This is a genomic window from Alkalicaulis satelles, assembly GCF_008630495.1.
In the GTDB taxonomy this organism is placed as follows: domain Bacteria; phylum Pseudomonadota; class Alphaproteobacteria; order Caulobacterales; family Maricaulaceae; genus Oceanicaulis; species Oceanicaulis satelles.
Genome location: NZ_VWOJ01000002.1, coordinates 465,115 through 520,366, shown reverse-complemented (window position 1 = coordinate 520,366; position 55,252 = coordinate 465,115). Strand labels below are relative to the sequence as shown.

General features: G+C 67.6%; 55 protein-coding genes and 1 riboswitch (2 of these 56 running past the window's edge). Of the genes, 24 read left to right on the top strand and 31 right to left on the bottom strand.

Translation table 11 applies throughout. The features are described from left to right. Positions 1-328 carry the 5' portion of an ABC transporter permease gene (locus tag F1654_RS08125; RefSeq protein ID WP_150023024.1) on the bottom strand. The gene continues 1,136 nt to the left of window position 1, outside the view, so only the first 328 of its 1,464 coding nucleotides appear in the window; its start codon is at positions 326-328; the stop codon falls past the left edge of the window. 3 nt (positions 329-331) lie between these two features. Further along, a complete protein-coding gene (locus F1654_RS08120) occupies positions 332-1,276 on the bottom strand; it encodes an ABC transporter ATP-binding protein (protein ID WP_150023023.1) in 945 nt (314 codons plus the stop codon). Positions 1,277-1,395: 119 nt separating this feature from the next. Here F1654_RS08120 and F1654_RS08115 point away from each other — a divergent pair, with 119 nt between their 5' ends. Then, positions 1,396-1,806, top strand: a complete 411-nt coding sequence (locus tag F1654_RS08115) for a DUF1499 domain-containing protein (RefSeq protein ID WP_199200510.1) — start codon at positions 1,396-1,398, stop codon at positions 1,804-1,806. On the opposite strand, the gene F1654_RS08110 is transcribed toward F1654_RS08115, so the two are convergent. The 5 genes from F1654_RS08110 to F1654_RS08090 all read right to left on the bottom strand — a co-directional run bounded on the left by F1654_RS08110 (position 1,782) and on the right by F1654_RS08090 (position 6,004). Continuing rightward, positions 1,782-2,279, bottom strand: coding sequence for a DinB family protein (locus tag F1654_RS08110; RefSeq protein ID WP_150023021.1), 498 nt, complete (start codon positions 2,277-2,279; stop codon positions 1,782-1,784). The genes F1654_RS08115 and F1654_RS08110 overlap by 25 nt on opposite strands. A gap of 325 nt (positions 2,280-2,604) precedes the next feature. Next, on the bottom strand, positions 2,605-3,930 hold the full coding sequence (locus F1654_RS08105; protein WP_150023383.1) for a bifunctional folylpolyglutamate synthase/dihydrofolate synthase: 1,326 nt from the start codon (positions 3,928-3,930) through the stop codon (positions 2,605-2,607). Between the two features lie 14 nt (positions 3,931-3,944). Next, on the bottom strand, positions 3,945-4,577 hold the full coding sequence (locus F1654_RS08100) for a glutathione S-transferase family protein (RefSeq protein WP_150023020.1): 633 nt from the start codon (positions 4,575-4,577) through the stop codon (positions 3,945-3,947). 69 nt (positions 4,578-4,646) lie between these two features. Then, positions 4,647-5,258: a hypothetical protein gene (locus F1654_RS08095; protein WP_150023019.1), complete on the bottom strand. Its 612-nt coding sequence runs from the start codon at positions 5,256-5,258 to the stop codon at positions 4,647-4,649. A 152-nt stretch (positions 5,259-5,410) separates the two neighbouring features. Beyond that, positions 5,411-6,004, bottom strand: a complete 594-nt coding sequence (locus F1654_RS08090; RefSeq protein ID WP_150023018.1) for a hypothetical protein — start codon at positions 6,002-6,004, stop codon at positions 5,411-5,413. 168 nt (positions 6,005-6,172) lie between these two features. Between F1654_RS08090 and zapE the strand changes: the two genes are divergently transcribed. Then, positions 6,173-7,273, top strand: coding sequence for a cell division protein ZapE (zapE, locus tag F1654_RS08085; RefSeq protein ID WP_150023017.1), 1,101 nt, complete (start codon positions 6,173-6,175; stop codon positions 7,271-7,273). Here the strand turns inward: zapE and F1654_RS08080 are convergent. Both F1654_RS08080 and F1654_RS08075 read right to left on the bottom strand, forming a co-directional pair. Further along, a complete protein-coding gene (locus F1654_RS08080) occupies positions 7,246-7,932 on the bottom strand; it encodes a DUF1013 domain-containing protein (RefSeq protein WP_150023016.1) in 687 nt (228 codons plus the stop codon). The genes zapE and F1654_RS08080 overlap by 28 nt on opposite strands. 172 nt (positions 7,933-8,104) lie before the next feature. Further along, the gene (locus F1654_RS08075) at positions 8,105-9,085 is read right to left on the bottom strand and encodes an NAD(P)H-quinone oxidoreductase (RefSeq protein WP_150023015.1); all 981 of its coding nucleotides are present in this window, start codon (positions 9,083-9,085) and stop codon (positions 8,105-8,107) included. Between the two features lie 73 nt (positions 9,086-9,158). Here F1654_RS08075 and F1654_RS08070 point away from each other — a divergent pair, with 73 nt between their 5' ends. Next, entirely contained in the window at positions 9,159-9,350 is a 192-nt protein-coding gene (locus F1654_RS08070; RefSeq protein ID WP_150023014.1) for a DUF1192 domain-containing protein, read from the top strand. Between the two features lie 129 nt (positions 9,351-9,479). Continuing rightward, positions 9,480-9,998 carry a protease adaptor protein RcdA gene (gene rcdA, locus F1654_RS08065; RefSeq protein WP_150023013.1) on the top strand — a complete coding sequence of 173 codons (519 nt, stop codon included), beginning with the start codon at positions 9,480-9,482 and terminating at the stop codon, positions 9,996-9,998. A 98-nt stretch (positions 9,999-10,096) separates the two neighbouring features. Here rcdA and F1654_RS08060 read toward each other — a convergent pair whose 3' ends face one another. The 3 genes from F1654_RS08060 to F1654_RS08050 form a co-directional block, all read right to left on the bottom strand. Next, positions 10,097-11,281, bottom strand: coding sequence for a thiolase family protein (locus F1654_RS08060; protein ID WP_150023012.1), 1,185 nt, complete (start codon positions 11,279-11,281; stop codon positions 10,097-10,099). A 130-nt stretch (positions 11,282-11,411) separates the two neighbouring features. Continuing rightward, on the bottom strand, positions 11,412-12,584 hold the full coding sequence (gene mnmA, locus F1654_RS08055) for a tRNA 2-thiouridine(34) synthase MnmA (protein ID WP_150023382.1): 1,173 nt from the start codon (positions 12,582-12,584) through the stop codon (positions 11,412-11,414). Positions 12,585-12,749: 165 nt separating this feature from the next. Beyond that, a complete protein-coding gene (locus F1654_RS08050) occupies positions 12,750-13,691 on the bottom strand; it encodes a radical SAM protein (RefSeq protein ID WP_150023011.1) in 942 nt (313 codons plus the stop codon). Positions 13,692-13,890: 199 nt separating this feature from the next. Between F1654_RS08050 and F1654_RS08045 the strand changes: the two genes are divergently transcribed. The 5 genes from F1654_RS08045 to F1654_RS08025 all read left to right on the top strand — a co-directional run bounded on the left by F1654_RS08045 (position 13,891) and on the right by F1654_RS08025 (position 20,963). Then, positions 13,891-14,724 (top strand): outer membrane protein assembly factor BamD, encoded by an 834-nt coding sequence (locus F1654_RS08045; protein ID WP_150023010.1) that lies wholly within the window; start codon positions 13,891-13,893, stop codon positions 14,722-14,724. A gap of 27 nt (positions 14,725-14,751) precedes the next feature. Then, positions 14,752-16,461 (top strand): DNA repair protein RecN, encoded by a 1,710-nt coding sequence (gene recN, locus F1654_RS08040; protein WP_150023009.1) that lies wholly within the window; start codon positions 14,752-14,754, stop codon positions 16,459-16,461. A 269-nt stretch (positions 16,462-16,730) separates the two neighbouring features. After that, on the top strand, positions 16,731-18,845 hold the full coding sequence (gene ligA, locus F1654_RS08035) for an NAD-dependent DNA ligase LigA (protein ID WP_150023008.1): 2,115 nt from the start codon (positions 16,731-16,733) through the stop codon (positions 18,843-18,845). 302 nt (positions 18,846-19,147) lie between these two features. Further along, positions 19,148-20,281 carry an MBL fold metallo-hydrolase gene (locus F1654_RS08030; protein ID WP_150023007.1) on the top strand — a complete coding sequence of 378 codons (1,134 nt, stop codon included), beginning with the start codon at positions 19,148-19,150 and terminating at the stop codon, positions 20,279-20,281. Positions 20,282-20,666: 385 nt separating this feature from the next. After that, positions 20,667-20,963, top strand: coding sequence for a GIY-YIG nuclease family protein (locus F1654_RS08025; RefSeq protein ID WP_150023006.1), 297 nt, complete (start codon positions 20,667-20,669; stop codon positions 20,961-20,963). Positions 20,964-22,932: 1,969 nt separating this feature from the next. Here the strand turns inward: F1654_RS08025 and F1654_RS08020 are convergent. The 3 genes from F1654_RS08020 to F1654_RS08010 all read right to left on the bottom strand — a co-directional run bounded on the left by F1654_RS08020 (position 22,933) and on the right by F1654_RS08010 (position 26,280). Next, the gene (locus F1654_RS08020; RefSeq protein WP_150023005.1) at positions 22,933-23,736 is read right to left on the bottom strand and encodes a TIGR04255 family protein; all 804 of its coding nucleotides are present in this window, start codon (positions 23,734-23,736) and stop codon (positions 22,933-22,935) included. 237 nt (positions 23,737-23,973) lie between these two features. Continuing rightward, positions 23,974-25,851: a phosphomethylpyrimidine synthase ThiC gene (gene thiC, locus F1654_RS08015; protein WP_150023004.1), complete on the bottom strand. Its 1,878-nt coding sequence runs from the start codon at positions 25,849-25,851 to the stop codon at positions 23,974-23,976. 42 nt (positions 25,852-25,893) lie between these two features. Continuing rightward, positions 25,894-26,280 (bottom strand): MmcQ/YjbR family DNA-binding protein, encoded by a 387-nt coding sequence (locus F1654_RS08010; protein WP_150023381.1) that lies wholly within the window; start codon positions 26,278-26,280, stop codon positions 25,894-25,896. Continuing rightward, positions 26,273-26,373, bottom strand: a riboswitch (TPP riboswitch). It overlaps the preceding gene by 8 nt. A gap of 126 nt (positions 26,374-26,499) precedes the next feature. On the opposite strand from F1654_RS08010, the gene F1654_RS08005 reads away from it, so the two are divergent. The 4 genes from F1654_RS08005 (at position 26,500) to F1654_RS07990 (ending at position 31,080) form a co-directional block, all read left to right on the top strand. Beyond that, the gene (locus F1654_RS08005) at positions 26,500-27,339 is read left to right on the top strand and encodes an HAD family hydrolase (protein WP_150023003.1); all 840 of its coding nucleotides are present in this window, start codon (positions 26,500-26,502) and stop codon (positions 27,337-27,339) included. Positions 27,340-27,417: 78 nt separating this feature from the next. After that, positions 27,418-28,758 (top strand): oxygen-independent coproporphyrinogen III oxidase, encoded by a 1,341-nt coding sequence (hemN, locus tag F1654_RS08000; RefSeq protein WP_150023002.1) that lies wholly within the window; start codon positions 27,418-27,420, stop codon positions 28,756-28,758. 76 nt (positions 28,759-28,834) lie between these two features. Then, a complete protein-coding gene (gene tldD, locus F1654_RS07995; protein WP_150023001.1) occupies positions 28,835-30,247 on the top strand; it encodes a metalloprotease TldD in 1,413 nt (470 codons plus the stop codon). Between the two features lie 2 nt (positions 30,248-30,249). Beyond that, positions 30,250-31,080, top strand: a complete 831-nt coding sequence (locus tag F1654_RS07990; RefSeq protein ID WP_150023000.1) for a retropepsin-like aspartic protease — start codon at positions 30,250-30,252, stop codon at positions 31,078-31,080. Here F1654_RS07990 and F1654_RS07985 read toward each other — a convergent pair. The 3 genes from F1654_RS07985 to F1654_RS07975 form a co-directional block, all read right to left on the bottom strand. Continuing rightward, positions 31,077-31,544, bottom strand: a complete 468-nt coding sequence (locus F1654_RS07985) for a Dps family protein (protein ID WP_150022999.1) — start codon at positions 31,542-31,544, stop codon at positions 31,077-31,079. The two genes, F1654_RS07990 and F1654_RS07985, sit on opposite strands and share 4 nt — an antisense overlap. A gap of 109 nt (positions 31,545-31,653) precedes the next feature. Continuing rightward, positions 31,654-32,880 (bottom strand): pyridoxal phosphate-dependent aminotransferase, encoded by a 1,227-nt coding sequence (locus F1654_RS07980; protein WP_150022998.1) that lies wholly within the window; start codon positions 32,878-32,880, stop codon positions 31,654-31,656. 12 nt (positions 32,881-32,892) lie between these two features. After that, the gene (locus F1654_RS07975) at positions 32,893-33,429 is read right to left on the bottom strand and encodes a prephenate dehydratase domain-containing protein (RefSeq protein WP_150022997.1); all 537 of its coding nucleotides are present in this window, start codon (positions 33,427-33,429) and stop codon (positions 32,893-32,895) included. A 200-nt stretch (positions 33,430-33,629) separates the two neighbouring features. Here F1654_RS07975 and F1654_RS13890 point away from each other — a divergent pair, with 200 nt between their 5' ends. Beyond that, positions 33,630-33,785 (top strand): hypothetical protein, encoded by a 156-nt coding sequence (locus tag F1654_RS13890; RefSeq protein WP_199200509.1) that lies wholly within the window; start codon positions 33,630-33,632, stop codon positions 33,783-33,785. Positions 33,786-33,868: 83 nt separating this feature from the next. Beyond that, on the top strand, positions 33,869-34,993 hold the full coding sequence (locus tag F1654_RS07970; protein ID WP_150022996.1) for a hypothetical protein: 1,125 nt from the start codon (positions 33,869-33,871) through the stop codon (positions 34,991-34,993). Positions 34,994-35,020: 27 nt separating this feature from the next. On the opposite strand, the gene F1654_RS07965 is transcribed toward F1654_RS07970, so the two are convergent. Together F1654_RS07965 and F1654_RS07960 are read right to left on the bottom strand one after the other, a co-directional pair. After that, the gene (locus tag F1654_RS07965) at positions 35,021-35,944 is read right to left on the bottom strand and encodes a lipid A-modifier LpxR family protein (protein WP_199200508.1); all 924 of its coding nucleotides are present in this window, start codon (positions 35,942-35,944) and stop codon (positions 35,021-35,023) included. A gap of 269 nt (positions 35,945-36,213) precedes the next feature. Continuing rightward, a complete protein-coding gene (locus F1654_RS07960; protein ID WP_150022994.1) occupies positions 36,214-38,088 on the bottom strand; it encodes a ribonucleoside-diphosphate reductase subunit alpha in 1,875 nt (624 codons plus the stop codon). Positions 38,089-38,400: 312 nt separating this feature from the next. Between F1654_RS07960 and F1654_RS07955 the strand changes: the two genes are divergently transcribed. Continuing rightward, on the top strand, positions 38,401-38,985 hold the full coding sequence (locus F1654_RS07955; RefSeq protein ID WP_199200507.1) for an LOG family protein: 585 nt from the start codon (positions 38,401-38,403) through the stop codon (positions 38,983-38,985). Here the strand turns inward: F1654_RS07955 and F1654_RS07950 are convergent. Together F1654_RS07950 and F1654_RS07945 are read right to left on the bottom strand one after the other, a co-directional pair. After that, on the bottom strand, positions 38,954-39,325 hold the full coding sequence (locus F1654_RS07950; protein ID WP_199200506.1) for a HepT-like ribonuclease domain-containing protein: 372 nt from the start codon (positions 39,323-39,325) through the stop codon (positions 38,954-38,956). The genes F1654_RS07955 and F1654_RS07950 overlap by 32 nt on opposite strands. Continuing rightward, a complete protein-coding gene (locus F1654_RS07945; RefSeq protein ID WP_150022992.1) occupies positions 39,318-39,611 on the bottom strand; it encodes a nucleotidyltransferase family protein in 294 nt (97 codons plus the stop codon). The genes F1654_RS07950 and F1654_RS07945 overlap by 8 nt, the downstream gene beginning before the upstream one ends. Positions 39,612-39,702: 91 nt before the next feature. Between F1654_RS07945 and prfA the strand changes: the two genes are divergently transcribed. From prfA to F1654_RS07925, 4 genes are all read left to right on the top strand, one after another. Then, on the top strand, positions 39,703-40,776 hold the full coding sequence (prfA, locus tag F1654_RS07940) for a peptide chain release factor 1 (RefSeq protein WP_150022991.1): 1,074 nt from the start codon (positions 39,703-39,705) through the stop codon (positions 40,774-40,776). Further along, positions 40,773-41,654 (top strand): peptide chain release factor N(5)-glutamine methyltransferase, encoded by an 882-nt coding sequence (gene prmC, locus F1654_RS07935; protein ID WP_150022990.1) that lies wholly within the window; start codon positions 40,773-40,775, stop codon positions 41,652-41,654. The genes prfA and prmC overlap by 4 nt, the downstream gene beginning before the upstream one ends. A gap of 74 nt (positions 41,655-41,728) precedes the next feature. Then, on the top strand, positions 41,729-42,154 hold the full coding sequence (locus F1654_RS07930; RefSeq protein ID WP_150022989.1) for a hypothetical protein: 426 nt from the start codon (positions 41,729-41,731) through the stop codon (positions 42,152-42,154). A 324-nt stretch (positions 42,155-42,478) separates the two neighbouring features. Next, positions 42,479-43,135, top strand: coding sequence for a DUF4167 domain-containing protein (locus F1654_RS07925; protein ID WP_150022988.1), 657 nt, complete (start codon positions 42,479-42,481; stop codon positions 43,133-43,135). 61 nt (positions 43,136-43,196) lie between these two features. Here the strand turns inward: F1654_RS07925 and F1654_RS07920 are convergent, their stop codons facing one another. Then, the gene (locus tag F1654_RS07920) at positions 43,197-44,315 is read right to left on the bottom strand and encodes a glycoside hydrolase family 3 N-terminal domain-containing protein (RefSeq protein ID WP_150022987.1); all 1,119 of its coding nucleotides are present in this window, start codon (positions 44,313-44,315) and stop codon (positions 43,197-43,199) included. Between the two features lie 453 nt (positions 44,316-44,768). Continuing rightward, positions 44,769-46,232: a histidine--tRNA ligase gene (gene hisS, locus F1654_RS07915; RefSeq protein ID WP_150022986.1), complete on the bottom strand. Its 1,464-nt coding sequence runs from the start codon at positions 46,230-46,232 to the stop codon at positions 44,769-44,771. A gap of 137 nt (positions 46,233-46,369) precedes the next feature. On the opposite strand from hisS, the gene F1654_RS07910 reads away from it, so the two are divergent. Further along, positions 46,370-46,801: a hypothetical protein gene (locus F1654_RS07910; protein WP_150022985.1), complete on the top strand. Its 432-nt coding sequence runs from the start codon at positions 46,370-46,372 to the stop codon at positions 46,799-46,801. Positions 46,802-46,843: 42 nt separating this feature from the next. Then, on the top strand, positions 46,844-47,596 hold the full coding sequence (locus F1654_RS07905) for a hypothetical protein (RefSeq protein WP_150022984.1): 753 nt from the start codon (positions 46,844-46,846) through the stop codon (positions 47,594-47,596). 3 nt (positions 47,597-47,599) lie between these two features. Here the strand turns inward: F1654_RS07905 and F1654_RS07900 are convergent, their stop codons facing one another. The 7 genes from F1654_RS07900 to rlmN form a co-directional block, all read right to left on the bottom strand. Continuing rightward, positions 47,600-49,291 (bottom strand): ABC transporter ATP-binding protein, encoded by a 1,692-nt coding sequence (locus F1654_RS07900; protein ID WP_150022983.1) that lies wholly within the window; start codon positions 49,289-49,291, stop codon positions 47,600-47,602. A gap of 74 nt (positions 49,292-49,365) precedes the next feature. After that, positions 49,366-49,614, bottom strand: a complete 249-nt coding sequence (locus tag F1654_RS07895; RefSeq protein WP_150022982.1) for a DUF4170 domain-containing protein — start codon at positions 49,612-49,614, stop codon at positions 49,366-49,368. Beyond that, the gene (locus F1654_RS07890; protein ID WP_233205188.1) at positions 49,611-50,390 is read right to left on the bottom strand and encodes a 3'(2'),5'-bisphosphate nucleotidase CysQ; all 780 of its coding nucleotides are present in this window, start codon (positions 50,388-50,390) and stop codon (positions 49,611-49,613) included. Before F1654_RS07890 ends, F1654_RS07895 begins: the two co-directional genes overlap by 4 nt. Beyond that, on the bottom strand, positions 50,377-51,753 hold the full coding sequence (locus tag F1654_RS07885) for a TldD/PmbA family protein (RefSeq protein WP_150022980.1): 1,377 nt from the start codon (positions 51,751-51,753) through the stop codon (positions 50,377-50,379). Before F1654_RS07885 ends, F1654_RS07890 begins: the two co-directional genes overlap by 14 nt. A 46-nt stretch (positions 51,754-51,799) precedes the next feature. Further along, positions 51,800-52,201: an MAPEG family protein gene (locus F1654_RS07880; RefSeq protein WP_150022979.1), complete on the bottom strand. Its 402-nt coding sequence runs from the start codon at positions 52,199-52,201 to the stop codon at positions 51,800-51,802. A gap of 20 nt (positions 52,202-52,221) precedes the next feature. Beyond that, positions 52,222-52,890, bottom strand: coding sequence for a DsbA family oxidoreductase (locus F1654_RS07875; protein WP_150022978.1), 669 nt, complete (start codon positions 52,888-52,890; stop codon positions 52,222-52,224). A 75-nt stretch (positions 52,891-52,965) separates the two neighbouring features. Then, the gene (gene rlmN, locus F1654_RS07870; RefSeq protein WP_150022977.1) at positions 52,966-54,138 is read right to left on the bottom strand and encodes a 23S rRNA (adenine(2503)-C(2))-methyltransferase RlmN; all 1,173 of its coding nucleotides are present in this window, start codon (positions 54,136-54,138) and stop codon (positions 52,966-52,968) included. Between the two features lie 90 nt (positions 54,139-54,228). Between rlmN and F1654_RS07865 the strand changes: the two genes are divergently transcribed. After that, entirely contained in the window at positions 54,229-55,005 is a 777-nt protein-coding gene (locus tag F1654_RS07865) for a DUF6065 family protein (protein WP_150022976.1), read from the top strand. A gap of 80 nt (positions 55,006-55,085) precedes the next feature. After that, on the top strand, positions 55,086-55,252 hold the 5' end (the start) of the coding sequence (locus tag F1654_RS07860) for a thermonuclease family protein (RefSeq protein WP_150022975.1). The gene runs 268 nt beyond the window's last position; only the first 167 of its 435 coding nucleotides appear in the window; it begins with the start codon at positions 55,086-55,088; the stop codon falls past the right edge of the window.

The following is a 55,252-nucleotide window of genomic DNA, read 5'->3' as shown; positions in this document are numbered from 1 at the left end:
CAGAGAGCCCGTCAGGGTCGGAATCGAACGCCTCCAGGGCGGCCTGCGCCGCCGCGTCGCCGCCCGTGGTTCGGGCCATCATTTCCAGATTGTCGCGCACCGCTTCGCGCCGTCCGGCGTTCTGGGCGTCGCGGATCACCTGATCCAGGCCGCGCCCGGTCTCGTCGATGACGGCGAAATAGCGCACCGGCTGGGAGCCCTCGATCAGGGCGGGCACGCCTGCGCCGATAGCAGCGAAGACCGGCACGGCCAGCAGCGACAGCCAGAAGCCCCAGGTGGCCACATAGGAGAGATATTCCCGCCGGGCGATCAGAAACAGCGCGCGCATGGCTCAGGCCTCCACCGGTTCAGGACGGGCGGCGTCCTCGCCCACCAGCGCCACGAAGGCGTCATGCAGATGGGCCCGGCGCGGCTCGAACCGGGTCAGGCGCACGCCCGCGTCCACCAGGGCGCGCAGGACGCCTTGCGCGTCCGCGCCGGGCGCCAGGGCGAGCCGCCAGATCACCGAGCCGTCCTCCTCGCCCATGCGCTCCAGCGCGCCCAGGCCGGACAGCACGGTTTCCAGATCATAGTCGGCAGGCGCGCCCAGGATGATCTGGCGCGGCACGCGGGCCAGCGCCTCTTCGACCCGGCCGTCAAACACTTTCTGGCCGCGCGCCATCAGGATGATGCGGTCGCACAGGCGCTCGGCGTGCTCCATCACATGAGTGGAGAACAGCACCGTGCGCCCGGCCTCGGCCTGGTCGCGGATCACCTGTTCCAGCAGGGCCTGATTGACCGGATCAAGGCCGGAAAACGGCTCGTCGAGAATGATGAAGTCCGGCTCATGCACGATGGCCGCGATGATCTGGACCTTCTGGGCCATGCCCTTGGACAATTCCTTGATCTTCTTGCGTCCCGCATCGGCCAGGCCGAAGCGCTCCAGATAGGTGCGCGCGCGCTTGCGCGCCTCGCCTGCGGGCACGCCCTTGAGCCGGGCGAAGAAGACGATCACGGCTTCAGCGGTCATCTTGCGGTAGACGCCGCGCTCTTCAGGCAGGAAGCCGACCCGGTCCATGCCGGCGGCATCGGGCGCCTGGCCGAACAGGCGCGCGGTCCCGGTATCAGGCGTGATCACGCCCAGCGACATGCGCAGCGTGGTGGTCTTGCCCGCGCCATTGGGGCCCAGAAATCCGGTGATCTCCCCGCGGCGCGCCCGGAACGACACGTCGCGCACTACCGTGCGGCCGCCAAAGCTCTTGGTCAGGCCGTCAACCTCAAGGGCGTATTCGGTCATGCAGTAATAGTCCCCGGCCGGTGCGTCGAAGCGCGCTGTTTAGGGTGGTCCGCGCGCCATTTCCAGTTAAGTCTGTGACAGAAACCCCATCAAGCGCCATGTGCGCCTGGAGCCCTGCCATGACGCATGATCCCGCCCCGCTCGATTTCGCCAGCCTGGTCCCGGACGCCCACCCGCGCCGCTTTCTGGTGCTGCCGCCGGGTTTCCAGGCCAGGGCCGAGCCGGATGCGGTAAGCCCGGTGTTCGCCATGGCCCCGCAGGCGCTGATGGCGGCGCTGGACTCGATCGCGCTGGGAGAGCCGCGCACGCAGCGCCGGCGTCAGGACGGCGGCCAGGCCGAATATGTCCAGCGCTCGAAAGTGTTCCGCTTTGCCGACCTGATCACCCTGCAGGCCTTCGCGCACGAGGGCGGGTCGGCGCTGGCGGCCTATTCGCGCGCGCAAGTGGGATATTATGATTTCAAGGTCAATCAGCGCCGGCTGGAGCGCTGGATCGCCGCCGCGCGTCAGGCGGACGGCAAGGCGAAATAGAGCAGATCCAGAGCCGGCGGTTCGGCCACCCCCAGCTGGCGCAGGATATGGGTGGCCTGGCCGCGGTGATGGGTCTGGTGATTGAAGACATGAGCCAGGATCACCTTCACCGCCAGTGACTTGGCCTCGCCGCGCGTATTGCCGTACTCCAGCACCCGCTCCAGCGCCGCTGCGTCCAGGGAGCCCACATAGGCGATCAGGCGCTGGTCCTCGGCCTCACGCGCCGCGCGCAGCTCTGGGAACTGGGCATAGGGCTCCTCGTCCAGGCGCGCGGGCAGCGGCCCCTCGCCGGTCAGGCGATGCAGCCAGATGCGGTCAGCGGTCAGGATATGACCCAGCGTGCCGTGCAGGCTGCGGAAATACGCCCTCACATCCTTCTTGCGCTCGGTGTCCTTGAGCGCCGTGGCCGCGTCGTAAAGCCGGGCATTGGCCCAGGCGTTATAGGCCGCAAAGCGTTTGAAATGGTCCAGCACGAGGGGGCATTCCTTCACATCATCAAGCTGTCAGATACAGCCATAGCCCATAACCGGGCCGGGTGCGAAGCCCCGCGCGCCAGCGCGCAGCCAGATCATGACGCCTTTGCGGCAGGCTTGTGACGGCAATGTTGCGGTGCGGCAATTTTGCATGGCTGCTATCCTCTGGCGGCCTTGAAACCCACTGGGCGGGCGCGCATATACATCCCCGAACGGCGGGTTTTCCGTCTTTCCCCTTTGTGCATACCGTCTCCTCCCCGAACAGGTATGCTAAACTGGGCCGGTCACCGCGATCTGCGGGACCGGCCCTTTCTTTTTTGCGGCCCTAACCCGGCGTGGCCTGCACGCGGTCCCCGCCCTCCAGCGCCAGCACCTCGCCGGCCAGATAGAGCGAGCCGCAGATGACGATGCGCGGGGAAACATAGTCTTCCAGCGCGTCATGCACCGCCTCGATCAGCCCCGCGCAGGTCTGGGCGGGAAGGCCCGCGGCGCGCGCGGCCTCAGCCAGTTCCTGGGCTGTGAGCGCGCCTTCGCGTCCGCCGGAGAATGTCACCGCGATCACCCGGGCGGCCAGGGTGGAAAACCAGCGCAAGAACGCTTTTGCGTCCTTGTTCCTCGACATGGCGCAGATCAGCACCAGCGGGCGCTCGCGCGCCGCCTCCATCTCGCCCAGCGCCGACGCCAGCGCTTCGGCGGCGGCGGGGTTATGCCCGCCATCCAGCCACAGCTCGGCCTGACCGGCTTGCGCGATATCGGCCAGCGGGCCGGATGTCAGGCGCTGCAGCCGGGCCGGCCAGCGCGCATTCGCGATTCCCGCCCGCACAGCGTCCTGCTCATAGCCGCATGCGCGCGCTGCGGCGGCGGCGACACCCGCATTGACGATCTGGTGCGGCCCCAGGAGTCCTGGCGCGGGCAGATCCCAGAGCAGGTTCTCGGCCTCATAGACCAGTCCGCCATGCTCGGGCCGGACGGTGAAATCACGCTCCCACACGGTCAGCGGCGCGCGCGCCTTCGCGGCGGCCAGCTCGATCGCCCGCATGGCCTCGGGCGTCTGGGGCGCGCAGATCACCGGAACGCCCGGCTTGATGATCCCGGCCTTCTCGCCTGCGATTTCGCTTATGGTCTCGCCCAGAAAGCCCTGATGATCGAGACCCACAGGCGTGATCACCGTGCATTGGGGGGCGGCGATCACATTGGTGGCGTCCACCCGCCCGCCAAGGCCTGTCTCCAGGATCACCCGGTCGGCAGGCGTTTCGGCGAACAACAGGAAGGCGGCGGCGGTGGTGATCTCGAAAAAGGTGATCTCCGCTGCGCCATTGGCCGCCTCACAGCGCGCAAAGGCGTCGCGCAGCCGGTCATCGTCCACGACCTGGCCGGCCAGCACGATGCGCTCGTTGAAGCGCACCAGATGGGGCGAGGTGTAGACATGTACGCGCTCGCCGGCCGCCTCGCCAATGGCCTTGAGGAAGGCCGCGGTGGAGCCCTTGCCATTGGTGCCCGCGATATGGATCACGGGCGGCAGGCGCAGATGCGGATCGTCCAGCGCGGCCAGCAGCCGGTTGATGCGCTCCAGCGACAGATCGATGGATTTGGGGTGCAGGCGCGCCAGGCGCGCCAGCCCGGCCTCGATGGTCTCCGCGCCCTGGCTCATCATCAGCTCGCTTTTTAGTCCGCGCTGGCCCTGATCCAGGCCGGGCGGGTCTTGATGCGGCCGAAATAGGCTTTCACCGGCTCCGGCGCGCCGTCGAACTGTTTCACGATCTTCAGAAGATAAAGCATATAGCCCACCGAGATGTCCGCCGCCGTGAAGCGTCCGGCGGCCAGCCATTGGCGCCCGTCGCCCAGGCCCCGCTCGGATATCTGGACCAGCTGGCGGTTCACATTGGCGATGGCCCACTGGGCGAGGCCCGGATTGCGCTGCTCTTCGGGCAGAAGGAAGGTATGGGCCAGCGTCAAATTCACCGACATGGACATGGTGCCTTCAGCAAAATGCAGCCATTCGAGATAGCGGCCATAGTCGGCCTCGTCCGGCGTCACGGCCAGATCGGTGGGGCCATGCTTGGTGACCAGGTATTCAAGGATGGCGGTCGATTCCAGGATCACCTGATCGCCGTCCTTGAGCGCAGGCACTTTCTGCATCGGATTGACCGCCCGGTAGGCGTCCCCGCCCACATTGCCCCGGTCGAAGGCCACGCGTTCGAGCGTATAGTCCAGGCCCATCTCCTCCAGCGCCCAGCGCGGGCGGATGGAGCGGGTCATGGGGGCGTGAAACAGGGTCAGATCGGGACGGGCGGACATGGGCGCACTCCTGCGGTGGAACCGGGCGCGCACTTCACTGCAATCCGCCCCGCCCGGCAAGGCGCGCTCTCAGAACGGCCGCGCGCCCAGCGCCAGCAGAACGATGATCGCGCTGATGGCCAGAATGATAAGGCCTAAGCGCAGCGCGCCCGCGACGCTGTAGAGGCCTGAAGCCTGAGAGACGCTCTTGCCGGCATCGGCCTCGCTGGCGGACTCAGTCTCCATCGCCCTGGCAAGCCCGCGCAGCTGGGAATGGGGATGCATCAGCGGGTCCAGACCCTCGGCCAAGGTCTGCAGCTGTCGCAGTTGAGGGTTGGTCTCAGGGTTCGGATTTCGCTGCGCGATGACCGCCATGATCGCCAAAGTGCGCCCGGCGAAACGGACCGGATTGCTGTGTTTCAGGCGCCAGGCTTCCAGATGCGGCGCATACTGCACAAAGGACAGGATAGAGCCCGCCACGGCGATCAGCACCCCAAGCGCCGCGCTCTGCATGGATATGAGGAAGAGGGCTAAGCCGATCAGGGCTGCGGTCACTGCAGCCCATACCCCGGACACGCCGCGCCGGAGGGACAGCCAGCGCATGGTCAGCGCCTCGCGCGCCACGGCCGTGGCGAGCGCAGACGAGAAGCCCGCCGCTACAAGCTGGGCGATCTCCCCGTCATTCAGACCACGCTGGAACATTCACCCCTCAAGCGTCCATCGTTCAGCCGGGCCGCCTGACAGGAGCCCGCGCGTAACGGCTGCGATGAGGGCGGGACCGAACTCTGCAGCAGCGCGCTGCATGGGCCCTTCATGGGTTGCGCCCGGGCTCGCCATCTCAATTGCATCCTTCTTCAGAACGGCCGCGCGCCCAGCGCCAGCAGGACGATGATCGCGCTAATGGCCAGGATGATCAGGCCGAAGCGCAGCGCGCCCGCGATGCTGTAGGGGCCTGAATCGCGTGAGCCGTCCTTGCGGGCCTCCTGCGCCAGACGCCGGGCGATGAGGCTGAAACTCGCCCAGCCGCTGGCGCCCCGCACCGCTTCGGCGTGGGCTTGCAGGGCGAAGAACGGATCGCTGGTTTCGGGCTTGGTCAGCCCGGCGGCCCTGAGTACGTGGGCGGCGAGCATGCGCGCCGCCCAGCGTGGCGGATCGGAGGATTTGGGTAAGTTGATCTCGTGGTCGGCCATAACCGAGACTGCTTGCAGCCCTATGGCCAGCACCGGTATGGCGAGGCTGCCCCATAGACCTGTGGCTTGCCATAGCGAGCCGACAGTGACCGCCCCGATAATGCTGACAATCCACCATATTGCCGCGGCTCCCGACCGCTTCAGAAACAGCCAGCGCAGGCCTTCGGCTTCACGCACAATCATTTGCACGGCTTCGGGCGGAAATCCCGCCGCCTCCAGCAGCGCAATTTCAGTCTCATTCAGGCCGCGCTGGAACATTCACCCCTCTCCCGCGCACACTGTGCAACCGGGACGCTGCTTTGCCAAGCCGGGCGGGGCAGGGTAAGCGGGGGGCATGCGCCGCATTGAACGCCCCGCCCTTCTGATCCTCGCCGCCGCGCTGGCCGCGGCCCTGATGGCCGGCGCCATATTTGTCTGGCTGGGCGCATGAGCGTGACTGATGCGCTGGACGCGGCGGTGACCGCCGGGCGCCTGCAGCCCGATCCGGCCCAGCGTGCTGCAGCTGAGCGCTTGAGCGCGCTCGCCCGCGATATCGCGCGCTGGAAAGGCGGCGGCGCGCGTCTTGTCCCCCGGCCTGCGCCGCGCGGGGTGTATCTGTGGGGCGGGGTGGGCACGGGCAAGTCCCTGATGATGGATCTGTTCTTCGAGACCGCCCCGATCGCGGCCAGGCGCCGGGTGCATTTCCATCACTTCCTGCAGGAGCTGCAGGCGCGCATCACCGCCGAGCGTGCACGCAAGCAGTCCGACCCGCTGCCGCGCGTGGCCAAGGCCATCGCGCGCGAGACCCGGCTCTTGTGCTTTGACGAGCTGCAGGTCACCGATGTGGGCGACGCCATGGTGCTGGGCCGGCTGATCGACCATCTGTTTGCGGCGGGCGTGGTGCTGGTGGCCACCTCCAACCGGGCGCCGGACGAGCTCTACAAGGGCGGCATCAACCGCCAGCTCTTCCTGCCCTTCATCGCCGCCATCAAGGCGAAGCTGGACGTGATCCGGCTCGATAGCGGGCGCGATTACCGGCTGGAGCGGCTGGAGGCCGCGCCGGTCTATTACACACCGCTGGGTCCTGAAGCCGATGCGGCCATGGACGCGGCCTTCGAGCGCCTGACCCTGGGCGCACAGCCGCGCCGTGATGCGCTGAGCGTCAACGGGCGCACGCTGGAGGTTGCGCGCGCGGCGGCGGGCGTGGCGCGATTCAGCTTTGAGGACTTGTGCGCGCGCGCCCTGGGGCCGGCGGACTATCTGGCCATCGCCGAGCGGTTTCACACCGTGATGATTGACCACGCCCCGCTGCTGGGTCCGCGCAAGCGCGATCAGGCCAAGCGCTTCGCCACGCTGGTCGATGCGCTTTACGAGGCGCGCGCCAAGCTGGTGATGAGCGCCGGGGCGGAACCTCACGCGCTCTATACCGAGGGCGATTACGCCTTCGAGTTCCAGCGCACGGCCTCACGCCTGATGGAGATGCGCAGCCATGACTATCTCGCCGCCGAGCGGCGGACGGTTCAGTCGTCGGCGTCGTCGTCCTCATAGCGCGAGCCGCGCTTGGGCTTGCCAAACAGCTCGTCCAGCGTGGTCGGCGATGAACTCACGGGCGCTTCGTGCTCTTCGGCAGGCTTGAGCACGTCCTCTTCCACCTTCACCGTGCCGTCCTTTTCCATCTGGGCGCGGCGGGCCGAGGCCTTGGTCACCTGGGCGTCCAGATCGATCTGGGTGCACAGGCCCAGCGAGACCGGGTCGGTGGGCTTGATATTGGCCGAGTTCCAGTGCTCGCGATTGCGCACCGACTCAATGGTGGATTTGGTGGTGCCGATCAGCTTGGAGATCTGGCCGTCGGTCAGCTCGGGGTGATTGCGCACCAGCCAGGCGATGGCGTCGGGCCGGTTCTGGCGGCGCGACAGCGGGGTGTAGCGCGGGCCCTTGCGAGTGGTTTCCTGATACTCGGCGTATTTGGGCTTGCTGGCCTGCATGCGGTAGGCCGGATCGGCCTCGGCCTTGTCCAGCTCCTCGCGCGCCAGCTGGCCGGCGGCCACCGGATCGGAGCCGCGCACGCCCGCAGCCACATCCCCGTCGGCGATGCCCTTGACCTCGAGATGATGCAGGCCGGTGAAATCGGCGATCTGCTCGAAAGTCAGGCCGGTATTGTCCACCAGCCAGACCGCCGTCGCTTTGGGCATGAGAATGTCAGCCATGTCGTCAAACCTCGCTTGAATACAAAAAACCCGGCGCGGACCGCCGGGCTTTCCGTCGACCGACCCTTCATCAGCGGCGCTATTAGCGATCCAGCGATGAAAGGATTTGTTGAAGGCGCTTATAGCGCGCAAGCGCCCGGCTGAAAACAGCGCAATGCAATCCCTGGCGGCGTCACGGGGTGAGCAGGATTTTGCCCGCATGGGCCATGGCGTCCATGCGGGCATGGGCCTTGGCTGCGTTTTCAAGCGTGAACACTGAATCGATCACCGGGCGCAGCTTGCCTTGCGCAATCCATGGCCAGACATGGGTCTCCACAGCGCGCGCAATGGCGGCCTTCTCGTCTTTGGAGCGGCTGCGCAGGGTGGAGCCGGTCAGGGTCAGGCGCTTGAGCATGACCCGCATCAGATCGAGCTCAACGCGCGCGCCTTTCAGGAAGGCGATCATCACCAGCCGGCCTTCGGTGTTGAGCAGGGAGAGGTGGCGGGCCGTGTAATCGCCGCCCACCATATCCAGGATCACATCCGCCCCGCCGCTCTCGCGCAGGGCCGTCTCCCAGTCATCATTGCGATAGTTGAGCGCCAGCTCCGCGCCCAGTTCCCGGCACAGGGCGCATTTGTCTTCAGACCCGGCGGTGGCGGCGATGCGCGCGCCATGGGCGGCGGCCATCTGGATGGCGGTGGTGCCGATCCCGCTGGCCCCGCCCTGCACCAGAAGGCGCTCGCCGGGCTGCAGGCGCGCGCGGTCGAACACATTGGTCCACACGGTAAAGACGGTCTCGGGCAGGCCTGCGGCGTGGATAAGGTCCACGCCCTGCGGCGCGTGCAGCACGCAGCCCATATCGGCGCGTGCAATATCGGCGTATCCCCCGCCCGCCGCCAGCGCGACCACCGCATCGCCGGGCCGCAGATGATCGACGCCCTCGCCCGTCTCGCGCACATGGCCGGAGACTTCCAGGCCCAGCCCTTCGGGCGCGCCGGGCGGGGGCGGATAGAGGCCCATGCGCTCGAACACGTCAGGACGGTTCACCCCGGCGGCGGCCACATCGATCAGCACTTCGCCCGGACCCGGCGGGTCCAGCTCGCGGGTCTCGATCTTCAGGGCGTCCGGCCCGCCGGGTGCGGGCGTGGTGATGATCCGTGTGCGGCGGGACATGGAATGCGGGACTCCGGAGCGGTTTGGCGTTAGATTGGCAGACTTTCCACGTGAAGCGGAAGCGGGGCGAGCCATGTTTCAGGATGAACCGCAGCGTGAACCGGCCGGCGCCATCCGTCCCGGCGAGGATCTCAGCCTTCTGGCGGTGGCCGAGCTGGAGGCGCGCATCGAGACCCTGCGCGCCGAAATCGCGCGCGCCGAGGCGATGATCGCCCATAAACGCGACAAGCTCAGCGCCGCCGAGGCGGTTTTCCGGCGCGGCTGATCGGCGCCAATGACAGCGCGCGGGCGCGCCTGGGCGGGTTCTGGCCCCGGGCTTGCTTGGTTGACCTGAACGGCCCGGACGCGTGAACTGCAAAAGGGCGCACGAAAGTATGAGGGGTAGAGGGTGGTGATGAGCCCGGTTGATCCACAGACGTCCGGCGCTGGCGCAGAGCGCCGCGTGGCCGATTTCGCAGCGTCCGAGCTGTTCCGGCGGCTGTTCCGGGACGGCATGGATCTGGTGGAGGAAACCGCCAGCTATCTCGACGGCGCCGGGCGTGAGGACGCCAAGCGCCTGGGACGGTCCGGCGCGCTGGCCTATGCGTCTGAATCCATGAGCCTGACCACCCAGCTCATGCAATGCGCCTCCTGGCTTCTGACCCAGCGCGCTGTGGCCGAAGGCGATATGACGCCGGGCGAGGCTTCCGAGCAGCGCTACCGCCTGACCCCGGCGCGCCAGAAAGACCCGGTCTGGCCCGCAGGCGATGATCCCTGCCCGCCGCGGCTGGGCGATCTTGCTGCGCGCGCGGCGACCCTGCATGAGCGGCTTTCACGCCTCGACCGGACCTTGTTTGACGGCGAGACCGCGCCCGAGACGCCCAATCCGGTGGCCGGCCAGCTCTCGCGCCTGCACGAGGCGTTCGGGCGTTGATTGCGCTTCACGCCTGCGCATGAAAAACGGGGCCGCATCGCTGCGGCCCCGCTTTCATTTCAGGCCGGTCTGGTTTCAGGCTGGTTCCGGGGCGCCGGTCAGATCAGCTCCAGCGCCACCGCCGTGCCTTCGCCGCCGCCAATGCACAGCGAGGCCATGCCTTTTTTCAGGCCTTGCGCCTCAAGCGCGGCGATGAGCGTGACCATGATGCGCGCGCCCGAGGCGCCGATCGGGTGGCCCAGCGCGCACGCGCCGCCATTGATATTGACCACGTCATGGCCAAGACCCAGCTCCTTCATGGCGATCATGGGCACCACCGCGAAGGCCTCGTTGATCTCCCACAGATCCACATCGCCCACGCTCCAGCCGGCGCGATCGAGCGCCTTGCGCATGGCGGGCACCGGGGCGGTGGTGAAATAGGCCGGCTCGTGGGCGTGAGCGGCGGTGGAGACGATTTTCGCCAGCGGTTTCAGCCCCCGGCGTTCGGCTTCCGAGCGGCGCATGAGCACCAGCGCCGCCGCGCCGTCGGAAATGGCCGAGGCGTTAGCGGCCGTCACCGTGCCGTCCTTGGAGAAGGCGGGCCGCAACTGCGGGATCTTGTCGGGCCGCGCGCGCTTGGGCAGCTCGTCGGAATCCACCACCGTCTCGCCCTTGCGGTCGGTGATGGTGACCGGCGTGATCTCGCGCTTGAAGGCGCCGGTTTCGGCCGCTTTCAGGGCGCGCGCCAGGGTCTCCACGGCGTAGGCGTCCTGGTCCTCGCGGGTGAACTGGTGCTCGCGCGCGATCATGTCGGCGTACACGCCCATGGCCTTGTGCTCATAGGCGTCTTCCAGCCCGTCCAGCGCCATATGGTCCTTGAGCGCGTCATGGCCGTATTTGAAGCCGGTGCGGTGGGTGGGCAGGAGGTGCGGGGCGTTGGTCATGGACTCCATGCCGCCCGCCACGATCACCGAGGCTTCGCCTGACGCAATGGCTGCGCGCGCCATGATGGCCGCCTGCATGCCCGAGCCGCACATCTTGTTGAGCGTGGTGGCCTCCACCGATTTGGGCAGACCGCCCTTGATGGCCGCCTGGCGGGCGGGCGCCTGGCCCTGACCGGCGCCCAGCACATTGCCCATATAGATCTGGTCAACGTCCTCGCCCGCCACCCCGGCTTCGGCCAGCGCGGCTTTCACTGACAGCGCGCCCAGCTCGTTGGCGGACAGGGCGGACAGCTCGCCCAAGAGGCCGCCCATGGGCGTGCGCGCCATGCCGGCGATGACGATCGGATCTTCGGAACTCATGAGCCCGTCTCCTCAAAATGTGTGTGGCCGGGCGCGTCAGCCGCGCCCTGGCGGATGGCGCGCACATGACCCTTTCGGACGGCGCCGCGTCAAGCCTCTTCGCAGATGCAGCGAGGCGCGTGATGCGCGCTCAGCCCCGGTCCGTGCCGGCGATCCAGCCGCCGCCCAGCACGCGGGTGTGACCGTCCGGGCTGTAGAACACGCAGGCCTGTCCGGGCGCCACGCCCTCCTCGCCGGCCTCCAGCAGCACATGCACGGCGCCGTCCGCGCCCACCTCCAGCACGCCCGGCGCGGGCGGGCGGGTGGAGCGCACTTTCACGCCCACGCGCGTTCCGTCTGCGTCAGACAAGGCGGCGTCACCCAGCCAGTTCACGTCCTTGAGGGCAATGCGGCGCACCGTGAGCGCCTCGCGCGGGCCGACGATGACGCGCGCTGCGTCTGCATCCAGCGCGATCACATAGAGCGGCTCGCCCGCCGCGATGCCGAGGCCGCGGCGCTGGCCCACCGTGTAGTGGATCACCCCGTCATGACGGCCCAGCACCCGCCCGTCGAGATGGACGATCTCGCCCGGACGCGCCGCGCCGGGGCGCAGCCGCTCCACCACCCGCGCATAATCGCCGTCGGGCACAAAGCAGATATCCTGGCTGTCGGGCTTGGCCGCCACGATCAGGCCGAAGGCTTCGGCCAGCGCCCGGGTCTGGTCCTTGGTCAGATGGCCCAGCGGGAAGCGCAGGAAATCGAGCTGCTCCGCCGTGGTGGCGAACAGGAAATAGGACTGGTCCTTGCCCGCATCGGCGGCGCGGCGCAGCTCAGGCCCCGCTTCGCCGGCCTCGCGGCGGATGTAATGGCCGGTGACCAGCGCATCGGCGCCCAGCTGCCGGGCGGTGGCGAGCAGATCGGCGAACTTGACCGACTGATTGCAGCGCACGCAGGGGATTGGCGTGGCGCCGGCCAGATAGGTGTCGGCGAAATCCTCCATCACCGCTTCGCGGAAGCGGGTCTCGTAATCGAGCACGTAATGGTCAAAGCCCATGGCCTCGGCCACGCGCCTGGCGTCCTGGATGTCCTGGCCTGCGCAGCACGCGCCTGCGCGCGCGATCGCCTCGCCATGGTCATAGAGCTGGAGGGTGACGCCCACCACGTCATAGCCCGCCCGACGGGCGGCGGCGGCGGCGACGGAGGAATCCACCCCGCCGGACATGGCCGCCACCACGCGGTGGCTGGCGGGATCGCCGCCCAGACCGAGAAAATCGCCGGTGAGGCCGTACTCGGCCAGCAGCGCATCGGCGCGCGCGGCGTCCATGACAGGCGGGCCGCTCACGCGGCGCGGGGAATCCGCGCGCGGCGGATTGGAAATCAGCGTCGTCATTTTTTCCTCTCCCCCGCCGGGTCAAGGCCGGCGGCGAACAGCATCAGGCGCGTGCATATAGGTCAATGCGGGCGAATGCGCCAGTGGCGGCTCGACGTCTCACGCTGAACAGCTGGCCCCGCCCAGCACGCAGAACTGGGCGCAGAATTTGTGCTTGAGCTTTACCGGGGCGAGGGAGTCGCCCAGCGTCTGGCCCAGCTCGAAGGCCTCATCATAGGGCAGGAGCGTGCAGGAAATGACGCTGGCGCGGTCCGCGCCCTTGCGGCGCACCACCATGCGGCTGGACGCGCACATGATGGTGGCCGGATCGAGCTTCAAAATACCCCAGCAGGCGGTAGTGATCTCCGGCGGCGCGCCTTCCGGGTCCATTTCAGGAAACAGCACCAGGCGGCCGGGATCATCGGCCGGAATGTCCGCGCCCAGGCGGGCGAACAGCGCGGCGAAGCCGGCGCGCGCTTCGGCCTCGCTCTCGGCCATGGCCTTGCGGCCGGCCACGCTCAGCCGGACGCCGTTCTGCACCAGCCAGGCGAGGCCTTTGAGCGTCTCGTCAAACGCTCCAGCCCCGCGCTCGGCGTCGTGCAGCGCGGGCGTGTAATGATCCAGGCTCACGCGAAGCGTCAGCCGGGGGCCGAACCGGCGCTGCAGGTCTGCAAGGCCGTCCTGAACGCCCGGGCGCATCATCGGACGCATGGCGTTGGTCAGCACCAGCGCTTCATGCCCGCGCTCCAGAGCCATGGCGGCGAGCGTGTTCATGTGAGGATTGAGATAGGGCTCGCCGCCGGTGAACCCGATCTCAACGGGTCCGGCGCCCATGGCGTCGATCTCGTCGAGATAGGGCGCGGCGTCCTGAGGCGTCAGATAGACCAGCCGGTCATTCTTCGGCGAGCTTTCGATATAGCAGTTGACGCATTCGATATTGCACAGCGTGCCGGTGTTGAACCACAGCGTCTTGAGCCCTTTGAACGCCACGCTGGCGCGGGTCTCGCCCTTGGCGGTCACGTCCGGATCGGTGAAGGGGGCGGGCCAGGCTGTGTCAGGCATGGAAGGGTTCCGTCATGCGGCGTCAATGCAGCAAACTAGGCCGCGACCCGGGCCGTCTCAAGCGTGCCGGCGTGATGCGCCTTTCCAGCGCCGGGCTGACAGGGTGCTTTTGCCGCGCGCCGGGATCGGCTAAACCTTCCGTGTGGGGGCCTCGATGGGCCCGTCAGCGCCCGACCGCCGGACGGAAGGTCTTGAAACGATGAAGCTTGCCCTGCGCCTGATTGCGCTCCTTGCCGCCGCCCTTGTGCTTGCCTCCTGCGCAGGCCGCGAACGCACCCAGCTGGCCTATGTGGAGCGCCCTGTGGAGCAGCTCTACAATGAGGGCTTCCGCCAGCTCGAGCGGCGCAATTTCGACCGCGCAGCGGCCTTCTTCGACGAGGTGGAGCGCCAGCACCCCTTCTCCGAGTGGGCGCGCCGCTCCATCCTGATGGCCGCCTACGCCCATTACCGGGCCAACCGCTATGACCGGGCCATCGGCAATGCGCGCCGCTTCATCGCCCTGCATCCGGGCAGCTCCAGCGCGCCCTACGCCTATTATCTGATCGCCATCAGCCATTATGAGCGCATCATGGATGTGGGCCGTGACCAGTCCACCACCCAGAACGCGCTGGACGCGCTGGAACAGGTGGTGCGCCGCTTCCCCGACAGCGCCTATGCGCGCGATGCGCGGGTGAAGATCGACATGACCCGCGATCACCTGGCGGGCAAGGAAATGGCGGTGGGCCGCTGGTATCTGCGCAACGGCTTTTTCCTGGCTGCGTCCAACCGTTTCCAGAATGTGATCCGCGACTATCAGACCACCAGCCATACGCCCGAAGCCCTGCACCGCCTGGTGGAGGTGTATGTGGCGCTGGGCGTGGATGACGAGGCGCGCATGGTCGCTTCTGTACTGGGCTATAACTTCCCCGGCTCGCCCTGGTATGCCGACAGCTACCGGCTGATGACCTCGCGCGGGATTGATCTGCCTGATGCGGTGCGTCCCGATGAGGATCCCAGCCTGATGCGCCGCGCCCTGGGCCGCATCTTCGGCTAGCCCGGCGGGCGGGGATCGGCGCGCCCCATGCTGGCATCATTGTCCATTCGCGACATCGTCCTGATCGACCGGCTCGATCTGGCTTTCGGGCCGGGCCTGTCGGCGCTGACCGGCGAGACCGGGGCGGGCAAATCCATCCTGCTGGGCGCGCTGGGCCTGGCTTGCGGCGACCGGGCCGACCGGGCGCTGGTGCGCGCGGGCGCGGACCAGGCTGCGGCCAGCGCGCTGTTCGAGCCGCCACCGGATCATCCGGTCTGGCCGGTGCTGGAGGAAGCCGGGATCGACGCCGCGCCCGGTGAGGCGCTGATCCTGCGCCGCACGCTGAGCGCTGACGGGCGCTCGCGGGCCCATGTCAACGACCAGCCCGCCAGCGTGGCGCTGCTGGCGCGCCTGGGCGAGATGCTGGTGGAGATTCATGGCCAGCATGACGGGCGCGGGCTTCTGGACCCCAAAACCCATCGCGCGCTTCTGGACGCCTATGCCGATTCAAGCGCGGAACGCGCGGCGGCGGCCAAGGCCTGGGCCGCCTTGAGCGCTGCGCGTGAGCGCCTGGACGCCTTGAAGGATGCGCAAATGAAAGCCTCCCAGGAAGAGGCGTTCCTGCGCGATGCGCTGGAGACCCTGGAGGCGCTTGATCCGCGTCCGGGCGAGGAAGCGGGCCTGGCTGACGAGCGCAAATTTCTTCAGCAGGCCGAATCCGCGCTCAGTGAAATGCAAGGCGCGGCTGAGGCCCTGGCCGGCGGGCAGGGTCTGGGCGCCCGGCTCAATACGGCGCTGCGCGGGCTGGAGCGGGTGCGCGCGGCGTTGGGTGCTGGCGGGGAGGACGCGCCGGACGCAGGCGGCGCCGGTCAGGCCCGCGCGGCGGTGGACCGCGCCGCGGCGGCGCTGGACCGGGCGCTGATCGAGTTCAACGAGGCCGAAGATGCGCTGGGCGATGCGGCCTCGGCTTTCGAGGTGGAGCCTGGACGTCTCAACGCGGTGGAGGAGCGCCTGTTCGCCCTGCGCGCCGCCGCCCGGCGCCATCAGGTGGAGCCCGACGCCCTGCCCGCATTGCGTGCCGATCTGGCCGCCCGGCTGGAGCTGATCGCCCATGCCGGAGACCGTCTGAACGAGGCCGAAGCCGCGCTGGCCGCCGCTGATGCCGATTATGCGCGCGCCGCTGAAGCGCTCTCGGCGCGCCGTCAGGAGGCGGCCGGGCGCCTGGCGGTGATGGTGGAGGCCGAGCTCGTCCCGCTGAAAATGGACAAGGCGCGCTTTCGCGCCGCTGTGACGCCCGATCCGGCCCGCCCCGGCCCGTCAGGCTGGGACAAGGTGGCGTTCGAGGTCTCCACCAATCCCGGCGCGCCGTTCGGCCCGCTGGACAAGATCGCCTCGGGCGGGGAGCTGTCGCGCTTTGCGCTGGCCCTGAAGGTCTGCCTGATCGGGGCGGGCGACAAGGTGATGGTGTTCGACGAGGTCGATCAGGGCGTGGGCGGCGCGGTGGCCGACGCGGTGGGCCAGCGCCTGGCGCGGCTGGCCTCGGGCAATCAGGCGCTGGTGGTGACCCACGCGCCCCAAGTGGCCGCGCGCGCCCAGGCTCATTTCCGCATCGAGAAAGCCGGCGGTGCAGACGGCGTGCGCACCCGCGTGCGCCCGCTCTCCGACGCCGAACGCCGCGAGGAAATCGCCCGCATGCTCTCCGGCGCCGAAATCACCGACGCCGCCCGCGCCGCCGCGGCGGAGCTGATGGGCGGGTGAGGGTTTGAGTGAAACCGAGCGCTGAGTTTCTGTCCTCCCCCGCTTGCGGGGGAGGTGGATGACGCGAAGCGTCAGACGGAGGGGGGAATCCACGCTTGAAGTCTTTGCACCTGCCCTGACCGCCGCATCCCCCCCTCCGTCAGCTGCGCTGACACCTCCCCCGTAAACGGGGGAGGAAAGAGCGGCTTCTGCACGCCCACGCTGGCGCGCGTGCGCGGGGTGGACCATAAAGAACGCCCGCCAATGAGACGCCGGAGCGCCGCTGTCCCATGTCCCCCGCCCTGAAGGATCCAGACGCGCTGAGCGCGGATGAAGCCGCCGAAGAGCTGGCCCGGCTGGCGCGTGAGATCGCGCGCCATGACCGGCTGTACTTCCAGGACGATGCGCCGAAAATCTCCGATGCGGCTTATGATGCGCTGCGCGCGCGCAATGCGGAGATCGAGGCGCGGTTTCCCGATCTTGTCCGCCCCGACAGCCCGTCCCGGCGGGTGGGCGCGCGGCCTGCGGATCAGTTCGCAGAGGTGATTCACGCCGTGCCCATGCTGTCGCTGGGCAATGCCTTCACCGAGGAAGACGCCGCCGATTTCGCCGCCCGCGTGGTGAAATTCCTGAATCTCTCAGACCCCCCCGCCTTCACCGCCGAGCCCAAGATTGACGGGCTGGCGGTCGCGCTGCGCTATGAGGACGGCGCGCTGGTGCAGGCGGCCACGCGCGGCGACGGGCGCGCGGGCGAGAATGTCACGGCCAATATCCGCACGCTTGACGACATCCCCGAGCGCCTGCCCGCCGGTGCGCCCGCCGTGCTGGAGGTGCGCGGCGAGGTGTATATGAGCCATGCCGATTTCGCCGCCCTCAATCAGCGCCAGGAGGCGGCGGGCAAGAAGACCTACATGAACCCGCGCAATGCGGCGGCGGGTTCGCTGCGCCAGATCGATCCGTCCGTCACCGCACAGCGGCCCTTGCGCTTTTTCGCCTATGGCTGGGGCGAGCTCAGCGAGGCGCTGGCGCCCACCCAGTTCGGATCGCTGGCGCGCCTCAAGGAGCTCGGCTTTCCGGTCAATCCCGACCTGATGGTGTGCGCGGATGTGGCGGCGATGCTGGCCCATTACCGCGATCTGGAAGCCCGGCGCGCCGGGCTCGGCTATGACATTGACGGCGTGGTCTACAAGGTGGACCGGCTGGATTTCCAGGCCCGCCTGGGCTTTGTGGCGCGCGCGCCGCGCTGGGCCATCGCCCACAAATTCTCCGCCGAGAAGGCGGTCACGAAACTCAACGCCATCGAGATCCAGGTGGGCCGCACCGGCGCCCTCACCCCTGTGGCCAAGCTGGAGCCCGTGACCGTGGGCGGGGTGGTGGTCTCCAACGCCACTTTGCACAATGAGGACGAGATCGCCCGCAAGGACATCCGCATCGGCGACACGGTGGTGATCCAGCGCGCCGGCGATGTGATCCCGCAGGTGCTCGAAGTGGTCCTCGACCAGCGCCCGGCGGACTCAGCGCCTTACGTCTTTCCGGCCCTCTGCCCCTGTCCGCTGGCGACCCCGGCGGAGCGGGAGGTGAATGCGCGCACCGGCGAGCGCGCCGCCGTGCGCCGCTGCACCGGCGAGTTCGCCTGCCCCTATCAGCGCAAGGAGCATTTGCGCCATTTCGTCTCGCGCAAGGCCTTCGATATCGAAGGGCTGGGCGAAAAACAGATCGCCGCCTTCCACGAGGCGGGCGAGGTGAAAGAGCCCGCCGACCTGTTCACCCTGGAAGCGCGCAACGCCGCCGGTGAACTCCAGCCCCCCCTGCAGGACCGCGAGGGTTGGGGCGAGAAATCGGCCGCCAATCTGTTCGCCGCCATCGCCGCGCGCCGCACGATCTCGCTGGCCCGCTTCATCCATGCCCTGGGCGTGCGCCATGTGGGCGAGGAAACCGCGCGCCTGCTGGCCCGCAGCTATGGCGAGTGGGACGCGGTGCGCGCCGCCGCCGAGGCCGCCGCCGATGCCGACAGCGAAGCCCGCGCCGCGCTGCTGGCCATTGACGGGCTGGGCGAGACCGCCGCCGACGCGCTGGGGCGGTTCTTCAGCGAAGCCCACAACGCCGCCGCCCTGGACCGCCTGCTCGCCCATGTCAGCGTGGAGCCCGAGCAGAGCACGGTGGAGACCTCCCCCGTCACCGGCAAGACCGTTGTCTTCACAGGCGCGCTGGAGCGCTTCACCCGCGACGAGGCCAAGGCCCGCGCGCAAAGCCTCGGCGCCAAAGTGGCTGGTGCGGTGTCGAAAAACACCGACTTCCTGGTCGCCGGCCCCGGCGCCGGCTCCAAGCTGAAAAAGGCGCAAGAGCTGGGCGTCCAGGTGCTCACCGAGGACGAGTGGCTGGCGCTGATCGGCGGGCAGGGGTGAGAGCCGGCGGGTGAAAATCGGGCCTGCTTATCTCTTATCATCATTATCACCATCCCCATCCCCCTTCCGCTTGCGCCCGGCCCGCGCCTGCGCGGCCGTCTGGCGCCTTGCGGTCATCAGGGGCGCGGCGCGGGCTTCATCATGGGTCATGGCGAAGGCGAGTGTACCGCCGCGAGGGGCCGGGGCGGATAAGGGGAGGGGCAGCGCCACATTACCCACCCGTGACCATTCCTTAAGCTGCGCGGCGGGGCGGGCCTGCCTAGCGTGGCGTGCCTTCGTCAATTTCACAGAGAGTCTTGTGCATGTTTGTGTCTTTAGCCGCCGCCGCCGCCCTGGCCGTCTGCGCCCAGGCCGGGCCGGATGCGCCGGTCCACACGCCGCCTCCCGCCCCCGATTTCAGCGCCGGGCGTGATCCGTTCGAGCTGGACTGGACCGGTCCTGCGCCGGGCGTCTGGGTGGGCGTGCGTCCGCAATCGGCGCGCCTGCCCGTCACCGGGACCAGCGTGATCGTGATCGGCGGGACAGGCGTTCTTGTCTTCGACGGGGGCGGCGCGCGGCTGCAGGCGGAACGTGTGGCGGAGAAAATCCGCGCAGAGACGGACTTGCCGCTCACCCATATCGCCATCAGCCACTGGCATGGCGACCACCATCTGGGCCTCGGCGCGCTGCGCGAGGCCTGGCCGCAGGCCGTTACGGTCAGCCACAGCTTCACCCGCGACGTCATGGACAGCACGCTGATGGATTCAGCGCGCAACCCTGACGCTGCGCCGCCCGGGGCGTTCACCGCCCAGCTGGAAGACGCGCTGGCCAATCCCGGTCTTCCCGAACCCGACCGGGCCCGGCTGGAGCAGGCCCTTGTCTGGGCGGATCTGATCGAGGAACAGGGACGGGCCGCGCAAATCCCCGAAATTGATCTGGTGTTTGACGACAGTCTGGAGATCGATCTGGGCGGGCGCACGGTCAGCCTCGTCCATCTGGGTCATGGCAATACCAAGGGCGATATCCTGCTGCACATTCCCGATGCGCGCATGATCGCGGCGGGCGACGCCGTGGTGCATCCAACCCCTTACGGCTTCTTCAGCTATCCCGAAAGCTGGGCCGGCGCGCTCAGGCGCTTGCGGGCCTTCGACGTGGACCTGATCATACCCGGCCATGGCGATGCGATGACCGACTGGGCCTATGTCGATCTGCTGATCGAGACCTTGCAGTCCATAGCCGACCAGACCGCCGCCCTGGTGGCCGAGGGCCATGATCTTGACGGCGTGCGGGAGAATTTTGACTGGAGCGCGCTGGAGCCCCGCTTCACCGGCGGCGATCCGTTCTGGACCGGCCGGTTCGATGTCTGGTTCAAGCGCCCGATCATCGAGGCCGCATGGCGGCTGGCCACAGGGCTGGATAATGAGGAGCTGGTTCCGCACGAGCACGCGGTGGAATAGCGCCGGCCCCTGCCGCGCCACGCCGTTCCCATACCCCTGTCTTCCCGGAATGGGCGCAGCCCATATCCGGGACCCATCCCCCATAATTTCCAACCGCCTCAGCGGCCGCCAATGACCGGTGGATGGGTCCCGGGTCTCCCTACGGTCGCCCGGGAAGGCAGCGTGGGTTGATGTGATCGCCCGCACATCGCCCCCAAACCTCCACCCCTGCCTTCCCGGAAGCCGCGAAGCGGCTATCCGGGATCCATCTCCCATAATTTCCAACCGCCTATGCGGTCGCCAATGATCGGTGGATGGGTCCCGGGTCTCCCCCGGATCAAGTCCGGGGTCGCCCGGGTAGGCATGTGGGCTGTACTGGGCGCCCCAAGTGCATCAAACTCGCGCCATGCGCGATTATAATTTCTACGTCTACATGATGGCGAACCGGAAACAGGGCGCGCTCTATACCGGCGTGACCAATGACCTGCTGCGCCGGGTGTGGGAGCATCGCGAGGGCGTGGGCTCGGCCTTTGTGCGCCAGTATGGCGTGACCCGCCTGGTCTGGTATGCCCATCACAGCGATGTGGTGGAGGCGATGGCCCATGAGCGCCGGCTCAAGCGCTGGCGGCGCGCCTGGAAGATCACCCTCATCGAAACCGAAAACCCCGACTGGCGCGACCTCGCCCACGATCTGACAGTCTGATCAAATGCCTACGCCTGCCTTCCCGGAATGGGCGAAGCCCATATCGGGGACCCATCCTCCATAAATCCCAACTGCCGCAGCGGTCGCCAATGATCGGTAGATGGGTCCCGGGTCTCCCTACGGTCGCCCGGGAAGGCAGCGTGGGGTGATGTGATTTGCCCACACCTCCCCAAACCCCCACCCGTGCCTTCCCGGAATTTGCGAAGCAAATATCCGGGACCCATCCCCCATAGTTCCCAACCGCCTCAGCGGTCGCCAATGACCGGTAGATGGGTCCCGGGTCTCGCTCCGCTCGCCCGGGAAGGCAGCGTGGGGGGACATGATGCGAATAATGTTCAGACGCAGGCGCCGCACCCCTCACCCTACCCTCTCCCCTCTCTGACAGAGGGGAGAGGAGGCTTTGACGCCGGGTTCGTTTCGGAAATGCCTGACCCCAGGCTCAAAGGATAAAACGCAGCGCCAGAAGCCCCCTCTCCCCCATGACCATGGGGGCTGAGCTCACAAAGATTGATCCGGGGGATCAATCGACTGAGCGAAGGATAAAGGTGAGGGGGCGCGGGTGATCATGTCGCGCCGCCTCTCCACCCCACCCTGACCCTCCCCTCAAGGGGAGGGAAAGCACCGCGTCACGCCGCGCCCATACCTGCGCGTTTCCCCGGCGCAAGCCGGGGTCCAGCTGCGCCGGTGATTCTGGGTCCCGTCTTCCGACGGGAAAACGCATGGGGGACATGATGCGGGCCATGTTCAGGCGTAGGCGCAGCACCCCGCCCCCTCAAACCCTGCCCGTCCGTCTCGCCAGCATCAGGGCGGGTCAAGACCGTCCCGGGCTTGACCCGGGACGGCGCGCAGCGGGCGGCAGCCAGGCTGGTGGAGCTTGATGCGGGCTGAGCGGGTTGGGGGGCAGCGGGTTGGGATGGGGGCGTTTGGGAGGGGTGAGAGTGACCGTGGGGCGGAAATAGGTGTGTATCCCCGGTTTTCTGAAGGCATGCTTCTCTGTGGTTGGGTGCTAATCCCTAGGAATCTCTACGCCTTCGAGGGGAACAAACCAGTTTGAGCTTCTCATTAGCGCGCGTTTCTGAGCACCAGTGAATTTGTACGCCTTCTCCTCAGCGCCCCAAACTTCTGCATGGTACGGATTGCCAGGTGCGCTCGGTCCCTCAGGCACAGGTGAGCACCCAATTCTTAAGTTTGCTTGGCGCGCATCCCTCGCTGCAAAGGCGACCGACGCTATATATTTTGGTGTTGTAACAAAGGCATAAGGATCTAATCCATCCGCTTCGATAGCTTTGGGCAGGTCACAGGACATACCGCCTTTAGGGTTCGTAGATGGGGACCACAGTTTTGAAGACAGACGTCGCTTTCCCAGATTCTCATCCAAGACAACGTGTTCTGTAGGGTTCACGCGGCGGACAATAGGGTCTTCGTCCGCAATGGTCTTGTCATCGAACGGCTCCATACCCAATGCATCAAGCCGCTTGATTTTGCATTTCGCGCCGTCGTTGGGATAACTCCTCCAACCATTGGACTACACGTGAAAAATCGGTGCGAATCTCAATTTCTTCGATTTCGCGAGTTTCGTGAACATACCTTTCCGCCGCGACGCTGTTGACCCCAAGAACGTCAAGCTCAATGTCAAAGCCTCCCGCATGCCACTCCAATTGAACGGTGCCGTCACTTCCGGGCACTACGCCGGGTGGAGGCAGGTCAGGGAACTCATGGCACAATCGCTCCAGAATGTTCGCCGCGAAGGCGGCACAAGAAAAAGATACAGGTCGGCCAGCATACCCGTCCCATCCAATTGGTAACGCCGTTATTCGGTCGAATCTGAGCTTAAGGGCCTTCATCCATTCTGAGGAATGACTAGATACCCTGCACGTAGCGCCCCCCCGGAACGCCGCGATCGTTTCAGTGCTCCCTTTCATTTTAGGGCGCTCGATATAATCGAAGGTATAGGCTGAATGGCTAAGGTTCATTTCTTTCCCCAACGCAAATGCGCATCACCGCTAGTGGTTTCTGTGAAACGCGTTACGATTTTCTCACGCGCCCAAGCCGAAAAGTCTAACGCACTGTCGATATCGTTGGCTTGCGGCGCGCCTCGGCAGGTCAAGTTGTACCTGAAAGCCTTCGATGCAAGGTTCCGCCCCACCACTGAGCCAATTTCGTGATGCAATCGTCCAATAGGCTCGCCGCCGTCAGAACCAACAACCGTAGAGAAGTTAGCTGAGAATCCTTCTATCTCAAAACGGGATAGGTTTGCTACCGTAAGCCACTCGCCAATAGATGAATAGTCCGACACGACTATAACGTTAAAATAGGTCACTTCGACCTGATTAATATTTATAGGAAGCTCGAAACGCGCTTTACAGTATTCATCAAACTTACTGAATAAATTTTTAAATTGCATCGCGATATTGTCAAATCTTGGGTAAACATTGCCGTCCGCTTGGCGTCGCCAATTCAATATGAATCGATCCGGTTGGAACTGAATCAAATGGCTATTATCAGTAGATAAGAACCATGCTCTATTAAAGGCTACACTTGGCCCAAGCCCAATGCTAAACTCCGCGTCAGTTCCGCCCCCACCAAACGTTTCAAACTGCGGATTCAGGGGGGGGTGCTCTTGAAAGCCGGGAAACTCATCTTGAAAGATGCGGAAAACATCGCCCAAGAATAGGCTTGAATAATTTGGTAGTGGTGCGAATTGCACCCCTAGCGCCAGCTCCACAAGTGGAGGGTGGCTGAATTCGGGCAAATGTTCGGGACGGGCGTGCATGAATATGGAACCAGCTTCTTGAGGTGATGATACGGTGCTTCGCGCAGAGTGCCAATGCTATTTAAAGCTTGCATCGCACTGCATCGAAAGCGGCAGCTTTGTACGCGCAGACATTAGTTCAGACAGCAGATTGAGCCAAGCACGAGATGCCCATTGTAACTTGGTCACATAGGTGAGCGAGCTAGGCAACTTACGTCTGCCAACCTACGGAAGTGTCATTTCATGGCAGCACAAACCCTACCCCTCCTCCACATAAATCTCCCCGCCTTTCCGCCTGAACTCCTCCGCCTTCTCCGCCATGCCCTTGGAGGCCTCGTCCGCTTGGCGCTCCAAATCGGCCTTTTCGTTCTCGCTCAGCCCGGCGGCGTAGTCGCGCACGTCCTGGGTGATTTTCATGGAGCAGAATTTGGGCCCGCACATGGAGCAGAAATGGGCCACCTTGTGGGCTTCCTTGGGCAGGGTCTGGTCGTGGAAGTCTCGCGCCGTGTCGGGGTCCAGCGACAGGTTGAACTGGTCTTCCCAGCGGAATTCGAACCGGGCGCGGCTTAGCGCATCGTCGCGCAGTTTGGCCGCCGGGTGGCCCTTGGCCAGATCGGCGGCGTGGGCGGCGATTTTATAGGTGATGACGCCGGTTTTCACGTCATCGCGGTCGGGCAGGCCGAGATGCTCTTTCGGCGTCACATAGCAGAGCATGGCCGTGCCGAACCAGCCGATCATGGCCGCGCCGATGCCTGAGGTGATGTGGTCATAGCCCGGCGCGATATCGGTGGTGAGGGGGCCCAGCGTGTAGAAGGGCGCCTCGCCGCACACCTCCAGCTGCTTGTCCATATTGGCCTTGATCTTGTGCATGGCCACATGGCCCGGCCCCTCGATCATCACCTGACAGCCATGGGCCCACGCCACTTTGGTCAGCTCGCCCAGGGTTTCCAGCTCGGCGAACTGGGCGCGGTCATTGGCGTCGGCGATGGAGCCGGGGCGCAGGCCGTCGCCGAGCGAGAACGTCACGTCATAGGCGCGCATGATCTCGCAGATTTCCTCAAAGCGCGTGTAGAGGAAGCTCTCGGTGTGGTGGGCCAGGCACCATTTGGCCATGATGGAGCCGCCGCGCGACACGATGCCGGTGACGCGGGCTGCGGTGAGCGGCACATAGGCCAGGCGCACCCCGGCATGGATGGTGAAATAGTCCACGCCCTGTTCTGCCTGCTCGATCAGGGTGTCGGCGAAAATGTCGAAGGTCAGGTCTTCGGCCACGCCGCCGACTTTCTCCAGCGCCTGATAGATGGGCACGGTGCCGATGGGAACGGGGCTGTTGCGCAGGATCCATTCGCGGGTGTTGTGGATGTTCTTGCCCGTGGAGAGGTCCATCACCGTGTCGGCGCCCCAGCGGATCGCCCAGACCATCTTGTCCACCTCTTCCTCCACGGATGAGGCGACGGCGGAATTGCCGATATTGGCGTTGATTTTCACGAGGAAATTGCGCCCGATCAGCATGGGTTCCAGCTCGCCATGATTGATATTGGCGGGCAGGACGGCGCGCCCGCGCGCGATCTCGCTGCGCACGAACTCCGGCGTGACGAATTCAGGGATGGCCGCGCCGAAATCCTCGCCGTCCGCCCGGCGCTCCGCGGCGCCGGCCAGCGCTGCGGCCCGGCCGAGATTTTCGCGCTCGGCGGCGTAGATCATCTCGTCGGTAATGATCCCGGCCCGGGCGAACTCCAGCTGGGTGACCGGCCCGGCGCCGCTGGCGCGCAAGGGCTGGTGGCGCACCGGGAAGGCGCGCGCGAGATATTTGCCGGTGGCGCCGCCATTATCGAGCGGGCTGAGCGGGCGGCCCTCATAGGCTTCCACCCCGCCGCGCGCGGTGACCCAGGCGGTGCGGGCGCGGGCAAGGCCCTGCTCCACATCGATGCTCGCCGCCGGATCGGTATAGGGGCCTGAACAGTCATAGACGCGCACCGGCGCTTCGTTGGCCGTGGGGTGCAGGTCGATTTCCCGGTGCGGCACGGAAAGGTGCGGCGCGGCTTCGGGCTGCGTATACACCCGGCGCGACCCGGCCAGCGGCCCGGTGGTGACGGTCGGGGTGGGAAATTCGGCCTGGCTGACGGGCTTGTTCATGGCGTCGGGCTTTCGGGTTGGGGTGTCAGGGAGTACGGGGCGCTAGAGATCTGTAAGCCCCAGCGCCGCGCGGCGCTTTCGGGTGAGGTTGAGGGCGGCGAGCCGCCAGCTTTCGGCAAGGTGGGATTTAAGCTCGTCATCGCTGACGCTGGCGTCAGAGGTGCGCTGGATCCAGCTCATCCCGCGCGAGGCGAGATAGGGCGCCGGCCGGCAGCCGGGCGCCTCGCGCAGCACCTCGTACACGATATCGGAGCATTTGAAGGTGACGGCCAGCGCCTCGCCCTCGTCCTGCCAGCCGGCCACGGCGAACACCTTGCCGGTCTGGCCCTCGCCCGCGCCCACCTTCCACACATGGGCGTCGCCCCACTGGATCACATGGGATGTGGCGGGCAGCGCAGCGCAATGGGTGTTGTAGTCGTCCAGCGTCATCTGGCTCCATCCCGACGCCGGCATGACCCGGATCCGGTCCTGAGGGTGCTCTCTCAGCCCCGTGCTCATCACGGGACGCCCCTTGGAACGTTGAGATTCAAGCTTCGCACGCGCCGGGCGGGGCGCGCAAGGGTGTCAGGGATGCGGCGCGCGCGGTCGCCGCATCGAAAGCGCAATTCCCGCTCCCGCCGGCCTGCGAAGCGCGTTAAACCGGCATCCATGACCCAGCGCCCCATCCTCGCCATCGCCTATGATTTTGACGGCACGCTGTCGCCGGGCTCCATGCAGGAGCATTCCTTCATCCCCGAGATCAAGGAATCCAAGGAGGCGTTCTGGGAACGCGTCAATGGCGAGGCGGCGCGGCTCAAAGCCGACAATATCCTCATCTACATGCACGAGATGGTCAAAGCCGCCCGCAAGCAGGGCGTGCGCTGCCGCAAGGAGGATATCGAGCGCCATGGCGCGCGCGTGGGGCTGTTCCCGGGCGTCGCCGAGGGCTGGTTCGACCGCCAGCGCGAGCGCGGCGCGGCGGCGGGGCTGGAGGTCCAGCACTTCATCATCTCGTCGGGGCTCAAAGAAATGATCGCGGCCAGCGCCATCGGGCGCCATTTCACGGCCATCTTCGCCTCGGAGTTCAAGTATGACGCCAATGACGTGCCCGAATGGGCAGCGGCGGCGGTCAATTACACCAACAAGACCCAGTTCCTGTTCCGCATCAACAAGGGCGCGCTTGATCCCGGCGACCATGTGGCGGTCAACCGCTATACGCCTGAAGACGAGCGCCCGGTGCCGTTCCGCAACATGATCTATGTGGGCGATGGCGATACCGATGTGCCGTGCATGCGCATGGTCAAGGAGCAGGGCGGGGTGTCCATCGCCGTTCACCCGCCCGCCGACGAGGCGCTGGCGGCCAAGACCGCCCAGCTCAAGGCCGACCGCCGGGTGCATTTCACGGCCGAGGCCGATTATTGCGAAGGCTCGGCGCTGGACGCCTATATGGAAGCCGTCATCGGCAAGATCGCCGCGGTAGAGCGCCTGCGCGCCCTGGAGCGCGGCTAAAAGCCTGCGGCGAGGCGCCCCATAGTGCGGGGACGCAAAGCGCGTCATTAATCCCCAAATAATTTGGGGATACCCGTCATGAGCCGCCGCGCCACCCTTCTGCGCCATGCCAATGCCCGCACGCCGCGCTATACCAGCTATCCCACCGCCCCGCATTTCCATGAGGGCGTGGACGGCGCGGTGATGGAGCGCTGGCTGGGCGCGCTGGACCCGGCCCGGCCGGTCTCGCTCTATGTGCATGTGCCCTATTGCCGGTCGCTGTGCTGGTATTGCGGCTGCAACACCCGCGCGACCACGCGCGCCGAACCGGTGGCGGCCTATCTTGAGCGGCTGCTGAAAGAGCTGGAACTGACCGCCGCGCGCCTGCCGGGGCGCATGGCGATCTCGCATTTCGCCATGGGCGGGGGCACGCCGGCCATCCTCTCGCCGGACCAGATCTCCCGGCTGATGGACGCGGTGCGCGCGCGCTTTGATCTCCTGCCCGGCGCCGAGCTTTCCATCGAGATCGACCCGCGCCATTTCACCCGCGCCGATGCTGTGGGTCTTGCCCGCAACGGCTTCACCCGCGCCTCCACCGGGGTGCAGAGCTTTGACCCGGCGGTGCAGGCGGCCATCAACCGCATCCAGCCCTGGGAGCTGGCGGCCATCGCCTTTGACCGGCTGCGCGAGGCGGGCGTGGGCGCCATCAATATCGACCTGCTCTACGGCCTGCCGCGCCAGAGCGCAGCCAGCGCGCGCGCCAGCGCCGAGGCGGCGGCCGATCTCGCCCCCGACCGGCTGGCCGTGTTCGGCTACGCCCACGTGCCCCACATGATGGCCCATCAGCGCCTCATCCGTGACGAGGAGCTGCCCGATGCGCGCAGCCGCCTCGACCAGGCCGACGCCATGGAAGACGCGCTTCTGGCGGCGGGTTATCAGGCCATCGGCATTGATCACTACGCCCTTCCCGGCGATTCCATGGCCCGCGCGCTCAAGGCCCGCACCCTGAAGCGCAATTTCCAGGGCTACACCACCGATCCTTCAGACGTGCTGATCGGGCTGGGCGCCTCGGCGATTTCGGCCCTGCCCCACGGCTATGTGCAGGCCCATAGCGATGTGCGCGCCTGGGGCCAGGCGGTGGAGGCCGGGCGCCTGCCTGCGCGCCGGGGTGTGGCGGTGAGCGCGCAGGACCGCCTGCGCCGCGCCATCATCGAACAGCTGATGACCTATCTCGACGTTGACCCCGCCGCGCTCGCCGCCGCCCATGGCCTGGCTGAGCCTGAGGCTGATCTGTCTGAACTGGAAGCAGCCGGGATTGTGCGCCGTGACGGCGCGCGCATCATCGTCCCGCGCGCCTACCGTCCGCTGGCCCGGCTGGCGGCGGCGGCGTTTGATGGGTATCTGCCCGCCAGCGCGGCGCGTCACTCGGTTTCGGTGTAAAGCGCACCCGCCCCCTCGCAAGCGCGCGCCCGAGCGGCTATCTCTGATATCTTGAAGAGATCCGCCGGGAGACGCCATGAGCACCGATCCGTTCGCCGCCTTCGCCTTCGACGCCGCCGATGCGGGGCGCGTGCTGGACGCGGCGCTGGCCGGCGCTGATGATGGCGAGCTGTTTCTGGAAACGGCGGCGTCTGAATCCCTGGCCTTTGATGATGGCCGGCTGAAAGTCGCCAATTTCTCCTCTGATCGCGGCTTCGGCCTGCGCGCCGTGTATGGCGAGACCACCGGTTTTGCTCATTCCAGCGATCCCTCGCTGGAGGCGCTGCGCCGCGCCGCCGAGACCGCACAGGCCGCCCGCAAGGGCCGGGACGCGGTGATGGCGCCGCCCCCGGCGCGGGCCAATCAGCGCTTGTATGAAGATGTGGACGTGATCGCCGAGCCGGGCTTTGAAGCCAAATCGGCGCTGCTGGCCGAGATCGACGCCTGGGTGCGCGCGCAGGACCCCAGCGTGGTGCAGGTCTCGGCCTCGCTCGCCGGATCGCGCCGGGTGATCGCCATTGTGCGCGCGGGCGGCGATGTGCGCGCCGAGGTGCGCCCGCTGGTCCGGCTCAATGTTTCCGTGACGTGCGAGAAGAACGGACGGCGCGAGACCGGCTCGGCCGGGGCGGGCGGGCGCGCGGCGTTCGCCGACTGGCTCAATGCGGCCAGCTGGCAAGGCCTGGCGGCCGAAGCCCTGCGCCTGGCGCAGGTCAATCTGGACGCGGTGGACGCGCCGGCGGGCGAAATGCCCGTGGTGCTGGGCCCGGGCTGGCCCGCCGTGCTGCTGCACGAGGCGGTGGGCCACGGGCTGGAGGGCGATTTCAACCGCAAGGGCACCAGCGCGTTTTCCGGCAAGATCGGCCAGCAGGTGGCGGCCAGGGGCGTCACCATCGTGGATGACGGCACGCTGGCCGGGCGGCGCGGCTCGCTGTCCTTTGATGACGAGGGCACGCCCACCAGCCGCACCGTGCTGATCGAGGACGGGGTGCTGACCGGCTATATGCAGGACCGCCAGAACGCCCGCCTCATGGGCATGGCGCCCACCGGCAATGGACGGCGCGAGAGCTACGCCCACACCGTCATGCCGCGCATGACCAACACCATCATGGAAAACGGCGCGATGGAGCCGGGCGAGATCCTGGAAAGCCTGAAAGACGGCGTCTACGCCAGGAATTTCGGCGGCGGCCAGGTGGACATCACCTCGGGCAAATTCGTGTTCCGCTGCACCGAGGCCTACCGCGTGCGCGGCGGCAGGATCATGGAGCCCGTCAAGGGCGCCACCCTGATCGGCGGCGGCCCGGCGGCGCTCAAGAACATCACCATGATCGGCAATGACATGGCCCTTGATCCCGGCGTCGGCACGTGCGGCAAGGCCGGCCAGGGCGTGCCCGTGGGCGTCGGCCAGCCCAGCTTGCGGGTGGAAGGCCTGACCCTGGGCGGGGCGGGCTGAACATGCTCTGCGCGCCGCCCGCCCTGATGCTGGCGGCGGCTCTGGCGTTCACGCCGCCTGCGGGCGCAGATCTGGACATCCCCCTGACGCGCAGCGCGGACGGGCATTTTGTGGTGCGTGTGGATACGCCCGGCGGCGCCTTGCGCCTTGTGCTCGATACGGGGGCTGAAGCCAGCGCGCTCACCCGGGCCGCCGCAGTCCGTCTGGACCTGCCAGAGGCAGACCCCGCCCGGCTCGACACCCTGACCGGCTCGGCGCCCGCACAGCGCCGCCATCTGGACGATGCGCGGCTAGGTGATTTCGCCTTGCCGGGCTTGAGACCGGTGATCATCGATCATGCGCCGGACTCGGCGCGCGCGCTGGACGGGTTTCTGGGGCTGGATGCGTTTGCAGGGGAGGCCATCGTGCTGGACCTGCGCGCCTTGCGCGTGATCCGCGATACCACCCCGGCCTGCGATCCCCGGCCCGGCCTGCCGCAGACAGGCGGAACGGTGCAGGGCGCGCCGGTGCGCGTGCGGATCGATACCGGGCTCGCCGGGTCGGTGGCCGCGCCGCGCCTGACCGCCCGGATCGCCGTGCGCGATGCCGGGCGCGGCGCGATTACCGGCGCCGGTGGAACGCAGGTTCCAGCCCGCCTGGTCAGCGTCCGGCGTGTGGTGATTGATGATTATCACGCCGGGAGCGCGCAGATCGCCCTGGCCGGCCTGCCGGTATTCGCTGATGCAGACCCCGCCGCGCCGCCCGTCCTGATCGCGGGCGCTGATCTTCTGGACGGCGCGGTGGTGCGTCTGGTGGTGAGCGCTGAGGGCGCGTGCGCGCGTGTAAGCCCTTAGCTCAGCGTGGCGCGCAGCATCCAGGCGGTTTTCTCGTGGGCGGTGATGCGCGGGGTGACCAGATCGGCCGTGGCCTCGTCGCCATGCTCTTCAGCCAGTTTCAGCGCGGCGCGCGCGGTGCGCACCACCTGTTCATGGCCGGACACCAGATTGGCGATCATGGTGTTGGCGTCAGGCGTTTTTGCATCGTGCTTGATGCTGGCCGAGGCCGCCATCTCGTCATAGGAGATGGGCGCCAGCACGCCCAGCGCCCGGATGCGCTCGGCGATATCGTCGGTGGCCGTCCACAGCTCGGTATACTGGGTCTCGAACATGGCGTGCAGGTCGTGAAAGCGCGGCCCCGTCACGTTCCAGTGATAGGCGTGGGTCTTGAAATACAAGGCATAGGTGTCGGCCAGCAGCGCCTGCACGGCTTTCGCCATGGCTTCGCGCTGGTCTTTCGACAGGCCCATATTGATATCCATCTCAGCTCTCCTCAAAGGGCGTGTTTCTATGGCGCGCAGTATCGCCCGGACGCGCGGGGCGCGTCCAACTGGTTTGCGTGACATCTGATATAGGCTGAGGCTATGGGGATCAGCGCGCGCCCTGGCAGAAGGCGAGGATGCGCTGGCCCGCTTCCTCCAGCGCCGCATCATCGGTGGCGTAGGACAGGCGGAAGCCCGGCGCCGCGCCGAACGCCGTGCCCGGCACCACCGCCACATGGGCTTCGGTGAGCAGCGCCTCGCACACGGCCAGATCATCGCTCAGCGCCATGCCGCCCGCACTGGTCTTGCCGATCAGCCCGGCGCAGTCGGCGAAGATATAGAATGCGCCTTCCGGCGTGGGCGCGGTCAGGCCCGGCGCGGCGTTGATCTTCTGGAGCATTGCGTCGCGGCGGGTCTTGAACGCGGCGTTGCGTGCTTCAAGGAAATCATGGGGGCCGTTGAGCGCGGCCACCGAGGCCCACTGGCTGACCGAGCAGGGATTGGAGGTGGTCTGGCTCATCACCTTGCCCATGGCCTTGATGAGCGTTTCCGGTCCCGCCGCATAACCGATGCGCCAGCCGGTCATGGCATAGGCCTTCGACACCCCGTTCATGGTCAGGGTGCGCTCATAGAGATCGGGCGCGACCTGCGCGATGGTGGCGAACTGGAAGCCGTCATAGATGATGTGCTCATACATGTCGTCGGTGAGGATGAGCACGTGGGGATGGGCGCGCAGCACCTCGGCCAGGCCCTTGAGGTCCTCGGCTGTATAGGCAGCCCCGGTGGGGTTTGACGGCGAGTTGAGGATGACCCAGCGCGTGCGCGCCGTGATCGCCCGGTCCAGGGTTTCGGGCTTCAGCTTGAAGCCGTCGGCGACGCCGGCCTCGGCGAAGACCGGCGTGGCGCCGCACAGGGCGGCCATTTCGGGATAGCTGACCCAGTAGGGGGTCGGGATCACCACCTCGTCGCCGGCATCCAGCGTGGCGGCGAAGGCGTTGTAGATCACCGGCTTGCCGCCCGGCGAGACATTGACCTGGGCGGGGGTGTAGTCGAGGCCGTTATCGCGCTTGAACTTGGCGCAGATCGCCTGCTTCAGCGCGGGCAGGCCGTCCACATCGGTGTATTTGGTCTCGCCGCGGGCAATCGCCTCGATGGCGGCCTGCTTGATGTGGTCGGGGGTGTCGAAATCGGGTTCGCCCGCGCCCAGCCCGATCACGTCCACGCCCGCGGCCTTGAGGGCGCGCGCCTTCTGGCTGACCGCGATGGTGGCCGAGGGTTTGACCCGGCCCAGGGCGGAAGACAGGCGCATCACATCGGCGGCGGCGGCGTCAGGCATGGGGGCGTCCTTTCAGGGAAGGCGGCGCGCAAGGCGCACGAAGACCGTCTCGTTGGGCGTTTCACCCTCCAGACGCTGGTGCGTTACGACAAGCGGGTAGGTGTTTTCAAGACCTGGCGGTCCGGCGGCGCCCCAGCCCGGGCGCGGCGCATCGCGCATCAGGACCAGACCGAGCGTGTTGGAGGCCAGCGCCTCGCGTTTGAGATCATGGGCTTTGAGAAAGGCTTCGATCTGGCCGAGCGCCTTGTCATGGCCGAACACGCCTTCCAGCGGCGCGTCATCGCCGGGCGCGCGGTAGAGATTGAAGCTGACGGCCAGGCCATGGCGCGCCTCGATCTCAACCCGGCCCGTGCGCACCGCCTCATGAACCGCTTCCACCGGCCCGGCTGCGCTGTCATAGGCGGCCACGGCCAGATCCACGCTGCCGTCATCCAGCGCCGCCAGCACCGCTTCGACCGACTCCATCAATACCAGCTCGCACCCCGCCGCCAGCACCAGCGCGGCGCGATGGGTGAAACTGCCGTCCGGTCCAAGGCATGCCGCGCGCATGGGCGCTCCTGATCAGGGTTGTCAGGCGCTTAGTCTAGACCGGCCCGGGCGCGGCGCGCATCCCGCCTCGGCGCCTCAATCGCGCCATGATTGACCCTGCTTGCGCCCCAATCCGGCCCTGCGCCCGCCTTGCGCGGCGGCGAATCTGCCTTCAGCTGGCGTTCATCTCGCTGAACGCCGCCTGTACGGGAGACACGGACATGACCCGCAACGCCGCCAACGCCACCGGTCTGGGCAGCCTCGTGCTCGCCGCCCTGTGCTGCCTGGCCGCCGCCTGGGTGTTTCATGCCGGCCCGCGCCAGTCTGGCGGGCTTTATGTGAGCGGCGCCCAGACCGTGGCCAGCGCCCAGCGCTAGGCCTGGGCCTGGCCGGCGTCCCGGCTGCGCCCTGACCGGGAATTTATTTGAACCGGGCGCGCGCCTCGGCCATCTGTGAGGTTGTGAGCGCGCGCACCCCCCCTGACGGCCCGCCTGACGGCGAGACGCCCAAACCCGTCATGGCGTCCTTTCCGGCCCATTCGTCCGCGCGGGGCGCCCTGACGCCGCCGCGCCTGGCCGGGTATGGCGTGGCGGTCAGCCTGCACGCCCTGGCGCTGGCCGGGCTCGCCGCCCTGCCCGCCGCCGTCACCGATCCGCCGCCAGAGCGCGCGCCGGGCGCGTCGCTGGCGTTCTACGTCTTCGTCGCCGAGGGCGCCGAGAGCGACTCGCCCCTGTTCGAACCGCCCCTGGACGAGGCGGCCGGCGCGGGCGGAGAGGCGGACGGGGAGGGGCGCGGCGCAGGCGTGGGTGAGGCCGAAACCGAAGCCGAAGCTGAAGACGACGCGGCGCCGGAGCCTGAGGCTGATCCGGAACCGGAGCCAGAGCCCGCGCCCGAGCCAGAGCCTGAAGCGCCGGCGCCCGATCCGCCCGAAACCGGGCCGTCACAGCCTGAAACGGACGAGGCGCTGCGCGAAACCGGGCCTGTTCAGCCCGCGGACACGCCCGATGAGGCGCCGCCCGTCCCGGCGTCCGAACCGCGTGACGAACCCGATCCTTTCAGCCTGCCGCGCGATCCTGACAGGCCGGTGGCCACCACCCAGCTCCCCCCTCCCGAGCCCGGCGCCGCGCCGGCGCAGGCGGCTGATATCGATATTGATGCGCTTATGGCCCAGGTCGCGATCCGGCTCGACCCGGACGAGTTCCGCATGGTGCAAGGCGCCATCGCTTCACGCCTGGTGGTGCGCGATTCCTTCTGTCTGTCCTCCTCCGACGCCAATCGCGAGGCGGGCGATTGCCCCGAGGACGGCCCGGCCGGCGAGATTGATCTGGCCCGCTTCGGCCTGACCGGTTTCGGTGCGGTCCCGCCGCGCTTTCTGGAAGATATGGACCGGCTGGAGTTCGAGCTGGCCCAGCTGGGCGCAGGCTCCGGCCAGATCCGGCGCATCATGGCCGAGCTGGCCGAGGCGCGCCGTCAGGCGGTCACCCAGTCCCCGATCCTGCGCCAGATGGAGCGTGACGAGGCCGGCCGCCGGGACGCGCCCATGATCACGCCGCGGCGTGCGCGCGACCCGTCGGGCGAGCCGTAACCCTTTAATTCTGTGGCAGGGGCATGCCTAGCGGCGCAGGGTCAGGGAGAAGGCGGCGAAGCCTTCCTGGGTGTCCCAGGACTGGGCCGGCAGGGAATAGCTGGTCTCGCGGCGTATATAGGCCAGCGACAGGTCCGCGCCGCCCATCCGCATGGCCACGCCCGCCTGGGCGTCGCCCACCAGGGCGTAAGGCGCCACTGTAAAGGCGCCCAGCCGGGTGAAGCCGGCGCCGGGATCATACAACAGGGCCTGCCGGTCGGCGCCGGCGAACAGCCACCAGGCCGGACGCGACTGTCCGGCATCCTCGCCGATGAAGCGGCCCAGGCGCACCGTGGCGCCGGCCTGGGCGGCCGGGCCGTAATCGCCAAACGAGACGCCGGCCCGCGGCGACAGGCCGAAATCAAGCCCGTCCGAACCGGTCGAATCAAATGCGCCTTCATAGCGCAGCGCCATGCGGCGCGGGCGCTCGCGTTCGCCGGTCAGGGCCCGGCCGGCCGCTTCGGCGAAGTCCGGCCCGAAGGCCAGGACCATGGCGCTGGGCGCCTCTGCATCCATCAGGCTCAGGGTCAGCCGCCCGCCCGAAGGCGTGGCCGAAATCAGGGTCTCGGACGCCTCGAACCCGCTGAGCATGTCGCGGGCGATCTCGGGCGCGCGGGCGCTGAGGATGGCGCTGGCCAGGCGCGACGCCCCCGGACGCGTTTCGTCCTGGCGGGTTGAAAAATCGGGAATGTCTGCGTCAAACCGGAGGGAGGCCGAACCCAGTTCCAGCTGAGCGCCGGGCGGGCGTGGCGTGGCGGCGCGCAAGTCTTCCATCAAGGGCGTGATCACCGACAGGCGCATGTCCATGCCGGCCTGCGCTTCGGCGGCGCCGGGACCGGCCCATGCGGGAGCGCCTGCGCCGGCCATGAAGGCGGCGGCAAGGCTGGCGGCGATGATGCGCATCTGCGCCATATCGGCCTCTCCCTTGGCCCGCCAGGCGGGCGGTGAGCGGTGTGAATATAGCATGCATCACAGCCGCAGGCAGTGGGGCGCGGGAAGTTTTTGGTTAATCAACTCTTAATTCAGGTTGCGCCCCAATTCTGGCGCGCAGCATGCCAGCCACGGTCTGAACCGTGCGTGAACGCCCGGTCCCGGCAAGACGAAGCCCGCCCCGGCGGGGCCGGGACGGGCGTTCGCAAGGCTTGCCGGAACCGTCAGATCCCGAAACCGTCAGCTCCGGCCTATTGACAGCCCAGACATTCCTCGTAATTGGTGGGCGCGGCCTGCTCCATGGCCCGCTCCATCTCCGACTTCTCGCCCGCGCCAGCATAGGCGGCGCGCTGGACCGATTTGGAGCGGCAATAATAGAGCGATTTCACGCCCTTCTCCCAGGCGGTCCAGTGCAGCATGTGCAAATCCCATTTATTGACGTCGCCGGGCAGGAAGACGTTGAGGGACTGGGACTGGCAGATATAGGGGGTGCGGTCGGCGGCGTGCTCGATCACCCAGCGCTGGTCGAGCTCAAACGCGGTCTTGAACAGCGCTTTTTCGTGCTCGTCCAGGCAATCAAGATGCTGCACCGAGCCTTCATGCTCGATAATGCTGGCCCAGACGGGCCCGCGATTTTCGCCTTTTTCCTCCAGCAGGGCTTCCAGGAAGGGGTTCTTCACCGTGAAGGAGCCTGACAGGGTCTTGTGGGTGTAGACATTGGCCGGGATCGGCTCGATGCCCGCACTGGTGCCGCCGCAAATGATGGAGATCGAGGCGGTGGGCGCAATGGCCAGCTTGTGAGAGAAGCGCGCCTTGATGCCCTGCTCGGCGGCGTCGGGACAGGCGCCGCGCTCTTCGGCGAGCTTCACCGAAGCGCGATCAGCCTGCTGGCGCAGATGCTTGAACAGTTTTTTGTTCCAGCTCGCCGCCGTAGGCGATTCAAACGCCACGCCCATTTTCTGCAGGAAGGAATGGAAGCCCATCAGCCCCAGCCCCACCGAACGCTCGCGCCAGGCCGAATAGCGCGCGCGCTCCATCTCGCTGGGCGCGCGCTCGATGAAGTCCTGCAGCACATTGTCCAGGAAGCGGAACACGTCCTCGATGAAGTCGGGATCGTCCTTCCAGTCCAGATAGGTCTCGGCGTTCACAGAGGACAGGCAGCACACCGCCGTGCGGTCGCGGCCCAGATGGTCCAGCCCCGTGGCCAGCATGATTTCCGAGCACAGATTGGACTGGCGCACCTTCAGCCCCAGCTTGCGCTGGTGCACCGGCAGGGCGTTGTTCACCGTGTCGGAGAAGATGATATAGGGCTCGCCGGTCTGCAGGCGCAGCTCCAGGACTTTCTGCCACAGCTTGCGGGCGTTGACGGTCTTGACCACTTCGCCGGACTTGGGCGAGCGCAGCTCGAACTCTGCGTCCGCGCGCACCGCCTCCATGAAGGCGTCGGTGATGTTGAGCCCGTGATGCAGGTTCAGGCTCTTGCGGTTGAAATCGCCGCTGGGCTTGCGGATCTCCAGGAATTCCTCGATCTCGGGGTGGTGGATGTCCAGATACACCGCCGCCGAGCCCCGGCGCAGCGAGCCCTGGGAAATCGCCAGCGTGAGCGAATCCATCACCCGGATGAAGGGGATGATGCCGCTGGTCTGGCCGTTCTGACCGACTTTCTCGCCGATGGAGCGCACCCCGCCCCAATAGGTGCCGATGCCCCCGCCATTGGACGCCAGCCAGACATTCTCGGTCCAGGTGTTGACGATATCGCCCAGCGAATCATCCACCGAGTTGAGGAAGCAGGAAATCGGCAGGCCCCGGTCGGCGCCGCCATTGGACAGGACCGGCGTGGCGGGCATGAACCAGAGCTTCGACATATAGTCATAGAGCCGCTGGGCGTGGGCCATATCGTCGGCATAGGCCCGCGCCACGCGCGCAAACATGTCCTGATAGGATTCATCGGGCAGGAGATAGCGGTCGACCAGCGTCTTCTTGCCGAACTCGGTGAGCAGCGCGTCGCGCGAGGGATCGGTCTGGACCGAATCCACCAGGCGCAGCTTCACCGCTTTGGGCTTGCCCTTCTGGCTCGGCGCCCTCTGGTCCGGCGCGGCGGCATGGGCGTGGTCGAACGGCGTCATGGTCAAACGCTCCCGTCATCTGCAGCGCGCAGGAGACCTGTCACGGCGGGCGCAGGCCCGCGCGCTGCTGGAGAATTCCAATACATTGTGTGCGGCCTCCCCGAGAGACCGCAACATATAGTGCTGAGCCACCGCACCGGCGTCAACGCCCCAAACCGTCCGAACCCGAACTTTTTGGTAAACGAAACCTTACCAGACCCGCGCCCGCGCGCAGACTCGTTAAGGAAGCGCGCGCTGCGTTTCAGGCGCCCTTTCCTGTGGAAAGTTTTTGCGCCCTTGGCGGCGCCCCGCCAGAGGGCTAAGACCGCAATCATGATCTCCTCGGTATGCATTTATTGCGGCTCCAGCACCGGCGCGAACGGCGACTATCTCGCAGCGGCCAGGGCCATGGGCGAAGCGCTGGCCCGGCGCGGGGTGCGCCTGGTCTATGGCGGCGGCCAGGTCGGGCTGATGGGCGCGGTCGCCGACGCCTGCCTGGATGCGGGCGGCATGGTGACGGGCGTGATTCCCGGCTTCCTGTTCCACAAGGAGATCGCCCACGGGCAGGTCAGCGACATGCGCGTGGTCGCCTCCATGCATGAGCGCAAGCAGGTGATGGCCGACGAGGCGGACGCCTTCATCGCCATGCCCGGCGGGCTGGGCACGCTCGAAGAGCTGTTCGAGGTCTGGACCTGGTCCCAGCTGGGCCGTCACGCCAAGCCGGTGGGCGTGCTCAATGCAGGGGGCTATTATGACAGGCTGCTGGCCTTCCTCGATCACATGCAAAGCGAGCAATTCGTCGAGGGCCGCCACCGCGCCATGCTGATCGAGCACGCCGATCCCGACGCCCTGATGGACCGGCTGGCGGCCTATGAACATCCCGGCGTCATCGCGAATCTGAGCCGGCATCAGGTTTAGGGGCTTTGTCCAGAAGCGCGCTCAGGCTGCGCTCCATAACTGCAAGCTCCCGATTCACCAACGCCCACAAAATAGCCGGATCCACGCGCGCATAGGCATGAGCCAGGACATTGCGCGCGCCGATTATGTCGCGCCAAGGCGTATCGGGAGCTCGTTCGCGCACTGCTTCCGGAACATGCTTGGCGGCCTCACCGATGATTTCCACGCACCGTGCGACGGCGTGCTGGGTTTTCAGATCAGCCTTGAAGCCCGCTTCGTCCAGTCCATTGGCATGGGCGCGGGCATGCTGGCCATAGGTGATCATGTCGGCGATGAATGGGCGCCAGTCTTGATCATGCATCCACAGCATCCCGCTCAATCGCTGCGCGCATGGCGGGATGCAGGCTGTCGGGCGTGAACAGGTCAACGCGCAGGCCCAGCCTGTCTTCCAGCTCGCGCTTCAGGCCTGAGAATTCGAACAGGCCGGGCGTGCGGCCGGGGGCGAATTCGACGATCAGGTCGATATCGCTATGCGGGCCTGCCTCTCCGCGCATCTGACTGCCAAACACGCGCACGCGCGTCACCCCCCGGCTGAGGAGCCAGGGCTTGAGGGCGCTCAGGCGTTGTTCCATGTCATGCGTCATCATCCCAGCATCTCATGAGCGCGGGCGAATCCCAAGCGCCCCTCACGCAGGACAGGGCTTTTCCGGGACGGCGCGCTGGCGTAACTGAGAGCCCATGAGCATTCAGACCGCCAAGCTGGACCAGATGATTGACCGCTTCGACCAGGTCGAGGCGCGCCTGTCGGCGTCCGCTGATCCCGAAGAGATCGTGCGCCTGTCGCGCGAGCATGCCGAGCTCAAGCGCGTGGCCGACAAGGCGCGCACGCTCAAGTCCGCCCGGGCGGACATGGAGGAGGCCGAATCCATCCTGGAGGACGGCTCGGACAAGGATATGAGCGCGCTGGCCGAGGAAGAGCGGGTGCGGCTCAAAAAGCTGATCCCGGCGCTGGAGCGCGAGCTGCAACTGCTGCTCCTGCCCAAGGACCGCGATGACGAGGCCTCCATCATTCTGGAGATCCGCGCGGGCACGGGCGGGGACGAGGCGGCGTTGTTCGCGGGCGATCTGTTCTCCATGTACCAGCGCTACGCCTCGAACAAGGGCTGGCGGCTGGAGGTGATCGACGCCAGCGAATCAGAAGTGGGCGGCTATAAGGAAATCATCGCCAGCATCGCCGGGGCGGGCGTGTTCGGGCGCATGAAATTCGAATCGGGCGTGCACCGGGTCCAGCGCGTGCCGGTCACCGAGAGCGGCGGGCGCATCCACACCTCGGCAGCGACAGTGGCGGTGCTCCCGGCGCCCGAAGAGGTCGATATCGTCATCCGTGACGAGGATATCCGCATCGACACCATGCGCGCCTCGGGCGCGGGCGGTCAGCACGTCAACAAGACCGATTCGGCGGTGCGCATGACCCATATCCCCACCGGGATCGTGGTGATCAGCCAGGAAAAATCCCAGCATCAGAACCGCGCCATCGCCATGCAGGTGCTCAAGACGCGCCTGTATGACAAGGAGCGCGCCGAGCGCGACGCCGCCCGCGCCGCCGAGCGCAAGGGCCAGGTCGGCTCCGGCGACCGCTCCGAGCGCATCCGCACCTATAATTTCCCGCAAGGCCGGGTCAGCGATCACCGCATCAATCTGACCCTCTACAAGCTCAGCGAAATCCTCTCCGGCGATGCGCTGGACGAGGTGATCGACGCGCTTCTGGCCGAAGACCAGGCCGCGCGCCTGGCGGCCATGGAACAGGCGTGAGCGCGCCCAGCTGGCGTGATCTCCTGCGCGAGGGCGCCGCAGCCTTGCGCGCCGCCGGTCTGGGCGAGGATGCCCAGAGCGATGCGCGCCGCCTGCTGGAGGCGGCCAGCGGGCTGGGCCCCGCCGCGCTTATGGCGCGCAAGAGCGAGGCGGTTGAGCCCGCCCTTGCCGACGCCTTCGCCGCCCTCATCACCCGGCGCGCGGCGCGCGAGCCGCTGTCCCACATCGTCGGCTCCGTGGGCTTCTGGACGCTGGACCTGATCGTCACCCGCGATGTCCTCACCCCGCGCCCCGACACCGAAACCGTTGTCGAGGCGGCGCTGGCGGCCGTACCCGACCGCTCGGCCCCGCTGGAAATTCTCGACATCGCCACGGGCTCGGGCGCGATTGCGCTGGCGCTGCTAAGCGAATTGCCCAGCGCGCGGGCCGTGGCGACGGATATCTCCGCGGCCGCCCTCGCCGTAGCGCGGAATAACGCGGCGCATAACCGCCTTTCAGAGCGCATCACCTTCATCGAAACCAGCTGGGCGGACGGCGTGGACGGACCGTTTGATCTGGTGGTGTCCAACCCGCCCTATATCGCCAGCGCGGTGATCGACACGCTCGAGCCCGAAGTGCGCGATCACGAGCCGCGCCTGGCGCTCGACGGCGGGCCGGACGGGCTGGCGCCCTATCCTCATCTGTTGGCCGAGGCCCGCCGCCTCCTCAAGCCGGGCGGAAGCGGGGTTTTCGAGATCGGCTATGACCAGGGCGAGGCGGCGCTGGCGCTGGCCAGTGCGGCGGGCGCGGCGAAGGCGCAGTTGCGCCGTGATCTGGCCGGGCGCGGCCGGGCGCTGGTGTTCGGCTTTGAGGGGGCGCAAGGCACGCCTCAGGATTGAAAATCCGGCCGGTCAGGGCTATGATCGCCCGGTAAGCCAAGAGTTTTTGGCGCTGTCAGCAAGCAGAGGCCCGCATGGTCCTGATGGCCGGAATGGCGGCGATGGCCCTGGGCCTGGAGACGGGCGCAGCGGTCCGTTTTGAGTATACGCCTCTGGCCGGTGATCACAGGCGTTTCCAGATTCCTTTCCGAGAGGCTGAGCCCCGGTACTGGATATCCAGGCGGGGCGCGGACGGCCGCTGGGTGATCGTGCATAAGCTGGGCGCGCCGGATCCTCGAAACGCCTTGCAGTCGAGCCAGACCCTGCCGCTGCCTGCGGGCGTCTACAAAATCCATGTGCGGGAAAGCGGCGCGGGCCGCAGCCATTCAGGCCTTCGTCCGGTCCCTGCGCTAACCGGTTTCACGATTGAGGCCGGGGACTGGATCATCGTGCAGTGTGATGCGGCCGGTGAGGCGCGCTGCGCCGCCAGTCTGCACGAAGGTTTCAGCCTGTATCGCTGATCATCCGGCCCGCCTCCACTTGCCCGGTGGGGCGCCAACAGTTTGCGGGACGGGCCGTCGCTTGGCCTGACCATGTAAAAAAGCCTTGGAATCACCATGCGGATGTGGCTAGGGTGCGATCCGTCAGACACGCGGTGCGGACCGGATCAGGGGCTGCTCCGGTATTTGAGGCGGATCGCCCGCATCTGACAGTTAAGGCCCAGACATTTATGCAAGCGGCGCGGCGGCCAGTGAGCTGTTGTAGCCTTGAAGCTCAGCGCGGGCGCCCTGGCGCCGCTGCAGTCCGGACATTCACACCCGCCCGAAAGAGATCAGGTTTTGGCAATGAAGCGTCAACGCGGCCGCGGCCGGAAATCCGGCCATCAGAACAATTCCAACCGGTCGTTCGAGAGTAACGGCCCGGACGTCAAGATCCGGGGCAACGCCCAGCATATCTGCGAGAAATACCTGCAGCTGGCCCGCGATGCGTCATCGTCGGGCGACCGGGTGATGGCGGAAAACTATTATCAGCACGCCGAGCATTATCTGCGCATCGTGCAGGCCAACCAGCCCCGCCGTGAAGATGGCGACAGCGATTCCGAGCGCCAGCAGGACCGCTCCGGCGGTCAGCAGGCCCGGCGCCAGGACCCGTCCGAGACCGAACAGCCCCGCACCGAGCGTTCAGAGGGCGAATCCCGCCCCAATCGCTCCAATGGCCATGACGCGGCCTCCGGCGCGGAAGGGGATGCGGGCGATGAGGGCGGCCGCCAGCGCCGCCAGCGCACGCGCCGGCGCCGGCCCGAGGGCGACGCCGAGGCGGGGGGGAGCGATCCCCTGGCCGTGGTCGATCCCGAAGCGTCCAGCACGCCGCGCGAAGAGGCGTCCGGCGAAGCTGCGGACGAACAGCCCGCGCCCAAGCGCACCCGCACCCGGCGCCCGCGCGCCGATGCGGCGGCGGAAGACGCGCTCAAGGCCGCCGACGCCAAGGCCGGCGCGGCCTGATCAGGTCCAAGTCTGTAAGGCGATATCAGCGGGCGGTCCTGACGGGCCGCCCGTTTGCGTGTCAGGCGCGCGCCGCCACATGTCCGCGCAGGGCGTCAATGCGCGCATTGGCTTCGGCCAGGCGCTGCACCGTTAGCGTCCCGCGCGCCAGCGCCGCGCCCGTCCAGTCCACCGCCTTGCGGGCCAGATCGGGATCGGGATTGGCCGAATTGGAGATCAGGATCAGGTCATTGCCCGCCGCCAGCGCGCCGGTCAGGGCCTGTTCGCGGGTGTAGTGATGGCGGATGGCGCCCATGTCGAGATCATCGGTGATCACCGCGCCCTCATAGCCCATCACCTCGCGCAGCAGGCCGTGCAGCACCCGGCGCGACAGGGTCACGGGCAGGCCGTCAGGATCCAGGCGCCGGTTGACCAGATGGGCGCCCATGATCAGATGCGCCCGGTCCATACGCATCAGCCGCCCGAAGGGGGCAGCCTCCTCGAAAGTCCAGGTGCCGGTGATGTCTACATAGCCGTCATGGCTGTCGCCGCGCGAGCGGCCATGGCCGGGGAAATGCTTGATGGCGCAGGCTATGCCTTCGGCCTCGAAGGCCTCGATAAAGGCCGCGCACCAGTCCGCCGTCCCGGCGGGCTCGGCGCTGAAGGCGCGGCCATACTGGCCGATGGCGTCATTTTCGGGGTCATACAGATCGGCGATGGGCGCCAGATTGAGATTGAAGCCCGCTTCACTTAGCTCTTGGGCCGCAGTGGCCAATAAGGGCCGGGCCGCGTCCAGCCCGCCTTCAGCCAGCACCGAGGCGCGCGGGATGCGGGTATAGCCCATATCCGCATTGAGGCGCTGGACCACCCCGCCTTCCTGGTCGATGGCGAGCCAGGCTTCAGGCGCAGCTTCCCGGAAGCGGCGGGCGAGGCCTTCAACGCCCTGGCGCGTGCGCGCATTATGGCGCAGGAACAAGACCCCGCCGATGCGCCCGGCGGCCAGATCGGCCTCGATGGCGTCCGCGCCCGGCGCATCGGCTTCAGCGCCCAGAAACCCCAGGATCAGCGTGCGTCCCACCAGCGCGTCCAGCGGGTTGGCGCTGTGGCGGGCGATGGATTCGGCGGGCAGGAGCCCGGAAGCCGCAGCAGGCGCAGCCGCGCTGGCGGCCAGCGCGCCCATGACATGGCGTCGGGTCAGCATGGTGTGTCTGAATTCCCCTGATTTTCCCCTGAGCCCAGCTAACGCCGGGAGGGCGGGCCTGTCCACCCGTACGCGGCGCTTTCGCATGAAACGGGCCGGAAGGGGCGTGGCGAAGTCGGCACGCTGTCCTTACGCCGAAAGCGAAAGACGCCCCCAAGCGCGCCAAACACGGCATCGTAGAACGCGATCGAGCGGTCCATGTCGTTCGTGCCCAGCGTGGAATACGCGATCATGTGCGGCCCCTTCGCGCGTTGGAACCGGAATACTGAATAAAAAAAGCCCGGCGTCTTGCGGCGCCGGGCGTTGAATTTGGTTGGTCGATTAAGAGACGTCTCCTCCCCAGAGACACCGCTTAGAGACAAGACGGTCAGGCCCTGTCTGACGAAAACGTGACTCAACTGTCATGGAGCCGTCAACCCCCCAATCTCAGGCGGCAGAGCGCGCGAAGGCGCGTCAGACGCGATTGAGGCGCTCCATGATGGCCTGGACCAGCTGGCTGCGCGGGACGGCGAATTGCTGCTTTTGTTCCTTCCACTCATCGCGGTCAGAGATGGCTTCGGCCAGCTGCGCGCCCAGTTTCAGGTCCTTGATCTGGACCTCGCCGCGTTCGCGCTCCGCTTCGCCCTCGATCACGGCGAAGGCGGCGCCGCGCCGGTCGGCGTATTTGAGCTGCTTGCCCATATTGCCTGATCCGACAAAGGCTTCGGCGCGCAGGCCCGCCGCACGCAGCTCGGCGGCCATGGCGAAATAGCCCGCCATCTGCGCCTTGTCGGCGGCGATCACCACCACCAGAGGCGCGGCGTCGGCCGCGTCCAGACGGCCCAGCGCCGACAGGGCGGCGGCGAAGCGGCTGACCCCGAAGCTGAAACCGGTGGCCGGCACGGCCTGGCCGGTGAAGCGCGCCACCAGATCGTCATAACGCCCGCCCGAGGCCACCGAACCGAACTGCATCGGGCTGCCGTCAGGATAGGCGGGCGTGACCAGAAGCTCGGTCTCGAACACCGGCCCGGTGTAATAGCCGAGCCCGCGCACCACCGAGGCGTCGAACACCGCTTCAGCCTCGCTGACGCCCAGCGCGGTGAGCAGGGCGTCGATCTCGCTGAGCGCTTCAGCGCCCGCCACGCCGGCGCCCTTCGCGCTATCGGCCAGGCGCGCGGCGATATCGGCGCGCGCGCCCTTGGCCTGGGCGGCGTCCAGAAAGCCCAGCACGGTGCGCACGCCATCCGCGTCCAGCCCCGCGCCTTCGGTGAAGTCGCCGCTCTCATCCTTGCGGCCCTTGCCCAGCAGGAGCTCCACGCCCTCAAGGCCCAGCCGGTCGAGCTTGTCGATGGCGCGCAGGACGCGCATGCGCCGGGTTTCATCAGCGGAGCCCAGGCTTTCCAGCACGCCGTCCAGCAGGCGCCGGTCATTGATCCGGATCACGAACTCGCCGTCCTTCAGGCCGGCTGCGCGCATCACCTCGCAGGCCATGGCGATCATCTCGGCGTCGGCGGCGGGGCCGGCTGCGCCCACGCTGTCGGCGTCGCACTGGACGAACTGGCGGAAGCGGCCCGGGCCGGGCTTTTCATTGCGCCACACCTCGCCGAACTGATAGCGGCGGAAGGGCTTGACCAGATCCTGGAAATTCTCCGCTGCGAACCGGGCCAGCGGCGCGGTCAGGTCATAGCGCAGCGCCATCCACTGCTCGTCATCGTCCTGCAGGGCGAACACGCCCTCATTGGGCCGGTCCTCGTCAGGCAGGAATTTGCCCAGCGCATCGGCATACTCGAAGGCGGGCGTTTCCAGCGGCTCGAAGCCCCAGCGCTCATAGACCTGGCTGGCCGCGTTCACCAGGGCGCGCTCGGCGCGGATGACGCTGGCGGAGCGGTCCTCGAACCCGCGCGGGCGGCGCGCCTTGGGGCGGAAGGTCTTGGCCATGGAGGGTCTCGCTTGAGCTGGCGGCGGGCGCGTCCGGCGCCGGGAAACGGGAGTGGGGCTTAGCCGCCTTGGCGGGCGTGATCAAGCGGCCCGCGCCTTGCAGGCTTGCGCTCAACACCTGCCGGAGACCGCATCCCATGTCCCTGATCGCCACACTTCTGGCCGCCTTCGCGCTGTCGAGCGCCCCGGATGTGTCAGCCCTGCAAGCCACAGCCGCCGATCTCAACGCCGAGGCCGCGGCGCGCGCCGAACGCCTGACGGACGCTTCGCAGGCTCAAACCCTGTCGCCGGATGACCCGGTGCTGGAGCAGCTGGGCCGGTTGTCAGCGCTGGCGGCCGACCATGCCCGCGCCATTGATGCGGCGCGCGGGGCGGGTGATCTGGCGTGTATTTTCAGAGGGCTGAGCGCGGATGCGGCCAGCTGGCCCGAGCGCCTTGACGCCGCCCCGGACGCCACTGAACAGGCCCGCGCCTGGCGCGAAATCGCCCGCATGGCCGATCACGCCGAACGCCTGTCGGCGGAGGCGATCCATTCGGGGCCCCCTGCGCCCTGTTCCGCCAGCCGGTAGGTTTCGGTCGCCGGAGCGGCGGATGGCGCTATACTCAACGCCATGATTGCGGCGGCTCTGGCCTTCCTTGCACTGGCGACTGCGCCCTCCGATGCGGCGGGCGAGGCCTATCAGCGCGGCGCCTGGGGCGAAGCGGAAGCCGCCGCCGCTCAAGCGCCGGACGCCCAAACCCTGACACTGGCCGCCCAGGCGGCGCTGGCCCCGCTCATGCTGGGCGAGATGACGCATGCGCCCCGGTCAGAGCGCCGTGCTGCGGCCCGGCGGGCCCAGACACTGGCGCGCGCGGCGCTGGAGGCCGATCCCGATCACGCTCCAGCGCATTTGCGCCTGGCCGCCGCGCTGGGCTTCGAGGCGCGTTATGTGAGTTCGGTGCGCGCCGCGCTCATGGGCCTGCCTCAGGAGGGGCGGCGCCATATCGAGACCGCCATGGCGCTCGACCCCGAGGATCCCTGGGGCGAAGGCATGCTGGGCGCCTGGCATATGGAGGTGGCGCGCCGGGGCCGTCCGGGCCTGTTCGGATCGGATGCGGAAGAGGGGCTGACGCTCTACCGCGCCGCTGCCGCGCGCGCCGGGGAGGATCCCTCGCTGGCCTTCCATTTCGCCCTCGCCCTGATCGCGGCCGACCCGGAGGCTCATGGCGCCGAGGCGCAAGCCCTGCTGGAGCAGGCGCAGGACGCTGATGCGCCGGGCGCGTTTGAAGACGCGATCCGCGCCGAGGCGGGGCGGCTGAAAACACTCTTGGCCAGCGACCCTGCGGGCGCCCGCCGCGAGGCGGTGCGCAGGCTGGAGGAATAGGGGTTATTCCTCGCGCAGCTGCAAAGCGCTGAGGCGGGCGTAGAGGCCGCCGGCGGCGCTGAGGCTGGCGTGATCGCCCTGCTCGGCGATGCGGCCCTGATCCAGCACATAGATGCGGTCGGCCTTGCGCACGGTGGACAGGCGGTGGGCGATGACCAGCGTGGTGCGCCCTTCGGCCAGGCGTTCCAGAGCGGCCTGCACGCGCGACTCGGCCTCGGCGTCCAGGGCGGAGGTGGCTTCGTCCAGCAAGAGGATCGGCGCGTCTTTCAATATGGCCCGGGCGATGGCGATGCGCTGGCGCTGGCCGCCTGACAGCTGGCTGCCCTTGGGCCCCACGGGCGCGTCATAGCCGCCGGGCAGAGCCATGATGAAATCATGGGCGTCGGCGGCCCTGGCGGCCTCGATCACCGCTTCGCGGTCTGCGTCCAGCCGGCCCAGCGCGATATTGGCGGCGACCGAATCATCAAACAGGGTGATATCCTGGCTGACCAGCGCCGCCGCCCCGCGCACGCTGGGCAGTGAGGCTGTACGGATGTCCTGGCCGTCGATCAGCACCCGGCCTTCATCGGGGTCATAGAGCCGGGCGGCGAGGTTCAAAAGCGTGGTCTTGCCCGATCCGGACGGACCGACCAGAGCCACCGTCTCGCCGGCGCGCGCCTCCAGCGTCACGCCGTCCAGCGCCGGGCGCGCGCCGTCATAGCCAAAGCGCACAGCCTCAAACCGGATGGCGCCGCCCGAGAGTGTCAGATGGCGCGCGCCGGGCGCCTCGGTCACCTGATCAGTCTCGTCGATCAGGGCGAAGACGCGGTCGAGGACGGCGAAGCCCTCCTGCACCGCCCCGGCCAGCGAGGCCAGGGCGCGCGCCGCCGGGCTGACCACCAAGATCGCCGCGACAATGCCCAGAAGATTGCTGATCCCGGCCTCGCCCTGCACGGCGCGCCAGCCCAGGATCACGAACACGCCCGCCAGGGCGATCATGCCGGCCACCTCCATCAGCGGCTCGATGCGCGCGCGCTGGCGGGTCATGGACATGAGCAAGCGGAAGCGTTCGGCGAAGCGCGCCCGGGCGCGGGCGTTGACGTAGTTTTCAAGCGTGAAGCTCTTGACCACCCGCGCGCCCGCCAGGCTTTCATCGAGAAAGCTGGTCACATCGCCCGCTTGCGTCTGGACCGCATCGGCGCGCTTGCGGATGGCCTTGCCGATCTTCAGCACGGGCTGGCCCACAAGCGGCAGCACCACCAGCACGTAGAGCGCCAGCAGCCAGTCGATCCACACCATCCAGGCGATCCCCAGGATCACCATGAACAGGTCGCGGGTGAGATTGTTGGCGGTGCGCACCAGGCTCTCGCGCAGCATGGTGATGTCATTGGTGAAGCGCGAGATCAGCGAGCCGGTGGCCTCGGCCTGCAGACGCGCGAAGTCGGCGGCGGCCAGCCTGGCGTACATGGCCGATTGCAGGTCGCGCATGATGGACAGGGCAAGCCGGTTGGTGGCCAGCGTCTGGCCGTAGAGCGAGGCGGCGCGGATGAGGCCGAGCGCGCCAATCAGGGCAGGCGCGGCCCACAACACGCGCGGGTCGGCCGCCTCGATCATCTGGCTGATAAGATGCACCGCCCCGGCATAGGACGAACCGGCCCCTGCCGTGATCAGGGACAGGATCACGCCCCAGCCGAACAGGGCGTAGCGCCCCGGCATCCACTCGCGCCACAGCCTGATGGCCAGGGCGCGGGAGGCCGGGCGCCCGGGGGGCGCGGAGGCGTCCGGCTGCGTCAGGACCCGCCGCTCCGGGCCGGGTCGAGCAGCTTGTGGGCGTGGATCACGAAATAGCGCATATGCGCATTGTCCACCGTGCTCTGGGCCGCCGCCCGCCAGGCGTCGCGGGCCGCCTCATAGCTGGGATAGGCGCCGACGAACTCGACTTGCGAGAGATCTTTGAACTCATGGGCGTCCGGGCCGATATCTTTCAGCTCGCCGCCGATGACAAGGTGCAGCAATTGCGGAGAATGGGTCTGGCTCATGGCTCTTCTTCCTGTGCGAGCCGCTCTAATAGCAAGGCGTGAAGCGCCGGGCCAGCGGCCAGCGGCGCCGGCTGGCGCGGCAGATCACGGTCATAGCGCAGCACATCGCCGGCGCGGTCAGTAATGCGCCCGCCGGCCTCGGTGACCAGCAAATGGCCGGCGGCCAGATCCCAGTCCCATTTCGGACGCACCGCCACCACCCCGTCAAACAGGCCCGAAGCGGCCAGCGCCAAGCGCAGGGCGGCGGAATTCACCGTGGAGGCCGTCGCGCCCATATCGCGCAGCGCCGTCAGCCGGCCCGGATCGCCCAGCAGGCGCGCGCCGGCGATAACGCCATGGCCGCTCATGCGCACCGGCTGGCCGTTGAGCCGCGCCCCGGCGCCCAGAGCCGCATCCCACAGGCGTTCGGTGGAGGGGTCGTAGACGGCGGCGGCCACCGGCGCGCCATTCTCGATCACGGCGACCGAGACGACGAATTCGGGCCGGCCTTTCAGGAAGGCGCGGGTGCCGTCGATGGGATCCACCACGAAGCTGCGCGCCGCGCTCAGGCGTGAGCGGTCATCGGCGGTTTCCTCCGACAGCCAGCCATAACCGGGCCGGGCGGGGATCAGGCGGTCCTTGAGCAGCGTGTCGGCGGCGATATCGGCCTCGCTGACCGGATCGCCCGCCGCCTTGTCCCAGGCTTTCAGCCCGCGCGCCCGGAACGCCAGCGCCAGCTGGCCCGCATCGCGGGCCGCGCGCGCGATCAGCGCCCGGTCGTCTTCAGCGCCCGCCAATCGACAAGCCTTCCACCAGCACGCTGGGCGAATTGAGCGCGCCGTCATACTCGATATCGGCCCCCGGAATGAGGCGGGCGAAAATATCCATGAGATTGCCCGCCACCGTGATCTCGCTGACCGGCCCGGCGCGCTGGCCGGCCTCGATGGCGAAGCCGGCCACGCCCACCGACCAGTCGCCGGTGTTGGCGTTGAGCGAGGGTCCGAACATGTCGGTGACCAGCAGGCCTTCGCCGGCTTCGGCGATGAGATCGTCCAGGCTCGCCTCGCCCGGCGCCAGATTCACATGGGACGCGCCCGCGCCCGGCGGTCCGCCCAGGCTGCGCCGGGCGTGGCCGGTGAGCGGCAGGCCCAGCTGGCGCGCGCTGGCGGCGTTGAGCAGCCAGGTGGTCAGGACGCCGTCCTCCACAAGGGCGCGCGGACGGCAGGCGACGCCTTCTCCGTCTGCGGCGCGCGCGCCAAAGCTCCAGTCCTTGAGCGGGTCCTCGATAATGTCGATGCCTTCGGCGAACACCCGCTCGCCCAGCTTGCCGCGCAGGAAGGACGTGCCGCGCGCGATCGACGGGCCGGAAATCGCGCCCAGCAGGGAGGACACGAACACGCCCGCCAGACGGCGCTCGAACACGACAGATCGCTTGCCCGAGGCCAGCTTGCCTGCGCCCAGGCGCGCCACGGCGCGCTCGCCGGCTGTGCGGCCGAGGCCTGCGGGATCCTTGAGATCACTGAAGCGGCGGGCGCTGTGGGTGTCGTAATCGCGCTCCATGGCCTCGCCGTTCTTGGCCACCGCCGCCACGCCCAGGCCATAGCGCGAGCTGCGCCGGGCGCTTTCAAATCCGTTGGAGGCGGCCACCGCCACCGCGCCGGCGCCCAGGCTGGCGCCCGCCGAGCTGACCATGGCCACGCCTTTGACGGCGCGCGCGGCCTCTTCCAGCGTCAGGGCGGCGGCTTCCAGCCCCGCCTCGTCCATGGCGGCGGGCTCATAAAGCGCGATCTCGGGCAGGGTGCGGGCCAGCGCCTCAGGCTCCACCAGTCCGCAATAGGGGTCTTCAGGCGCGATGCGGGCCATGGCGATGGCGCGCTCCACCGCCAGCTTTTGCCCGGCGGAAGAGAGATCGGAGAAGCTGACCCCGGCCTGGCGCTTGCCGATAAAGACGCGCAGACCCGCATCCCGGCTTTCGGAGCGCTCCAGCGCCTCCAGCGCGCCTTCACGCACGCCGGCCTCCAGCGCGCGTGATTCAGTCACGGCGGCCTCGGCGGCGTCCGCGCCCGCCTTCAGGGCGGCGTCGCGCAAGCTGCGGGCGATATCCAGGAGCGCCGCCGGATCCGGCGCGCCGTCACGGGCGGGAGATGAGGTGTCGGTCATGGCTTGGCACATAGCCCGCGCCGCCGCGCGGAGCAATGCGGGGCCATCAGATCAGGGCGTGGATGGCGAGCCCTGCGCCCAGCAGGAGATAGACGATCAGGGTCAGGAGCGTGCCCAGAATCCGGCCCACGCTGCGGCCTGCATTCTGCGACAGGCCCCAGCCGTGGAGGATGCGCCCTGCCGTGAGCATCACGCCCAGCACATGGATGGCGATGACTGGCGCGCCCAGCGCGGCGGCGGCCACCAGGCCGACCAGGGCCGCCGGGGTCCATTCCGCGCCATTGGCGTGAGCGCGGCTGGCGCGGCTCAGCGTTTCATTGCCGCCATGGCCTATGCCCACCCCGGACTTGTTGCGCTGGACCATGACCAGAACGCCCAGCACCAGAAGAATGAGGATATTGAGCCCCACATAGAGCCCCGCCGCCGTCATCGCCGTCATGTCCGTCATCGCTCTCTCCCCAAAAACTGTCAGTCTTCCCCGGCCGCCGGGGTTTTGGCCGCCTTGCGGATGGCGTCAGCCAGAACATCCGGCGCTTCGGCGCCCGACACCGCAAAGCGGCCGTTGAAGATGAAGCAGGGCACGCCCTGAACGCCCAGCGAGCGGTAGAACTGCTCCTCGCGCTGCACCTCGGCGCTGTCGCGGTCCGTGGCCAGTAGATCGCGCACGGTGTCGGCGTCCAGCCCGGCCTCGCCGGCGATTTCAACGAGAACGTCCGCATCGCCGATATCGCGCCGGTCCTCGAAAAACGCCTTGTGGATCAGGTCAAGCGCGGCCTCGCCCAGCCCCTGACCTTGCGCCCAGCGCACCAGGCGGTGGGCGTCCAGCGTGTTGGGACGGGTCTCGATGGAGTCGAAATTGAACACGATGCCGGCTTGCGGCCCGGCCTGTTCGAGATGGGCGCGCATGGCGCTGAAGCGCTCGGCGGCGCCGGCGCTGGCCACCTTGCGGGCCATATAGTCGCGATAGGGCAGTCCGCCGCGCGGCACGGCGGCGTCCAGCTGGAAGGGGCGCAGAATGGTTTCGGTTTCGATCTCCGGGGCCAGCGCCCGGGCCTGGCGCCAGTAGCGCAGGCCCAGCCAGCACCACGGACACACCGGATCGGTCACCAGATCGACAGAGACAGGGGCAGCGTTCATGGGCGCCAAGCTAGCGCGATTTGGCGTGGAGGGAATGCGCGTTTTTGTGCCGGATCAGGCCGGAAGACGCCATGATCATTCCGCGCCGGCGCCGGTTGCGCCCTCCCGCTCCAGCCGCACCCGCTCGCTGGCGCGCATCTTGACGCTTTCGCTTTTGAGCTGACCACAGGCGGCGAAAATGTCCCGGCCGCGCGGGGTGCGGATCGGGCTGGCGTAGCCGGCGCGGTTCACGATGTCGGCGAAGCGCTCGATGGTCTCCCAGTCCGAGCACTCATACGGGCTGTCCGGCCAGGGATTGAACGGGATCAGATTGATCTTGGACGGCACGCCCTGCAGCAGGCGCACCAGGGCCCTGGCCTCGGCCGGTGAGTCATTGACGCCCTTGAGCATCACGTATTCGAACGTCACCCGGCGCGCATTGGACAGGTCGGGATAGGCGCGGATGGCGTCCATCAGCTCGGCGATGGGGTATTTTTTATTGAGCGGCACCAGCTCGTTGCGCAGATCATCGTTGGTGGCGTGCAGGCTGATGGCCAGCATGGCGCGGGTGCGCTCGCCCAGCTCGACGATCTTGGGGACCACGCCGGAGGTGGACACGGTGGTGCGCCGCCGGCCGATGGCCATGCCGTCCCCGTCCGAGATCACGTCGATGGCGTCGCTGACCGCGTCGAGATTATAAAGCGGCTCGCCCATGCCCATGAACACGATATTGGTGATCTTGCGGTCCTCGTTGGAGGTCGGCCATTCGCCCAGATCGTCGCGCGCGATCATCACCTGGGCGGCGATCTCGGCGGCGGTGAGATTGCGCACCAGCTTCTGGGTGCCGGTATGGCAGAAGGTGCAGTTGAGGGTGCAGCCCACCTGGCTGGACACGCACAGCGCCCCGGACTTGCCCACATCGGGGATGAACACCGTCTCGGCTTCCACGCCCGGGGCGAACCGGATCAGGTATTTGCGCGTGCCGTCCACGCTGACCAGGCGCTCCACGATCTCCGGGCGCGCCAGCGTGAAGCGCTCCTTGAGCGCGCTGCGCAAATCCTTGGAGACATTGGTCATCGCGTCAAAGTCAGTGACGCCGTAATGATAGATCCAGCGCCATAGCTGATCGGCGCGCATTTTCGCCTTCTTCGCGTCGGTCAGGCCATGGGCGACTAGACAATCGCGCAATTGCGCGCGCGTGAGGCCGGCCAGGCTTTGCGGGCCGGGCGCGGGACGGTTGGCGAAATCAAGGTTCAGCGCGGTGCTCATGGCCGCGCGATATACGCCAATCAGGACCAAATTGCGAGGGTGCGCGACGCGCCCTTGAAAGCCGGGGCCGGTTCGCGTCAAGTGCGGCCCATGAAACTCATCTGCCATACCCTCTCGGGCGAGGACCCGCCCATCCGCCCCGCCTCCCAGAAGCGCCAGTGGATGGATGACACGCCTGAATCCTTCGCCTATCGCTGCCTGCCCCTGGTGGTGGCCAACCAGCATGGCTGGGAGGTCTTCGCCCCCCATGGCCTGACCGCGCGCTGGAATGGCGGGGTCGCCATGGACGATGTGGAGGTGGAGCTTGACCAGCCGCTCTCCATGGGCCGGCCGGGCTCGGCCATGGCCAATTTCGGCTCCGGCGTTCTCACCTTCGAGATGGGCTTCCTTTTGCGCACCCCGCCAGGCTGGAATATCTGGGTGCAGGGTCCGGTCAACCAGCCCAAGGACGGCATCGCGCCGCTCACCGGCGTGATCGAGACCGACTGGAGCCCCTATACCTTCACCATGAACTGGCGCTTCACCCGGCCGGGCGAAGTGCGCTTCGAGGCCGGCGAGGCCATCGCCCATCTGTTCCCGGTGCGCCGCGATCTGTTCGAGCGCATCCAGCCCGAACTGCGCTCCATTCACGCCGACCCGAAAACCGCCGGGCAGCTCGATATCTGGCGCGAGAGCCGGTCGGACTTCATGAAGCGGCTGAAAACCCACGATCCCCAGGCGGCCGAGGAGAAATGGCAAAAGGGCTATTTCCGCGGGCTGAAGCCCGATGGAACCAAGGGTCCGGCCGATCACAAGACCAAGCTGCGCGTGCGCCCCTTCGCCCCGGCGCCAGACAAGCCGGGCAAGCCCGGACGGCGGCGCGGCTAGGAATAGTGCTTTCCTGCCGAAGATAATTTTCCTATTCTGGGGGCATGAGAGCGCTCTTCGCCCTAGTCGCGTGTTTTGTAATGACTGCGCAACCTGCCGTCGCGCAAGCCCTGCCCGGACCCGTTCCGGCAGAGGTGCTTCATATTGTGGACGGGGATACGGTGGGGGTGCGCGCCCATACCTGGCCGGGCCAGTATGTGGAGATCCGCGTGCGCCTGCGCGGCGTGGATGCGCCCGAGATCCGGCG

Coding starts and splice junctions, on each gene's coding strand:
- F1654_RS07865 (WP_150022976.1), top strand. CDS start 54,229: ATGAAACTCATCTGCCATACCCTCTCGGGCGAGGACCCGCCCATCCGC.
- F1654_RS08025 (WP_150023006.1), top strand. CDS start 20,667: ATGCGCGATTATAATTTCTACGTCTACATGATGGCGAACCGGAAACAG.
- F1654_RS13890 (WP_199200509.1), top strand. CDS start 33,630: ATGACCCGCAACGCCGCCAACGCCACCGGTCTGGGCAGCCTCGTGCTC.
- rlmN (WP_150022977.1), bottom strand. CDS start 54,138: ATGAGCACCGCGCTGAACCTTGATTTCGCCAACCGTCCCGCGCCCGGC.
- F1654_RS07985 (WP_150022999.1), bottom strand. CDS start 31,544: ATGGATATCAATATGGGCCTGTCGAAAGACCAGCGCGAAGCCATGGCG.
- F1654_RS07925 (WP_150022988.1), top strand. CDS start 42,479: ATGAAGCGTCAACGCGGCCGCGGCCGGAAATCCGGCCATCAGAACAAT.
- F1654_RS07965 (WP_199200508.1), bottom strand. CDS start 35,944: ATGGCGCAGATGCGCATCATCGCCGCCAGCCTTGCCGCCGCCTTCATG.
- F1654_RS07885 (WP_150022980.1), bottom strand. CDS start 51,753: ATGACCGACACCTCATCTCCCGCCCGTGACGGCGCGCCGGATCCGGCG.
- prfA (WP_150022991.1), top strand. CDS start 39,703: ATGAGCATTCAGACCGCCAAGCTGGACCAGATGATTGACCGCTTCGAC.
- recN (WP_150023009.1), top strand. CDS start 14,752: ATGCTGGCATCATTGTCCATTCGCGACATCGTCCTGATCGACCGGCTC.
- F1654_RS07990 (WP_150023000.1), top strand. CDS start 30,250: ATGCTCTGCGCGCCGCCCGCCCTGATGCTGGCGGCGGCTCTGGCGTTC.
- F1654_RS08045 (WP_150023010.1), top strand. CDS start 13,891: ATGAAGCTTGCCCTGCGCCTGATTGCGCTCCTTGCCGCCGCCCTTGTG.
- F1654_RS07960 (WP_150022994.1), bottom strand. CDS start 38,088: ATGACGCCGTTCGACCACGCCCATGCCGCCGCGCCGGACCAGAGGGCG.
- F1654_RS07910 (WP_150022985.1), top strand. CDS start 46,370: ATGTCCCTGATCGCCACACTTCTGGCCGCCTTCGCGCTGTCGAGCGCC.
- F1654_RS08030 (WP_150023007.1), top strand. CDS start 19,148: ATGTTTGTGTCTTTAGCCGCCGCCGCCGCCCTGGCCGTCTGCGCCCAG.
- F1654_RS07895 (WP_150022982.1), bottom strand. CDS start 49,614: ATGAGCCAGACCCATTCTCCGCAATTGCTGCACCTTGTCATCGGCGGC.
- F1654_RS08020 (WP_150023005.1), bottom strand. CDS start 23,736: ATGCACGCCCGTCCCGAACATTTGCCCGAATTCAGCCACCCTCCACTT.
- F1654_RS07875 (WP_150022978.1), bottom strand. CDS start 52,890: ATGAACGCTGCCCCTGTCTCTGTCGATCTGGTGACCGATCCGGTGTGT.
- F1654_RS07930 (WP_150022989.1), top strand. CDS start 41,729: ATGGTCCTGATGGCCGGAATGGCGGCGATGGCCCTGGGCCTGGAGACG.
- F1654_RS08010 (WP_150023381.1), bottom strand. CDS start 26,280: ATGACGCTGGACGACTACAACACCCATTGCGCTGCGCTGCCCGCCACA.
- F1654_RS08095 (WP_150023019.1), bottom strand. CDS start 5,258: ATGTTCCAGCGTGGTCTGAATGACGGGGAGATCGCCCAGCTTGTAGCG.
- F1654_RS07920 (WP_150022987.1), bottom strand. CDS start 44,315: ATGCTGACCCGACGCCATGTCATGGGCGCGCTGGCCGCCAGCGCGGCT.
- zapE (WP_150023017.1), top strand. CDS start 6,173: ATGAGCGTGACTGATGCGCTGGACGCGGCGGTGACCGCCGGGCGCCTG.
- F1654_RS08080 (WP_150023016.1), bottom strand. CDS start 7,932: ATGGCTGACATTCTCATGCCCAAAGCGACGGCGGTCTGGCTGGTGGAC.
- F1654_RS08060 (WP_150023012.1), bottom strand. CDS start 11,281: ATGAGTTCCGAAGATCCGATCGTCATCGCCGGCATGGCGCGCACGCCC.
- F1654_RS08090 (WP_150023018.1), bottom strand. CDS start 6,004: ATGTTCCAGCGCGGCCTGAATGAGACTGAAATTGCGCTGCTGGAGGCG.
- mnmA (WP_150023382.1), bottom strand. CDS start 12,584: ATGGACGCCGCGCGCGCCGATGCGCTGCTGGCCGAGTACGGCCTCACC.
- F1654_RS07905 (WP_150022984.1), top strand. CDS start 46,844: ATGATTGCGGCGGCTCTGGCCTTCCTTGCACTGGCGACTGCGCCCTCC.
- rcdA (WP_150023013.1), top strand. CDS start 9,480: ATGAGCCCGGTTGATCCACAGACGTCCGGCGCTGGCGCAGAGCGCCGC.
- F1654_RS08115 (WP_199200510.1), top strand. CDS start 1,396: ATGACGCATGATCCCGCCCCGCTCGATTTCGCCAGCCTGGTCCCGGAC.
- F1654_RS07945 (WP_150022992.1), bottom strand. CDS start 39,611: ATGATGACGCATGACATGGAACAACGCCTGAGCGCCCTCAAGCCCTGG.
- F1654_RS07900 (WP_150022983.1), bottom strand. CDS start 49,291: ATGCCGGGGCGCTACGCCCTGTTCGGCTGGGGCGTGATCCTGTCCCTG.
- F1654_RS07880 (WP_150022979.1), bottom strand. CDS start 52,201: ATGACGGACATGACGGCGATGACGGCGGCGGGGCTCTATGTGGGGCTC.
- tldD (WP_150023001.1), top strand. CDS start 28,835: ATGAGCACCGATCCGTTCGCCGCCTTCGCCTTCGACGCCGCCGATGCG.
- F1654_RS08100 (WP_150023020.1), bottom strand. CDS start 4,577: ATGTCCGCCCGTCCCGATCTGACCCTGTTTCACGCCCCCATGACCCGC.
- F1654_RS07980 (WP_150022998.1), bottom strand. CDS start 32,880: ATGCCTGACGCCGCCGCCGCCGATGTGATGCGCCTGTCTTCCGCCCTG.
- thiC (WP_150023004.1), bottom strand. CDS start 25,851: ATGAACAAGCCCGTCAGCCAGGCCGAATTTCCCACCCCGACCGTCACC.
- ligA (WP_150023008.1), top strand. CDS start 16,731: ATGTCCCCCGCCCTGAAGGATCCAGACGCGCTGAGCGCGGATGAAGCC.
- F1654_RS08070 (WP_150023014.1), top strand. CDS start 9,159: ATGTTTCAGGATGAACCGCAGCGTGAACCGGCCGGCGCCATCCGTCCC.
- hemN (WP_150023002.1), top strand. CDS start 27,418: ATGAGCCGCCGCGCCACCCTTCTGCGCCATGCCAATGCCCGCACGCCG.
- F1654_RS08120 (WP_150023023.1), bottom strand. CDS start 1,276: ATGACCGAATACGCCCTTGAGGTTGACGGCCTGACCAAGAGCTTTGGC.
- F1654_RS08105 (WP_150023383.1), bottom strand. CDS start 3,930: ATGAGCCAGGGCGCGGAGACCATCGAGGCCGGGCTGGCGCGCCTGGCG.
- F1654_RS08075 (WP_150023015.1), bottom strand. CDS start 9,085: ATGTCCCGCCGCACACGGATCATCACCACGCCCGCACCCGGCGGGCCG.
- F1654_RS07975 (WP_150022997.1), bottom strand. CDS start 33,429: ATGCGCGCGGCATGCCTTGGACCGGACGGCAGTTTCACCCATCGCGCC.
- F1654_RS08050 (WP_150023011.1), bottom strand. CDS start 13,691: ATGCCTGACACAGCCTGGCCCGCCCCCTTCACCGATCCGGACGTGACC.
- F1654_RS07950 (WP_199200506.1), bottom strand. CDS start 39,325: ATGCATGATCAAGACTGGCGCCCATTCATCGCCGACATGATCACCTAT.
- F1654_RS07955 (WP_199200507.1), top strand. CDS start 38,401: ATGATCTCCTCGGTATGCATTTATTGCGGCTCCAGCACCGGCGCGAAC.
- F1654_RS08005 (WP_150023003.1), top strand. CDS start 26,500: ATGACCCAGCGCCCCATCCTCGCCATCGCCTATGATTTTGACGGCACG.
- hisS (WP_150022986.1), bottom strand. CDS start 46,232: ATGGCCAAGACCTTCCGCCCCAAGGCGCGCCGCCCGCGCGGGTTCGAG.